This window comes from Helicobacter pylori, assembly GCF_014496965.1.
Lineage (GTDB): Bacteria > Campylobacterota > Campylobacteria > Campylobacterales > Helicobacteraceae > Helicobacter > Helicobacter pylori_CZ.
In genome coordinates this window covers 1-57,671 of record NZ_JACTCR010000008.1, presented here as the reverse complement: position 1 = coordinate 57,671, position 57,671 = coordinate 1, and the positions used below count along the sequence as shown (strand labels likewise).

Annotated in this window: 51 protein-coding genes, 2 tRNA genes and 4 pseudogenes (1 of these 57 running past the window's edge); 34 read left to right on the top strand and 23 right to left on the bottom strand. The window is 40.1% G+C overall.

Features of this window, described 5'->3' with window-relative positions; translation table 11 throughout:
• On the top strand, positions 1-1,554 hold the 3' portion of the coding sequence (locus tag H7O61_RS04425) for a motility associated factor glycosyltransferase family protein (protein WP_187875258.1). Its footprint begins 330 nt before the window's first position; only the last 1,554 of its 1,884 coding nucleotides appear in the window; the start codon falls outside the window, past its left edge; its stop codon occupies positions 1,552-1,554.
• Positions 1,555-1,563: 9 nt separating this feature from the next.
• On the opposite strand, the gene H7O61_RS04420 is transcribed toward H7O61_RS04425, so the two are convergent.
• Both H7O61_RS04420 and H7O61_RS04415 read right to left on the bottom strand, forming a co-directional pair.
• Positions 1,564-1,857: a hypothetical protein gene (locus H7O61_RS04420; RefSeq protein WP_187875257.1), complete on the bottom strand. Its 294-nt coding sequence runs from the start codon at positions 1,855-1,857 to the stop codon at positions 1,564-1,566.
• A gap of 20 nt (positions 1,858-1,877) precedes the next feature.
• On the bottom strand, positions 1,878-2,507 hold the full coding sequence (locus H7O61_RS04415; protein WP_181346627.1) for a class II aldolase and adducin N-terminal domain-containing protein: 630 nt from the start codon (positions 2,505-2,507) through the stop codon (positions 1,878-1,880).
• 228 nt (positions 2,508-2,735) lie between these two features.
• On the opposite strand from H7O61_RS04415, the gene H7O61_RS04410 reads away from it, so the two are divergent.
• From H7O61_RS04410 to dnaK, 3 genes are read left to right on the top strand one after another with little or no spacing between them, the layout of a single operon-like run.
• A complete protein-coding gene (locus H7O61_RS04410; RefSeq protein ID WP_187875256.1) occupies positions 2,736-3,566 on the top strand; it encodes an HrcA family transcriptional regulator in 831 nt (276 codons plus the stop codon).
• Entirely contained in the window at positions 3,566-4,141 is a 576-nt protein-coding gene (gene grpE, locus H7O61_RS04405; protein WP_001926895.1) for a nucleotide exchange factor GrpE, read from the top strand. Before H7O61_RS04410 ends, grpE begins: the two co-directional genes overlap by 1 nt.
• 30 nt (positions 4,142-4,171) lie before the next feature.
• Positions 4,172-6,034 (top strand): molecular chaperone DnaK, encoded by a 1,863-nt coding sequence (dnaK, locus tag H7O61_RS04400; RefSeq protein WP_015086783.1) that lies wholly within the window; start codon positions 4,172-4,174, stop codon positions 6,032-6,034.
• A 245-nt stretch (positions 6,035-6,279) separates the two neighbouring features.
• Here the strand turns inward: dnaK and H7O61_RS04395 are convergent, their stop codons facing one another.
• On the bottom strand, positions 6,280-6,855 hold the full coding sequence (locus H7O61_RS04395) for a hypothetical protein (protein WP_187875255.1): 576 nt from the start codon (positions 6,853-6,855) through the stop codon (positions 6,280-6,282).
• 115 nt (positions 6,856-6,970) lie between these two features.
• Between H7O61_RS04395 and H7O61_RS04390 the strand changes: the two genes are divergently transcribed.
• From H7O61_RS04390 to H7O61_RS04365, 6 genes are all read left to right on the top strand, one after another.
• Positions 6,971-7,888, top strand: a complete 918-nt coding sequence (locus H7O61_RS04390) for a PLP-dependent cysteine synthase family protein (RefSeq protein ID WP_187875254.1) — start codon at positions 6,971-6,973, stop codon at positions 7,886-7,888.
• 20 nt (positions 7,889-7,908) lie between these two features.
• Positions 7,909-9,051, top strand: a complete 1,143-nt coding sequence (locus tag H7O61_RS04385; RefSeq protein WP_187875263.1) for a cystathionine gamma-synthase — start codon at positions 7,909-7,911, stop codon at positions 9,049-9,051.
• Between the two features lie 37 nt (positions 9,052-9,088).
• Complete coding sequence (locus H7O61_RS04380) at positions 9,089-9,547, top strand: S-ribosylhomocysteine lyase (RefSeq protein WP_000783587.1); 459 nt, start codon at positions 9,089-9,091, stop codon at positions 9,545-9,547.
• A gap of 191 nt (positions 9,548-9,738) precedes the next feature.
• Positions 9,739-11,451 (top strand): bifunctional metallophosphatase/5'-nucleotidase, encoded by a 1,713-nt coding sequence (locus H7O61_RS04375; RefSeq protein ID WP_331459585.1) that lies wholly within the window; start codon positions 9,739-9,741, stop codon positions 11,449-11,451.
• 212 nt (positions 11,452-11,663) lie between these two features.
• Positions 11,664-13,361: a methyl-accepting chemotaxis protein TlpB gene (gene tlpB / locus H7O61_RS04370; RefSeq protein ID WP_187875252.1), complete on the top strand. Its 1,698-nt coding sequence runs from the start codon at positions 11,664-11,666 to the stop codon at positions 13,359-13,361.
• A gap of 32 nt (positions 13,362-13,393) precedes the next feature.
• Positions 13,394-14,176, top strand: a complete 783-nt coding sequence (locus H7O61_RS04365) for a glycosyltransferase family 2 protein (RefSeq protein ID WP_187875251.1) — start codon at positions 13,394-13,396, stop codon at positions 14,174-14,176.
• Here H7O61_RS04365 and H7O61_RS04360 read toward each other — a convergent pair.
• From H7O61_RS04360 to tlpA, 3 genes are all read right to left on the bottom strand, one after another.
• On the bottom strand, positions 14,159-14,920 hold the full coding sequence (locus H7O61_RS04360; RefSeq protein ID WP_187875250.1) for an outer membrane beta-barrel protein: 762 nt from the start codon (positions 14,918-14,920) through the stop codon (positions 14,159-14,161). The two genes, H7O61_RS04365 and H7O61_RS04360, sit on opposite strands and share 18 nt — an antisense overlap.
• Before the next feature lie 216 nt (positions 14,921-15,136).
• On the bottom strand, positions 15,137-16,243 hold the full coding sequence (locus H7O61_RS04355) for an epoxyqueuosine reductase QueH (protein WP_187875249.1): 1,107 nt from the start codon (positions 16,241-16,243) through the stop codon (positions 15,137-15,139).
• Positions 16,243-18,270, bottom strand: a complete 2,028-nt coding sequence (gene tlpA, locus H7O61_RS04350) for a methyl-accepting chemotaxis protein TlpA (protein ID WP_187875248.1) — start codon at positions 18,268-18,270, stop codon at positions 16,243-16,245. The genes H7O61_RS04355 and tlpA overlap by 1 nt, the downstream gene beginning before the upstream one ends.
• 200 nt (positions 18,271-18,470) lie before the next feature.
• On the opposite strand from tlpA, the gene thrC reads away from it, so the two are divergent.
• A complete protein-coding gene (thrC, locus tag H7O61_RS04345; protein WP_187875247.1) occupies positions 18,471-19,931 on the top strand; it encodes a threonine synthase in 1,461 nt (486 codons plus the stop codon).
• Between the two features lie 105 nt (positions 19,932-20,036).
• A complete protein-coding gene (locus H7O61_RS04340) occupies positions 20,037-20,750 on the top strand; it encodes a hypothetical protein (protein ID WP_187875246.1) in 714 nt (237 codons plus the stop codon).
• 347 nt (positions 20,751-21,097) lie between these two features.
• On the opposite strand, the gene H7O61_RS04335 is transcribed toward H7O61_RS04340, so the two are convergent.
• Positions 21,098-22,042 (bottom strand): D-2-hydroxyacid dehydrogenase, encoded by a 945-nt coding sequence (locus H7O61_RS04335; protein ID WP_187875245.1) that lies wholly within the window; start codon positions 22,040-22,042, stop codon positions 21,098-21,100.
• Between the two features lie 72 nt (positions 22,043-22,114).
• Here H7O61_RS04335 and H7O61_RS04330 point away from each other — a divergent pair, with 72 nt between their 5' ends.
• The 3 genes from H7O61_RS04330 to futC1 all read left to right on the top strand — a co-directional run bounded on the left by H7O61_RS04330 (position 22,115) and on the right by futC1 (position 23,639).
• On the top strand, positions 22,115-22,645 hold the full coding sequence (locus H7O61_RS04330; protein WP_001125838.1) for a hypothetical protein: 531 nt from the start codon (positions 22,115-22,117) through the stop codon (positions 22,643-22,645).
• A 95-nt stretch (positions 22,646-22,740) separates the two neighbouring features.
• The gene (locus H7O61_RS04325) at positions 22,741-23,202 is read left to right on the top strand and encodes an O-fucosyltransferase family protein (RefSeq protein WP_187875244.1); all 462 of its coding nucleotides are present in this window, start codon (positions 22,741-22,743) and stop codon (positions 23,200-23,202) included.
• Positions 23,199-23,639, top strand: a complete 441-nt coding sequence (gene futC1, locus H7O61_RS04320; protein ID WP_187875243.1) for an alpha-(1,2)-fucosyltransferase FutC1 — start codon at positions 23,199-23,201, stop codon at positions 23,637-23,639. The genes H7O61_RS04325 and futC1 overlap by 4 nt, the downstream gene beginning before the upstream one ends.
• Positions 23,640-23,658: 19 nt before the next feature.
• On the opposite strand, the gene H7O61_RS04315 is transcribed toward futC1, so the two are convergent.
• From H7O61_RS04315 to H7O61_RS04305, 3 genes are all read right to left on the bottom strand, one after another.
• A complete protein-coding gene (locus H7O61_RS04315; RefSeq protein ID WP_187875242.1) occupies positions 23,659-24,483 on the bottom strand; it encodes a DNA-methyltransferase in 825 nt (274 codons plus the stop codon).
• 3 nt (positions 24,484-24,486) lie between these two features.
• Positions 24,487-25,485, bottom strand: coding sequence for a hypothetical protein (locus tag H7O61_RS04310; RefSeq protein ID WP_187875241.1), 999 nt, complete (start codon positions 25,483-25,485; stop codon positions 24,487-24,489).
• 216 nt (positions 25,486-25,701) lie between these two features.
• A tRNA-Ser gene (locus H7O61_RS04305) sits at positions 25,702-25,793 on the bottom strand.
• A 129-nt stretch (positions 25,794-25,922) separates the two neighbouring features.
• Between H7O61_RS04305 and fabD the strand changes: the two genes are divergently transcribed.
• From fabD to H7O61_RS04260, 9 genes are all read left to right on the top strand, one after another.
• Positions 25,923-26,852, top strand: coding sequence for an ACP S-malonyltransferase (gene fabD / locus H7O61_RS04300; RefSeq protein ID WP_140528135.1), 930 nt, complete (start codon positions 25,923-25,925; stop codon positions 26,850-26,852).
• A gap of 10 nt (positions 26,853-26,862) precedes the next feature.
• Positions 26,863-27,558, top strand: a complete 696-nt coding sequence (locus tag H7O61_RS04295) for a 5'-methylthioadenosine/adenosylhomocysteine nucleosidase (protein ID WP_187875240.1) — start codon at positions 26,863-26,865, stop codon at positions 27,556-27,558.
• A 249-nt stretch (positions 27,559-27,807) separates the two neighbouring features.
• Positions 27,808-29,853, top strand: a complete 2,046-nt coding sequence (gene rpoD, locus H7O61_RS04290; protein ID WP_187875262.1) for an RNA polymerase sigma factor RpoD — start codon at positions 27,808-27,810, stop codon at positions 29,851-29,853.
• A 20-nt stretch (positions 29,854-29,873) separates the two neighbouring features.
• Positions 29,874-31,247: an SH3 domain-containing C40 family peptidase gene (locus tag H7O61_RS04285; protein WP_187875239.1), complete on the top strand. Its 1,374-nt coding sequence runs from the start codon at positions 29,874-29,876 to the stop codon at positions 31,245-31,247.
• A gap of 53 nt (positions 31,248-31,300) precedes the next feature.
• Positions 31,301-32,653, top strand: a complete 1,353-nt coding sequence (locus tag H7O61_RS04280) for an FAD-dependent oxidoreductase (RefSeq protein ID WP_000061430.1) — start codon at positions 31,301-31,303, stop codon at positions 32,651-32,653.
• Between the two features lie 6 nt (positions 32,654-32,659).
• Complete coding sequence (locus H7O61_RS04275; RefSeq protein WP_001123737.1) at positions 32,660-32,848, top strand: DUF5408 family protein; 189 nt, start codon at positions 32,660-32,662, stop codon at positions 32,846-32,848.
• 355 nt (positions 32,849-33,203) lie between these two features.
• Positions 33,204-33,629: a 50S ribosomal protein L13 gene (gene rplM, locus H7O61_RS04270; protein ID WP_000167675.1), complete on the top strand. Its 426-nt coding sequence runs from the start codon at positions 33,204-33,206 to the stop codon at positions 33,627-33,629.
• The gene (rpsI, locus tag H7O61_RS04265) at positions 33,626-34,015 is read left to right on the top strand and encodes a 30S ribosomal protein S9 (RefSeq protein ID WP_001227269.1); all 390 of its coding nucleotides are present in this window, start codon (positions 33,626-33,628) and stop codon (positions 34,013-34,015) included. Before rplM ends, rpsI begins: the two co-directional genes overlap by 4 nt.
• Before the next feature lie 160 nt (positions 34,016-34,175).
• Positions 34,176-36,197 (top strand): methyl-accepting chemotaxis protein, encoded by a 2,022-nt coding sequence (locus tag H7O61_RS04260; RefSeq protein ID WP_187875238.1) that lies wholly within the window; start codon positions 34,176-34,178, stop codon positions 36,195-36,197.
• Positions 36,198-36,574: 377 nt separating this feature from the next.
• Here H7O61_RS04260 and H7O61_RS04255 read toward each other — a convergent pair whose 3' ends face one another.
• From H7O61_RS04255 to rpsT, 5 genes and pseudogenes are all read right to left on the bottom strand, one after another.
• Entirely contained in the window at positions 36,575-38,344 is a 1,770-nt protein-coding gene (locus H7O61_RS04255; protein ID WP_187875237.1) for a dentin sialophosphopreproprotein, read from the bottom strand.
• Between the two features lie 250 nt (positions 38,345-38,594).
• Positions 38,595-40,250: pseudogene (locus H7O61_RS04250) on the bottom strand (outer membrane beta-barrel protein).
• An 11-nt stretch (positions 40,251-40,261) separates the two neighbouring features.
• Positions 40,262-40,519: a hypothetical protein gene (locus H7O61_RS04245; protein WP_000755207.1), complete on the bottom strand. Its 258-nt coding sequence runs from the start codon at positions 40,517-40,519 to the stop codon at positions 40,262-40,264.
• Between the two features lie 388 nt (positions 40,520-40,907).
• Entirely contained in the window at positions 40,908-41,966 is a 1,059-nt protein-coding gene (gene prfA / locus H7O61_RS04240) for a peptide chain release factor 1 (RefSeq protein WP_075657680.1), read from the bottom strand.
• A gap of 116 nt (positions 41,967-42,082) precedes the next feature.
• Positions 42,083-42,352: a 30S ribosomal protein S20 gene (gene rpsT / locus H7O61_RS04235; RefSeq protein WP_187875236.1), complete on the bottom strand. Its 270-nt coding sequence runs from the start codon at positions 42,350-42,352 to the stop codon at positions 42,083-42,085.
• An 89-nt stretch (positions 42,353-42,441) separates the two neighbouring features.
• On the opposite strand from rpsT, the gene glmM reads away from it, so the two are divergent.
• The 10 genes from glmM to H7O61_RS04185 all read left to right on the top strand — a co-directional run bounded on the left by glmM (position 42,442) and on the right by H7O61_RS04185 (position 50,539).
• Positions 42,442-43,779, top strand: a complete 1,338-nt coding sequence (glmM, locus tag H7O61_RS04230; RefSeq protein WP_000688401.1) for a phosphoglucosamine mutase — start codon at positions 42,442-42,444, stop codon at positions 43,777-43,779.
• Complete coding sequence (gene lspA / locus H7O61_RS04225; RefSeq protein WP_187875235.1) at positions 43,773-44,246, top strand: signal peptidase II; 474 nt, start codon at positions 43,773-43,775, stop codon at positions 44,244-44,246. The genes glmM and lspA overlap by 7 nt, the downstream gene beginning before the upstream one ends.
• An 18-nt stretch (positions 44,247-44,264) precedes the next feature.
• A tRNA-Val gene (locus H7O61_RS04220) sits at positions 44,265-44,340 on the top strand.
• A 268-nt stretch (positions 44,341-44,608) separates the two neighbouring features.
• Positions 44,609-45,325 carry an urease subunit alpha gene (gene ureA / locus H7O61_RS04215; RefSeq protein WP_000779223.1) on the top strand — a complete coding sequence of 239 codons (717 nt, stop codon included), beginning with the start codon at positions 44,609-44,611 and terminating at the stop codon, positions 45,323-45,325.
• A 3-nt stretch (positions 45,326-45,328) separates the two neighbouring features.
• Positions 45,329-47,038 carry an urease subunit beta gene (ureB, locus tag H7O61_RS04210; protein WP_000724295.1) on the top strand — a complete coding sequence of 570 codons (1,710 nt, stop codon included), beginning with the start codon at positions 45,329-45,331 and terminating at the stop codon, positions 47,036-47,038.
• Between the two features lie 191 nt (positions 47,039-47,229).
• Positions 47,230-47,817 carry an acid-activated urea channel protein UreI gene (gene ureI / locus H7O61_RS04205; protein ID WP_000901267.1) on the top strand — a complete coding sequence of 196 codons (588 nt, stop codon included), beginning with the start codon at positions 47,230-47,232 and terminating at the stop codon, positions 47,815-47,817.
• Between the two features lies 1 nt (position 47,818).
• A complete protein-coding gene (gene ureE, locus H7O61_RS04200) occupies positions 47,819-48,331 on the top strand; it encodes an urease accessory protein UreE (protein WP_000583042.1) in 513 nt (170 codons plus the stop codon).
• A gap of 12 nt (positions 48,332-48,343) precedes the next feature.
• Positions 48,344-49,114 (top strand): urease accessory protein UreF, encoded by a 771-nt coding sequence (locus H7O61_RS04195; protein WP_187875234.1) that lies wholly within the window; start codon positions 48,344-48,346, stop codon positions 49,112-49,114.
• A 28-nt stretch (positions 49,115-49,142) separates the two neighbouring features.
• A complete protein-coding gene (ureG, locus tag H7O61_RS04190) occupies positions 49,143-49,742 on the top strand; it encodes an urease accessory protein UreG (RefSeq protein WP_000238762.1) in 600 nt (199 codons plus the stop codon).
• On the top strand, positions 49,742-50,539 hold the full coding sequence (locus H7O61_RS04185) for an urease accessory protein UreD (RefSeq protein WP_187875233.1): 798 nt from the start codon (positions 49,742-49,744) through the stop codon (positions 50,537-50,539). The genes ureG and H7O61_RS04185 overlap by 1 nt, the downstream gene beginning before the upstream one ends.
• 135 nt (positions 50,540-50,674) lie before the next feature.
• Here the strand turns inward: H7O61_RS04185 and H7O61_RS04180 are convergent.
• From H7O61_RS04180 to H7O61_RS04145, 8 genes and pseudogenes are all read right to left on the bottom strand, one after another.
• Positions 50,675-53,108, bottom strand: a pseudogene (locus tag H7O61_RS04180) (FtsK/SpoIIIE domain-containing protein).
• Positions 53,101-53,448: a hypothetical protein gene (locus H7O61_RS04175; protein WP_187875261.1), complete on the bottom strand. Its 348-nt coding sequence runs from the start codon at positions 53,446-53,448 to the stop codon at positions 53,101-53,103. Before H7O61_RS04175 ends, H7O61_RS04180 begins: the two are co-directional and overlap by 8 nt.
• 4 nt (positions 53,449-53,452) lie before the next feature.
• Positions 53,453-53,879: pseudogene (locus H7O61_RS04170) on the bottom strand (SMI1/KNR4 family protein).
• The gene (locus H7O61_RS08135) at positions 53,849-54,010 is read right to left on the bottom strand and encodes an HNH endonuclease (RefSeq protein ID WP_414736109.1); all 162 of its coding nucleotides are present in this window, start codon (positions 54,008-54,010) and stop codon (positions 53,849-53,851) included. The pseudogene H7O61_RS04170 and the gene H7O61_RS08135 overlap by 31 nt, the downstream one beginning before the upstream one ends.
• On the bottom strand, positions 53,944-55,647 hold the full coding sequence (locus H7O61_RS04165) for a 5-methyltetrahydrofolate--homocysteine methyltransferase (RefSeq protein WP_414736110.1): 1,704 nt from the start codon (positions 55,645-55,647) through the stop codon (positions 53,944-53,946). The genes H7O61_RS08135 and H7O61_RS04165 overlap by 67 nt, the downstream gene beginning before the upstream one ends.
• Positions 55,648-55,657: 10 nt before the next feature.
• Complete coding sequence (locus H7O61_RS04160; protein ID WP_079340677.1) at positions 55,658-55,918, bottom strand: WXG100 family type VII secretion target; 261 nt, start codon at positions 55,916-55,918, stop codon at positions 55,658-55,660.
• A gap of 15 nt (positions 55,919-55,933) precedes the next feature.
• Entirely contained in the window at positions 55,934-56,503 is a 570-nt protein-coding gene (locus H7O61_RS04155; RefSeq protein ID WP_187875232.1) for a hypothetical protein, read from the bottom strand.
• Positions 56,504-56,631: 128 nt separating this feature from the next.
• Positions 56,632-57,404: pseudogene (locus tag H7O61_RS04145) on the bottom strand (hypothetical protein); the annotation flags it as partial.
• Between the last annotated feature and the right edge of the window lie 267 nt (positions 57,405-57,671).

Sequence of the window (57,671 nt, the reverse complement as noted above, 5' to 3'; positions counted from 1 at the left end):
ATTTTCATCGTGCTGAATCTCTTGGATTTTTCCACTGAGATTTTAGAAAATCGTTTGATTTTGTTGCATGCGGGTTTTTGCAATTACAACATGATCGCTTCATTGTTTGATATGGATAAAAAATCTCGTTTATACGCAAGAATGTATGATTTAAAACTTTTTAACGCTTATTATGAACGATACTCTAGTCAAATGATAGAAATCAACCAGCATTTCACGCGCGCTTTAGAGCATGGTGCTATTAGCGTAGGCAATGACGCTAAAGACGCGCTTATAGGCATCAAACAGCATGCCGCTAATCTGCCTGAAGTCATCAAAAGCCCTAGTTTAGTGGATTTTGTGAATGCTTTGAAAAACAGAGACACCGCGATTATTGTCTCAACCGGGCCCAGTTTGAACAAGCAACTCCCCCTTTTAAAAGAAATCGCCCCTTATGCGACGCTTTTTTGCATAGACGCTTCTTTCCCTATTTTAGCCAGAGCCGGTATCAAGCCTGATATTGTGCTGTCTTTAGAAAGGGTGGATTTAACGGCGAAATTCTATGAAGAAACCCCCTTAGATTTTCAAGAAGGCGTTATCTTTGCTTTGACTTCCATTGTGCATAAACGATTGATTAAAGCGATTCAAAAAGGGGTTAAGCAATTCAGTTTCCGCCCCTTTGGCTATACCAACCTTTTTGATTTGCACCAATATGGTTATGTGGGCATAGGCATGAGCGCAGCGAACATGGCGTATGAATTAGTGGTGCATTCTCGTTTCAAAAGGTGCGTGTTTATCGGGCAAGATTTGAGCTTTTCACAAAGCGGTAGCAGCCATGCCAGTGGGGCAATTTATGGCGATAGAGAGATTAAGCCTAAAAAAGATAAGGATAAGATTTTTATAGAAAAATACGGGGGTAATGGGGAAGTAGAAACCACTTTAGTGTGGAAACTTTTCTTAGAATTTTTTGAAAAAGATATTTTCAACACGCCCTATAAATTAGAAGTCATTAACGCTACTGAAGGGGGGGCTAGGATTAAAGGGACTAAAGAAATGCCTTTTAAAGAAGTGTGTGAAAAAATAGACAAATCCAAGCCAAAGCCCCCTATCAATCTGATCTATCCCACTAAATCAGAACAGGCTAAAAATTTAAGGATCGCTAAACAAAAATGCGAAGAAATCATCAAATACGCCAATGAGAAAAAAACTCAAGTTGAAGAAGTGTTTTTGAAAGTGGCGCCATTTTTAGAAGAAGTGGAAAAGCTTCATGAAGAAAAAAAATTAGAAGAGCTGGATTTTAAAGCATTAGAAAATTTGAGCGCTGAAATTGATAACATTAAAGAGCTTTTTGATGACAAGCAATTCAATTCGTATTTTATGGATGCGATACAATCTTACATCTTCCACCAGGAATTGCATATCGCTGAAATCGTGTGTAAAAAAACGAATAATGAAGACGAATTAAGGGCTAAGCAATTGGAATACATTTACGCGCACAAATACTGGCTTTTTAGTTTAGCGGGCGGGATTGATTGCGTGATAGAAGCGATCAAAATGGCTTTAAAAGAATGGTAAAACCCCTTTTTAAGCGTATGTGTCTAGGCTGGAATAAATTTCAGGGACATTTCCGCCATCAACAAGGTTTTTTTCAACTTGGGATTTATCTTTAATCTCGCCGTCATTATTGATAGTATTTAAAGCTTGTAACCTGTCAAAATCAGGGGCGTTTTGCGTATTATCTTGGCTGAAACCATCTTGAATACTGCTTTGTTGTAAATCTTGCTCTACTTGATTCCTATCCTTTATGGTTGCGTCATTATTGATATTGTTCAGGGTTTGGAGCTGTGTGAAATTAGGGGTGTAGGTGTTGATGGTCATGTTTTATCCTTTTTAGTTTTTTACACGCTCAATCGTGGATCATCATTATAGCAATAATCCATTAAATCGCCCAGTCGTAAAACCTTGCATGAGTTTTCAATCAAATCAAAAACTTCCATGAGTTTAGAAAGCTCCCTGTGGTAGGCAAAAATCCCACACCCCTTAATGAAGACAAAATATTTTTTGCTCTCTTGCAGTTGGCGTAAAATTTCTGTATCCGCTCTTTCTTGCCAGCTGTCATAGTCTTTGGGGTTAAAAATGGAAATTTCTTCGCCCAAAGAACGATACCCTAAATAATCTCTAGGGAGCAATCGGTTGTGGCGCAAGGAATACGCCAAACTATAAGGAGGGCGCGCATAAGCGATGAATTTAGCGTCCAAGAACTCCCTATACACGCTCGCATGAATGGGCGAATCCAGGCTCGCTTCTTTCCAGCGATAATCAATTTTGTCATGCAAAACCAACAAGGTGTTTTCATTCAATTGATCAAAAACAGCGTTCCTTTTATTGATCACAAATTGATTCGTGCCAATGCGCGCTGAAATAGAGCCTTGATAAAGCCCAAAAAAACCCTTTCTAAACATGGATAATGAAATGCTTTTGAGCGAATGAATCAGATTGCTGTCAATGCCTCTTGTGTGTGTGTTCATGTTTAGCATGATAACAAGTTTTGTTCGTTTTGTCTAATAGAGGGCATAAGTTAGGGGATCGCTAAAATTAAATTAACTCTATAAAAAATCCTAATTTAATACTAGTAAATAAATTTAGTGATATAGACTAAACTTTAAAGAAAAATCGGGTAATTTTTATCACTTTTTTAAAACAAGTGATAGATTATTAACTTTTTATGCTATAATGCGAGGGTTCTTTCATCAAGAATGGTGATTGACGAGATTTTTCAAATAATGATGTTAAGAAGAATTAAAGTAGGTTCTGATTTGAATAAAAAAGAAAGTTTGTTAGATGCGTTTGTTAAAACCTATCTGCAGACTTTAGAACCCATTAGTTCTAAACGCTTAAAAGAGTTGGCAAACTTGAAAATATCTTGCGCGACGATCAGGAACTATTTTCAAACCCTTTCTAAAGAGGGCATGCTCTATCAAGCCCATTCTAGTGGCGCTAGATTGCCCACTTTTAAGGCGTTTGAAAACTATTGGCAAAAGTCGTTGCGCTTTGAAGTTTTAAGGGTAAATGAAAAACGCTTAAAAAGCGCGAGTGAAAATTTTAGGCTTTTTACGCTGTTAAAAAAACCGAGTTTGGAGCGTTTAGAAAGAGTCATTGAGTGCGAAAAACGCTTTTTGATTTTGGACTTTTTGGCGTTTTCTTGCACGATGAGTTACAGCGTTAAAATGGAAAAGTTTTTATTAGAGCTTGTGGGTAGAAGCGTTAAAGAAGTGCGCTCAATCGCTGCTTCTGTCAATGCGTTGAGTTTGGCTAGGCAATTAGAGCGCTTGGAGTATTCCAACACGCAAATCACACGCTTTAATCTAATGGGGTTAAAAACGCTTTTAAACAGCCCTTTATTTTTTGACATTTTAGAGGGTAAGGTTTTGGAGCGTTTCAAAAAAGGGTTGCATTTTATAGAGCCTGATTGCATGCTAGTAACGCGCCCTATAGAATTTCAAAACGAGCGAGCGCAACTGCTTTGCGTGGGGAAATTGGAATGCGACTATGAAGGGTTTTTTCAAACGATTTCTAAGGAGGAATAATGAAAGATGAACACAACCAAGAACACGATCATTTAAGCCCAAAAGAGCCGGAGTCTTATCAAAAGGCTTGCGCTTGCAAAGAACAACAAGGTGAAGAAAAGCAAGAAGCGAGCGAAAAAGAAGGCGAGATCAAGGAAGATTTTGAGCTTAAATACAAGGAAATGCATGAACAATATTTAAGAGTACATGCGGATTTTGAAAACGTGAAAAAGCGCTTAGAAAGAGACAAGAGCATGGCGTTAGAGTATGCGTATGAAAAAATCGCATTGGATCTATTGCCGGTGATTGATGCACTTCTTGGGGCTCATAAGAGCGCTGTAGAAGTGGATAAAGAGAGCGCTTTAACCAAAGGCTTGGAGCTTACGATGGAAAAGTTGCATGAAGTTTTAGCAAGGCATGGCATTGAGGGGATTGAATGCTTAGAAGAATTTGATCCTAATTTCCACAATGCGATCATGCAAGTCAAAAGCGAAGAAAAAGAAAACGGGAAAATCGTGCAGGTTTTGCAACAGGGTTACAAGTATAAGGGTAGGGTTTTGAGGCCGGCAATGGTGAGCATTGCTAAAAACGATTAAAACATTTATTTTAATAAGAAAGGATAACGCATGGGAAAAGTTATTGGAATTGATTTAGGGACAACCAACTCCGCAATGGCGGTTTATGAAGGCAATGAAGCAAAGATTATTGCTAATAAAGAGGGTAAAAACACCACTCCTTCTATTGTGGCTTTTACGGATAAGGGCGAGATTTTAGTGGGCGAGAGCGCCAAAAGACAAGCGGTAACCAATCCAGAAAAAACCATTTATTCTATTAAAAGAATCATGGGCTTGATGTTTAATGAAGATAAGGCTAAAGAAGCCGAAAAACGCTTGCCTTATAAGATTGTGGATAGGAATGGGGCTTGCGCGATTGAGATTTCGGGTAAAGTTTATACCCCTCAAGAGATTTCAGCCAAAATTTTAATGAAGCTCAAAGAAGACGCTGAAAGTTATTTGGGCGAGAGCGTTACTGAAGCGGTTATCACCGTTCCTGCTTATTTTAACGACAGCCAAAGGAAAGCGACTAAAGAAGCCGGCACGATTGCAGGGCTTAATGTTTTAAGGATCATCAATGAACCTACAAGCGCGGCGTTAGCTTATGGCTTGGATAAAAAAGAGAGCGAAAAAATCATGGTTTATGATTTGGGTGGGGGGACTTTTGATGTTACCGTTTTAGAAACAGGCGATAATGTCGTAGAAGTTTTAGCCACAGGGGGCGATGCGTTTTTAGGGGGCGATGATTTTGACAATCGTGTGATTGATTTCTTGGCGAGTGAGTTTAAAAGCGAAACGGGGATTGAAATTAAAAACGATGTGATGGCGTTGCAACGCTTGAAAGAAGCGGCTGAAAACGCTAAAAAAGAATTGAGCTCTGCGATGGAGACTGAAATCAATTTGCCCTTTATCACCGCAGACGCTACCGGGCCTAAACACTTGGTGAAAAAACTCACTAGGGCTAAATTTGAAAGCTTGACAGAAGATCTAGTGGAAGAAACGATTTCTAAAATTGAAAGCGTGATCAAAGACGCAGGGCTAACCAAAAATGAGATTTCAGAAGTGGTGATGGTGGGCGGCTCCACTCGTATCCCTAAAGTCCAAGAAAGGGTGAAAGCCTTTATCAACAAAGATTTGAATAAAAGCGTCAATCCTGATGAAGTCGTGGCGGTGGGCGCGAGCATTCAAGGGGGCGTGTTAAAAGGCGATGTGAAAGATGTGCTTTTATTAGATGTTACGCCTTTAAGCCTTGGGATTGAAACTTTAGGGGGCGTGATGACTAAAGTGATTGATAGGGGCACGACTATCCCGGCGAAAAAATCTCAAGTGTTCTCAACCGCTGAAGACAACCAGCCCGCTGTGTCTATTATGGTTTTACAAGGCGAAAGGGATTTGGCAAGGGATAATAAATCGTTGGGTAAATTTGATTTGCAAGGCATCGCACCCGCTCCAAGAGGCGTGCCGCAAATTGAAGTAACCTTTGATATTGACGCTAACGGGATTTTAACCGTGTCAGCGCAAGATAAAAATACCGGTAAAAGCCAAGAGATTAAAATTTCTGGCTCTAGCGGGTTGTCTGATAGCGAGATTGAAAAAATGGTTAAAGACGCTGAATTGCACAAAGAAGAAGACGCTAGGAAAAAAGAAGTGATTGAAGCGAGAAACCATGCCGATAGTTTGGCACACCAAACCCAAAAGAGCCTTGATGAGCATAAAACGAATTTGAATGAAAACGACGCTAACGAGATCCAAAACGCCATTAACGCCCTTAAAGAGTGCGTCAAAAACGATAATGCTACTAAAGCGGAGCTTGAAGACAAGACAAAAGCGTTAGCGCAAGCGGCTCAAAAATTAGGCGAAGCTATGGCGAATAAAAACAACGCCGAGCAGCCCAAGAAAAAAGACGATGATGTGATTGATGCGGAAGTGGAATAAAATTTAAACGCGCTTAAAAACTTCTTTCAAGCGAGCGGTTTTAATCAAAACCTGCTTGCTTTTCTCATTTTCATCAATGGGATACCGATTGCAAAATCTAACAAACACTCAAAGCGTTTTTTAATCCAAATATCAAAACTTGATTGTAACCAAACGATAGCTTTTTTAAGGTTTAGCTTAAAAGCGTTGGTGGGATTTTAGGAAAATCCCTTATGAGAGAGTTCTTTTTGGTATGGGGGGGTGTTTTAATGGCTTGCACTAGATGGCTCTAACTCAAAATGTGCAGTGGGGATTTGATTAAATTCGTTAGCAAAGCGTAAAAAATCGTTGGTAATGTTTTCAAGATGGGATTCTAAATCGTCATAGCTCTCTTGGTAGTATGCATCTCCATTAGGATCAATGATTTTGTCATACACCAAGCATTTTTGACACTCTTTTTCCCCATTCTCCTCTATGGATCGACCTATGCAAAGAGAAATCTTTTTCAAATCTTTCCAACAGTAAGCAAGCCAAAGGTAAAAACCTTTTTTTGGGGTTGGTTTTTCACCATTGACAAACCCTTCCCCTAAAATATCCTGACGGCAAAAGGCGATGGATGGCTCATAGGATAAGTCCCAAGAGCCAAGACTGATTTTACACGCATAACCCCATGGCGCTAAAAACTTGTTCAGCCCGTTTTGGCATGAAGCATACTTTGGTATCTTTGGTTTTTTACCCGTTTGTTTTTTCTCTTGCACTTTAGCGTCTATTAGCGCTACAAACTCTCTCAACAAGTCTTGAAACGCTTTTCTTTGCTTCTCATTCCATTCTATCGTTTCCATGAAAGCTCCTTATCGATCTTAATAAGCCAACATTTTACCCTAAATCTTACTCCATTTAACGAGTTTAGGCATAATCGCTAAAATTGAGTTTTATTGTTTATTATTAGGAGGAATAATGATCCTTACCGCAATGCAAGACGCCATAGGCCGCACCCCCATTTTTAAATTCACCAGAAAGGATTACCCCATTCCATTAAAGTCCGCCATTTACGCTAAATTAGAGCATCTAAACCCAGGAGGGAGCGTTAAAGATCGCTTAGGCCAATATCTCATAAAAGAAGCGTTTAGAACGCACAAAATCACTTCCACAACGACCATCATTGAGCCTACCGCAGGCAATACCGGCATCGCTCTAGCTTTAGTGGCAATCAAGCACCATCTCAAAACCATCTTTGTTGTCCCGGAAAAATTCAGCGTAGAAAAACAGCAAATCATGAGAGCTTTGGGGGCTTTAGTGATCAATACGCCTACTAGCGAGGGGATTTCTGGCGCCATTAAAAAAAGTAAAGAGTTAGCCGAAAGTATCCCTGATAGCTATTTGCCCTTGCAATTTGAAAACCCTGATAATCCCGCAGCCTACTACCACACCCTAGCCCCTGAAATTGTCCAAGAATTAGGCACAAATTTTACGAGCTTTGTAGCCGGGATAGGGAGTGGTGGCACTTTTGCAGGCACAGCTAAGTATTTGAAAGAACACATCCCTAACATTCGCTTGATTGGGGTGGAGCCGGAGGGTTCTATTTTGAATGGGGGAGAGCCTGGACCCCATGAGATTGAGGGCATTGGCGTGGAGTTCATCCCTCCTTTTTTCGCAAACTTGGATATTGATCGTTTTGAAACAATCTCAGATGAAGAGGGTTTTAGCTATACTAGGAAGTTAGCTAAGAAAAACGGCTTATTAGTGGGGAGCTCTAGTGGGGCAGCTTTTGCAGCAGCTTTAAAAGAGGTGCAACGCCTCCCCGAAGGCAGCCAGGTTTTAACCATTTTCCCGGACATGGCCGATCGTTATCTTTCTAAAGGTATTTATTCATGAATTCATCAAAAGGAAAAACCATGCGCATGCAAACCAAATTAATCCATGGGGGCATTAGTGAGGACGCGACAACGGGGGCGGTGAGCGTGCCTATTTATCAAACTTCCACCTACCGCCAAGACGCCATAGGCCGCCACAAGGGCTATGAATACTCTCGCTCAGGCAACCCCACGCGCTTTGCTTTAGAAGAGCTCATCGCTGATTTAGAAGGGGGGGTTAAGGGGTTTGCTTTTGCCTCTGGACTAGCTGGGATCCACGCCGTTTTTTCCCTCTTGCAATCAGGCGATCATGTGTTATTGGGCGATGATGTTTATGGGGGGACTTTCCGCTTGTTTAATAAGGTGCTTTCTAAAAACGGGCTTTCTTGCACCATTATAGACACTAGCGACATATCCCAAATTAAAAAGGCTATCAAGCCCAACACCAAAGCCCTTTATTTAGAGACCCCTAGTAACCCCTTGCTTAAAATCACGGATTTAGCGCAATGCGCTAGTGTCGCTAAAGATCATGGTTTGCTCACTATCGTGGATAACACCTTTGCCACCCCCTATTGCCAAAACCCGCTTCTTTTAGGGGCGGACGTTGTGGTGCATAGCGGCACAAAATATTTAGGCGGGCATAGCGATGTGGTCGCTGGGCTTGTAACCACCAATAATGAAGCGCTAGCCCAAGAGATCGCCTTTTTCCAAAACGCTATCGGTGGGGTTTTAGGCCCTCAAGACAGCTGGCTGTTGCAAAGAGGGATTAAAACGCTGGGATTGCGCATGGAGGCCCATCAAAAAAACGCCCTTTGCGTGGCTGAATTTTTAGAAAAACACCCTAAAGTGGAAAGGGTTTATTACCCAGGCCTTCCCACCCACCCTAATTACGATCTAGCCAAAGCCCAAATGCGTGGCTTTAGCGGGATGCTCTCTTTCACCCTTAAAAATGACAGCGAGGCGGCTCTTTTTGTAGAAAGCCTTAAATTATTCATTTTAGGCGAGAGTTTGGGCGGGGTGGAAAGCTTGGTGGGGATTCCAGCGTTAATGACCCATGCGTGTATCCCTAAAGAGCAACGAGAAGCCGCCGGAATCAGAGATGGTTTGGTGCGCTTGTCTGTGGGGATTGAGCATGAACAGGATCTGTTAGAAGATTTAGAGCAAGCGTTCGCTAAAATAAGCTAAAGTTTCATTACAATTTATGAATAAAGGAGTTAAAAACATGAAAATGAATGTAGAGAGTTTCAATTTGGATCACACCAAAGTCAAAGCCCCTTATGTGCGTGTCGCTGATCGCAAAAAGGGCGTTAATGGGGATTTGATTGTCAAATACGATGTGCGCTTCAAGCAGCCCAACCAAGATCACATGGACATGCCAAGCCTACACTCTTTAGAGCATTTAGTCGCTGAAATCATCCGCAACCATGCCAATTATGTCGTGGATTGGTCGCCTATGGGTTGCCAAACGGGGTTTTATTTAACGGTGTTAAACCATGACAATTACACAGAGATTTTAGAGGTTTTAGAAAAGACGATGCAAGACGTGTTAAAGGCTAAAGAAGTGCCTGCCAGCAATGAAAAGCAATGCGGTTGGGCGGCTAACCACACTTTAGAGGGCGCACAGGATTTAGCGCGCGCTTTTTTGGACAAACGCGCTGAATGGTCTGAAGTGGGGGTTTGATGAATGGGGGGAATGATTTTACTCCCCTATCCCCTTACCCGTTTTACCCATTTACCCCCTTATCCGTTTTAGGCGTTACATGCCAATCAAAATCATCGCATCAGCGTTAATTTTATGTAAAAATAATGCTACGAATATCTTTCACTAGGAAAATTTCAATGAAAAAATTAATTTTAGCCGTCTTTTTCACGCTGGCGCTTTCAATATCGGCAAAAGAAGTCAAAATCGTGTTTTTGGAAACTTCAGACATTCATGGGCGGCTTTTTTCGTATGATTATGCCGTGGGGGAGCAAAAACCCAATAATGGTTTGACAAGGATTGCGACTTTAATCAAAAAGCAGAGGGCTGAAAATAAAAACGTGATTTTGATTGACAGCGGAGATTTGTTGCAAGGTAATAGCGCGGAGTTGTTTAATAATGAGCCTATCCACCCATTAGTTCGAGCCGAAAACGATTTGAAATTTGATATTCGTGTGCTTGGCAATCACGAGTTCAATTTCAGTAAAGATTTTTTAGAAAAAAATATCAAGGGGTTTAATGGCGATGTCGTGAATGCGAATATCATTAAAACTGCGGACAATAAGCCGTTTGTAAAACCTTATGTGATTAAAAAAATTGATGGCGTGAGGGTGGCGGTTGTGGGGTTTTTGGTGCCGCATGTCCCAACTTGGGAGGCCTCTACGCCTGAACATTTTGCAGGGTTGAAGTTTTTGGACGCTGAAGAAGCGCTAAAAAAGACCTTGAGTGAGTTAAAAGGGAAGTATGATATTTTGATTGGCGCTTTTCATTTGGGGCGAGAAGATGAGAAAGGTGGCGATGGGATACCGGATTTGGCGAAAAAATTCCCGCAATTTGACATCATTTTTGCCGGGCATGAGCATGCGGTTTATAACACCAAAGTAGGGAAAGTGCATACCATTGAGCCTGGAGCGTATGGGGCTTATCTGGCAAAGGGCGTGGTGGTGTTTGACACCCAAACGAAGAAAAAAACCATAACGACTGAAAATTTACCCACTAAAGATATTCCAGAAGATGAAGAATTAGCGAAAAAATACGAATATGTGGATAAAAAATCAAAAGAATACGCTAATGAAGTGGTTGGCGAAGTGACAAAAACCTTTATTGACAGGCCTGATTTTATTACAGGAGAAGAAAAAATCACCACGATGCCAACCGCCGCCTTGCAAGAAACACCGGTAATAGAATTGATCAACAAAGTCCAAAAATATTACGCAAACGCCGATGTTTCAGCGGCAGCCTTGTTCAATTTTGGGGCAAATTTGAAAAAAGGGCCTTTCAAAAGGAAAGATGTTGCCTACATTTATAAGTTCGCTAATACGCTCATTGGGGTGCGTATCACGGGTGAAAACCTGTTGAAATACATGGAATGGTCGTATAAATTTTACAACCAGTTGCAACCGGGCGATTTGACGATCAGTTTTAATGAAAATGTTCGTGGCTATAACTTTGACATGTTTTCTGGCGTGAAATACCAAGTTGACGTTACCAAACCCGCCGGACAAAGAATCATTAATCCGACAATTAACGGAAAACCCATTAACCCTAAAGCAACGTATAAATTAGCGATCAACAATTACCGATTCGGGACGTTATCCACGACTTTAAAGCTGGTTACAGACGCTGATAGGTATTATGATTCTTACGATGCATTGCAAGATAACGGGCAAATACGGGATTTGATTATTAAATACATCACTGAAGAAAAAGGCAAGAAAGTAACGCCTGAACTGGAACATAACTGGGAAATCATCAACTACGATTTCAAAAACCCATTGTTGGAAAGATTGGCAGAAAAATTAAAAGAGGGGAGCATCAAAATCCCCACTTCAAAAGACGGGAGGACTTTGAACGTCAAATCCATTAAGGAAAGTGAAGTTGAATAAGATTTTTTATTTTTATTATTTTATTTTTAAGCCTAACTTAAAAAAGGGTGTTCTATAATTGTAAATTGTTGGTTTTTCACTTTTTCAGCGGTTTTCAAACAACCGGGGTTTAATTTTACTTTGCGTCTCTCATTTTTCGGGGGGGGGGGGGGGCATTTGGAGGCTAAACTCTCAAATTAGGGTTTGACTTAAAAATGATTGATAGGAGATAAATGATGTTTGCTTCAGTATTTGCTTCGCTAGGGACTCGCATTATGTTTGTCGTGCTAGCCGCTCTTTTAGGTTTAGGGGGGCTTTTTATTGGTTTTGTAAAGGTTATGCAAAAAGATGTGTTAGCGCAACTCATGGAGCATTTAGAAACCGGGCAATACAAAAAGCGTGAAAAAACGCTCGCTTACATGACAAAAATTATTGAACAGGGCATTCATGAGTATTACAAAAGTTTTGATAATGCTACTGCAAGAAAAATGGCGTTAGATTATTTCAAACGCATTAACGACGATAAGGGCATGATTTATATGGTGGTGGTGGATAAAAACGGAGTGGTATTGTTTGATCCGGTCAATCCTAAAACCGTAGGTCAATCAGGGCTTGACGCTCAGAGCGTTGATGGGGTGTATTATGTTAGGGGGTATTTGGAAGCGGCTAAAAAAGGGGGAGGCTACACTTATTATAAAATGCCTAAATACGATGGAGGCGTGCCGGAGAAAAAATTCGCCTACTCGCATTATGATGAAGTGTCTCAAATGGTGATCGCAACGACTTCTTATTACACTGACATTAACACAGAAAATAAAGCGATTAAAGAAGGCGTAAATAAGGTTTTTAATGAAAACACCACGAAATTATTCCTTTGGATACTGACAGCGACGATAGCGTTAGTGGTTTTGACGCTCATATACGCTAAATTAAGGATCGTGAAACGCATTGACGAATTGGTCCTTAAAATCAACGCTTTCAGCCATGGGGATAAGGATTTGAGGGCCAAAATTGATGTGGATGATCGCAACGATGAAATCTCGCAAGTGGGCCGTGGGGTCAATTTGTTTGTGGAGAACGCCCGCTTGATTATGGAAGAGATTAAAGGGATTTCCACCCTCAATAAAACTTCAATGGATAAATTAGTCCAAATCACGCAAGAAACCCAAAAGAGCATGGAAAATTCATCAACCACCCTAAATTCCGTAAAAAATAAAGCCACTGATATAGCGAGCATGATGAATGCTTCCATAGAGCAATCTCAAGGGTTAAGGAAGCGTTTGATTGAAACGCAAGCGCTTGTCAAAGAGAGTAAGGATGCGATCGGGGATTTATTTTCTCAAATCATAGAGAGCGCGCACACTGAAGAGGAACTCTCTAGCCAAGTGGAGCAATTAAGCCGTAACGCTGATGATGTCAAATCCATTTTGGATATTATCAATGATATTGCCGATCAAACGAATCTATTAGCCCTAAATGCCGCTATTGAAGCCGCAAGGGCCGGCGAGCATGGCAGAGGCTTTGCGGTGGTGGCTGATGAAGTCAGGAATTTAGCCGGGCGCACTCAAAAGTCTTTAGCCGAAATCAATTCCACTATCATGGTGATTGTCCAAGAAATCAACGCCGTGAGTTCGCAAATGAATCTCAATTCGCAAAAAATGGAACGCTTGAGCGATATGAGTAAAAGCGTGCAAGAAACTTACGAAAAAATGAGTTCTAATCTAAGCTCAGTCGTGCGAGATAGCAATCAAAGCATGGACGATTACGCCAAATCCGGACGCCAAATTGAAGCTATGGTAAGCGATTTTGCAGAAGTGGAAAAAGTGGCTTCTAAAACCTTAGCGGATTCTTCAGATATTTTAAACATCGCCACGCATGTGAGCGGAACGACCATGAATTTAGACAAACAAGTGAATTTGTTTAAAACTTAATCAGGGGGAGTTTATCAAAAAAGAGGGTTGGATTGTTAAAAGTTTCTGTGATCACGGCGTGTTTTAATAGCGAAAAAACCATTGAAGACACCATTCTTTCCGTGCTTAATCAAACTTATCAAAACATTGAATACATCATTATAGATGGGGCTAGTGCGGATGGCACTTTAGAAATCATTCAAAAATATAAAGATAAAATCGCTTGTGCAATAAGTGAAAAAGATGAGGGCATTTATGACGCTATGAATAAAGGCATAAAGCGTTCTAGTGGGGATATTATCGCTTTATTGAATAGCGATGATTTTTACAAAGATGAGTTTGTGGTAGAAAAAGTGGTGCATGAGTTTGAAAACAAAAATTGCGATAGCGTGTATGCGGATCTGGTGTTTGTCAAACCTGATTGTTTAGAAAAAGTGGTCCGTTATTATGAAAGCGGGGAGTTTGACCCTAAAACCTTGCTTTATGGCGTGGTGCCAGCGCACCCCACGCTTTTTGTCAAAAAAGCCATTTATGAACGCTATGGGCTTTACAAAACCGATTATAAAATTTCAGCGGATTTTGAGATGATCATCCGCTTGTTTGTGGTGCAAAAAATAAGCTTTTCTTATTTGAAAGAAGTGTTGGTCATCATGCGCACCGGTGGGGTTAGCGCAAGGGGGTTTAAAAGCCTTTTATTAAGGAATAAAGAAAATTTGAGAGCGTGCCAAGAAAACGGCATTCAAGCGAATGTTTTTTCCATGCTTTTAAAATACCCCAGAAAGATCATGGGCTTATTTAAAAGGGGATCTAAAGGGAGTCTAAAACGAAACGATTAAAGAAAGGTTAGCGTTGAATCGTGGTTTGAATCTTTCTTGATGGTTATTGTAGGTGTAAAAAACATTCCTCACTAAAGGCATTTCAATCCCAAACTGCAAAGACAAATAGCCGATAAAATCCACGATAAAACCGAAGCGAAAGGGGGCTTGGAAAAAGGTTTTCTTGGTTCTTGGGATGATTGTTGTGATAGCGCCGGATTTAATCGTATCCACCAATAACACCCCTTGCTCTAAAGCGATTCCTAAATAACTCCTAAAACGATAGGTTTTTTTATCCACAAAAATCCAAGAAAAATCTAACGCGCCCCCGTAATTTTGCACCATTAGGATTTGAGGTTGGGAGAGCGAAACGGAATGGGAATAGTTATAGACGCTAAAGATTCTAAAACCGACTTTAGGGTGGTTTCTTAAAAAATGCTCTAAGCCCGTAGCGGTATTAAACCCTATGCTATTGGCTACAAGAGTTAAGGTTTGGTTAGAAGTTGAAAAAGTGGCTTGCGAATAGTTGTATCCAAAAATAAAGAAAAATTTAAGGCTTTTTTCCAAAGCCCTTTTTAAGATTTGCTGGTTTTTGTCTAAGATTTGCTGTTTTTCATTGTTTTTTTCAACAATTAGGGGCTTAGGTTTGTCGTATTCATTCTTGTTTTTAAAATTTTCCAAGAATTGAGACCAAGTGATCTCTTTAGCTTCTAAAAAGAGTGGGTTCAACGATAAAAAGAGATAAATACTAAATAGAGTTTTCAAATACAGCCTTAAACTTTTTACGGCTATTGTGCCTAATTATCTTAAATTGACTTTAAATTACTTGCATGTTTTGACTGAGTATGACCCCCACTTACACGCAACGCTATATTTTAAACGATATATTGTTTTAGGTTTTGTTCCCATCAAGCATGGATAACTAAAACCAACTTTAATGATTTTTCATTACGAGAATTTATCGCTCCATTAAAGTTTAGCTTAGAGCAAATAAAACACCTTTTCTTCTTGAAAAACGCTTTTAATTTCTACAAAAAGGGTTTTTTCTATGCGTTCTTCTAGCACGATAATAGGGTTAATACTCTCGCTTCCGCTCACTAACGCCCTTAAAGACAACTCTTCTTCATAATTTAAGGGGTTAAGGTTTAACTCTTTTAAATTTTCGTAGTTTTTTGCCATAAGAGCATTAAGGCCTTCTAAAGTTAAAAACAAGGTTTCATCTCTTTGGCTATAACCTACTAGCGCGTTTAAACGCTGGGAAAAAACCCACCTTAAATCGTTGATCCTTACTTTAGCCTTACTTTTAGAGCGCGCCAGAATATAGCAATTCAAGGGGTTTGAATTTTTAGAAAGCCACACGCCCCCACTTAATAAGCGGTAAGTTGCGATCGTTTTTTGGGCTAAAGAAGGCTTGTTAGCACCCTTTTTAGCTGCATCTAGCGCTCTAAAAACTTGCGTCCTTTCTTCAATACTTGCGGGTAAAATCTGGCGTTTTAAGGGCGAGTAAAGCTCAAAGGGGCTTCTGTTTTGGGATTCTTTTTGGATTTTTAAAGCGAATTGGCAACCGCAATAATTTTGCCGATAAAGCTCGTTTTCTCTCGCCAAAGCTTGCAAGTTTAAATCCAACTCGCTTTTAAAATGTTCAAAATTATCGTTTCTAAACACAACAAATTCCAAATTGTGCCTTTGCGCGATGTGTTGCCCCTTAGCGATGAGCTGGTTAGGGTCTTTTTTAGGGCTTGTGAGTAAGGTGGTGGTGAATTTTTCTTCCCCTAATTCAAAGGCTTTCAACGCGCTCGCTTCTAATCGTAAATCAAAGCACTCAAAACAGCGCTCGCTTTTTTCCCCTAACAATTCCTTACCCTTAGCTTTGTCTAAAAATTTTTCTAATTCATAATCGCCCTCAAGCAATTCAATTTCTAGCATCTCGCAAGTGCGTTTCACATCCTCTAAACGCAACAAGTATTCGCTATAAGGGTGGATATTGGGGTTATAAAAAAACCCTACAATTTTTTCACCCGCAAAAGCCTCTTTAGCCTTTTTTAAAAAATAGAGGTTATCCACCGAACAGCAAATATGAATGAGCATTAAAACTGCTTTTTATTCACATCTTCTAAAATATCGTTAGAGACCTTGTCAATTTCTTGACTGATTTCTAAAGAATCGCTAGCGATTTTTAGATTGCCCTCAGTAATTGATCTTAAGGCTTCAATAGAAGCGTTGATTTCTTCTACTTCTTTAACCTGGTTTTTAATGCTCTCGCTCGTGTCTGAAATGCTTTGAACTAAAATATTGATATTGGCTTCAATCTCGCTGAGCGATTTTTGCGTCCTTTCAGCGAGCTTTCTCACTTCATCAGCCACCACCGCAAAGCCTCTGCCATGCTCGCCGGCCCTTGCGGCTTCAATAGCGGCGTTTAGGGCTAAAAGATTGGTTTGATCGGCAATATCTCTAATGATTTCTACAATGCTTTTAATGTCTTGGCCTTGTTCAATCATGGCTTCACTTTGAGAGCTCACGCCTTGAATGGAAGTGGTGATATTTTCTATCGTTTTAGAAGTTTCCATCAAGCTTTTGTGTTGGGAGTTTGAAGCCTTTTCTAAATTTTGCACGCATTCTTTTAAATTCGCGCTATCGTTCGCTAAATCTTTGGCAAAATTAGACGAAGTTTCTAGCATTTTTTGGATTTCTTGCCCTAAAGCGTTAGTAACCAGTTCCACCCTACCCGAAGCGTTTTGGATCCGGCCTCTAAAATCCAAACCAGAATAGCTTTCAAAGATTTTGAAAATGCTTGGCATGTGAGTCCCTACGCTTTCTTGCAAATAATCCATGATCCCATTTAGCGCATCTCTCAATTCTTTCAGATCAGGGCTTGCGGGCTCAGCCGTGATGCGCACCGCAAAATTCCCTGCTTTCACATCTGAAACCACTTTAATGGTGTCTTGGACGGCTTGCCTGTCTTCTTGCATGATTTTTTGGGTTTGCAAGATATTTTTATTGATCGCTGTTTGCATGCGTCCTAATTCATCATTAGATTTCGCTTCAATCAATTTAATACCGCTGGAATTGGCTTGATTGTTCAATAATTTGAAGAAATGAGATAAGGTGCTAGAAACGACTTCCAAACGATTGCTCACAATCGCTCGCATTAAGAGAGTGATCGCTATAATCAAGGCTAACACCATGATAGCGCTCGCTACGATCACCACAAAACGCACCGAGCCTACTTGCTCATAGACCTTGTCTTTTTCAATGATTAAAGCGATCATCCAATTAAGATTGTCTTTACTTTCTGTTTTGCCTAGCATTTTAAAGGTTTCAACGGCTAAAAAATTTTCCTTATGGCTAAAGGGATCTAGGTATTCTAAAGTCGCTTTAGAGCCGTTTTCTAAAATAGCCATCACTTCATTAGTGGCTTTAGGCACGCTCTTATAAATTTCTGCGATGGATTTGTCTTGCAAACTCTTATTCGCGCTCAAAAGCACTTTACCTTTAGTGCCAATTAAAAACAAATCGCTCCTGTTTTTAGTGATTTCATTACTGAAGCTATCAATGGAAAAGAAAATCATCAAAGCCCCTACAACCTCTTGAGTGTTTTCATTCAATAAAGGTAAAAGAACATCAACCCCATAAACTTCCGCCCCATTAGGCATTTTCCTATAATAAGGCAAGCTTTTAGAAATTTCTTTATTTTTCATCGTTTTTTGCACTAAAGGGTTATTCCCCAATGACGGATTTTCCACCAACTTAATCGTATCGTTATCCCTTAAAAGCGTTAATCTTAAATCTTCTCTGTCTTTAAAAAACATGTTCACCCCAGCGACATGCGAATTGGCTAAAATGAAGTTTTTTAACAAGTGGATTTTGATTTCTCTTTTGGTGTCTTTAGGGAGCATTTCTTTGACAATGCCCATGCTCGTATAAGTGTTTTCCAAAACCCCTTGCACTTCCTTAACCTTGAAATGCAAACTATCTTGCATAGAATGCAGAGCGCTTTCTTTTAAAATCTCTTTCACCCTGCTGTTTAAGGACACCCCTAAAATGCTCACGCACACGATCACAATCAACGCCACGCACAATATGATTTTATTACCGATACTCAAACCTTTAGACAAAACACAACCTTACTATGATGAAATTTTTTGCCCATTTGCGGCAAAATTTTAAACCGCATTATAGTATTATAAGCATAAATCAAAAATTAAATTGGATTTAAAAGACGATCAATCACTCTCATCAAAAAACCATTTTAAGGTTGCATTCGCTCTTTTAGGGTATGCTACGACTTGAAATTAAAATATAAAAAGGAATCACCATGCCTTTTGTCCCCACGCGTTCTTTGAAAGAAAAAAAGATTGATTTTATTGAAGCAATATTAAACCCCAACGCCCCAAAAGGCGGGCTTTACACTCTAGAGCGTTTTGAAACATTAGAATGGCAGGATTGTTTGAATCTGAGCTATAACGAGCTGGTAGAATGCGTGTTTGAGCGGTTAGGATTAGAGATTCCTAAGGGTTTATTAACAAGCGCTTTAAAACGCTATGAAAATTTTGATAACCCTAAAAATCCAGCCCCTATTTTTGCGCTCAATGAAAGGCTTTTTGTCCAAGAGCTCTACCATGGGCCTAGTTTGGCGTTTAAAGACATGGCGTTACAGCCTTTAGCGAGCTTGTTTTCTAATCTAGCGGTGGGGAAAAACGAAAAGTATTTGGTGTTAGTATCCACGAGCGGGGATACCGGCCCTGCGACTTTAGAAGGTTTAGCGGGCATGCCTAATGTTTTTGTGGTGTGTTTATACCCCAAAGACGGCACAAGCTTAGTCCAAAAGCTCCAAATGGTAACCCAAAGCGCTAGCAATTTAAAGGTGTTTGGGGTGAGTGGGGATTTTGATGATGCGCAAAACGCGCTCAAAAACCTTTTAAAAGACGACGATTTTAACGAAGTGCTAAAAACGCGCCAATTAAAATTAAGCGTGGCTAATTCCGTGAATTTTGGGCGCATCGCTTTTCAAATCGTCTATCATATTTGGGGCTTTTTAGAATTGTATAAAAAAGGGGCGATCAATTCTAAAGAAAAAATCACCCTAGCCATACCTAGCGGTAATTTTGGGAACGCTTTAGGGGCGTTTTACGCTCAAAAAATGGGCTTGAATATCGCTAAAATCAAGGTCGTAACCAACAGCAACGATGTTTTAAGGGAGTTTATAGAGACAGGCCGTTACGATTTGACTAAGCGCTCTTTAAAGCAAACCTACTCGCCGGCTATGGATATTTTAAAAAGCTCCAATGTGGAAAGAGCGCTTTTTAGCCTTTTTGGGTTTGAACGAACGCTAGAATTGATGCAAGCTTTAGAAGAAGAGAAATTTTATGCCTTAAAGCCTAAAGAATTAGCCCTTTTACAGGAGCATTTTTCTTGTGCGAGCTGCTCAGATGAAGATTGTTTGAAAACGATCCAAGAAGTTTATGCAGAGCACCAATACCTGATTGACCCCCACACCGCCACCGCTTTAAACGCCAGCTTGAAAACCAACGAAAAAACCCTTGTTTCTGCCACCGCTTCTTATGAAAAATTCCCTAGAACCACCCTTTTAGCCCTGAATGAGCAAAAGAAAAACGATAACGATAAAGCCGCCCTAGAAACGCTTAAAAACAGCTACAATACCCCGGATAGCCAACGCCTTGATGATTTGTTTGAAAGAGGGATCAAGCATCAAGAAGTTTTAAAACTCAATGAGATCAAATCTTCTATCCTTTTGTGGCTAGAAAACACGCATTAGAGCTTTTTTTACGCTTTTAACCTTGATAAAAGTTACATTTTAAGTTAAAACACACTATAATAAATAAACTCTAAACGAAAGTTAAACTGAATGAAAGGAGTTTGGATGAGAAAAATCGTTTTAGTAGCGATAGCCTTACTGATAAGTGGTTGCGCGAGCTATAAGATCACGCCTGAACATGTTACTTCCTATAACAATGGGATTCAAGTGATGACTTCCACGCAAGCCAAGTCTAAAGTCCAGTTAGAAATCGCTCAAAGCAAATTAAAAGGCTTGAATGAATCCCCATTAGTGCTGTATGTGGCGGCGCAAGTTTTAGAGGGAAAACCTGTAGTGTTTAGCCGTAAAGCCATTTCGGTGTCTATCAATCAAACGAGTTTACCGGTCTTAAGCCTAAGACAGGTGATGAAGTCTAGTTTTGATTTTGAAGGCATTTTACAAAGCTTTAATATCAGCGTGCCAACCGCCCCTATTGATAATATCAATATGATCACCCCGCCCATGTTTTATTACGGGCAAGGGAGTTTTTTAGCTTATAACGGCATGATGTATGGGGGAATGGGCATGTATGGGCCAGGCTTTGGCATGATGATGATGGATGATGTAGAAGAGCAAGAAGTCATGCAAGAAAGCCGCCAAGCTTTAAAAATCCTAGCGATCAATTATCTTAAAAACAACACCCTTAACGTTGAAGGTAAGGCTAGGGGAGGGTTTGTGGTAGTGGATACCAAAAACCTTAAAACCCCGGGTGTGGTGGTGGTTAAAGTCTTTTTAGAAGATGAAATCCACACCTTTAAAATTGATATTTCTAAGATGTGATTATCCCCTTTAAAACCTTTAGGTCAATCCACCTAAAGGTTTTTTCTTAATTTGGTTAAAAACCATTAAACCTTACTCCGTTGTTTAGATTTTATCCCACTAGTGCAAAAAACTCTGTCCTTTAGGGTGCAAGAGTGCATAGCCGTTAGGCTATATTCAAAGCTAAAAGAGGTTAAAATCCTCTTTTATAGGGCAGAAAATACCCATGCAGACTTTAAAGAGCCTTTCGTGTTAGCATTCAATGGAATGCTTTAGTTAGGAACCCTTGCTTTAGAAAGGGGCGCTTTCACGGCAAAAGAGGAGAAAAGCGGGGAGAAAAACCCAACAAAAAACCCCTTTTTTTGCGTTTATTTTTGAGAAGCTAAAAAATCCTGGATATTTTCTTTGGTTTTTTCTACTAAGGTTTTCAAGCTGTCGCTATACGCCCATGCGATATGGGGGGTTAAAAGCAATTTATTTTGGATCTTTGGGTTCAAAAACGCATGATCTTTTTCAAAAGGCTCTTTCACAAACACATCGCTCCCGTAATACAAATCTTTGGTTTCTAAAATTCCAGCCAGATCCTTTTCATTCACAATGCCCCCACGCCCCACATTGATTAAAATCGCCCCGTCTTTTAGGCTTTGCAATTCCTTTAGAGCGATTAAATCGCGTGTGCTTTCATTTAAGGGGGCATGAATGCTAATAATATCGCTTGTTGTGAGCAGATCTTTTAAACTCAAGCGCTCATACTCTTCTTTTTTGTCTTTAGGGGAATAATACACCACCCTTGCCCCGAAAGCTTGAGCGAGCTTGGCGACTCTTTTACCGATTGTGCCTAAACCAATAACCCCCCATTGACTCCCTTTAATAAGCCCCATTTTAATATCGCTAATGTGCGTAAAAATATCGCTTTGACTATATTCCCCGCTTTTGCAATAATGATCGTAATCGTTGATTCTCCCTAGCAAAGACAACGCGCACGCTAAAGTGTGCTGGGCTACGGATTCTGTAGAATAAGCGCTCACGTTTTTGACTTCTATGCCTAAAGTTTTCGCGCTTTTTATATCCACATTATCCGTGCCTGTAGCGGTGATGCAAATGAGTTTGAGTTTAGGCAATTGGCTTAAAACCTCTTGGGTGATAACGACTTTATTCAATACCATGATTTCAGATTCAATAGAGCGTTCAACGATTTGACTAGGCAGAGTAACCTCATAAAAATCAAAATCCGCCACTTCTTTTAAAACTTCTAGCGCTTTTAACCCCACGCTTTTAGCGTCTAATACCACGCCTTTTTTGAATGTTTTCATCTCTATACTCCTAGATTTAATTTTAAAGTTATATAATTAAACCACAAAATCCTTTTTTAAAAGAAACTAAACATGCCAAAACCCAAGAAAAACACCCTCCCCTGTAGCCTTTCTGTCAAAATGTCTTATTTCATGCGTCTTCTCATTAAATGGCGCACCCGCTCTTTAAGCCATAAAATGATGACTCTAGTTCAAATTTTAAGCATTCTGGCTTTAGCGAGCAAGGCCAGTGAAGATTTAGAAGAGCAGCTCAAAAAAATCAAAGATTACATTTATAGAACCCTAAACGCTAAAATCGCATCTGATGTGTATGACCGGGTGCTTATTTTAGTGAATGAATATTGCACTAATGAAGAATTGTTTGATAAAGAGAGCGTTAAAATTTCAGATCTACTCATTCAAGACATTCAGCTTTACGCTTTAGTGGATGAAATGCTTAAAGAAGACAAATACCAGGTCCAGCACACCATTTTAAAGGGTATCATCAAGCGCAAATACGACGAAGCCTACTCGCTCAATAGCGAAGACAGGATTCTTTTAGAATACCAAGAACGCTTGCTAGAACCCTCATACGCGTCTTTTTCAAATAAAAAATTCAAATGATTTGAAAGCGTTATTCCGCTTTTTAGGTTTTTATTGAAAAAGGGCTTTAAAATGAGCTAAAATGAGCGTTTTATTTGACAATATAAAGGGATTGAATGGCTTTTAAGGTGGTACAAATTTGTGGGGGGCTTGGGAATCAAATGTTCCAATACGCTTTCGCTAAAAGTTTGCAAAAACACCTTAATACGCCCGTGCTGTTAGATATTACTTCTTTTGATTGGAGTAATAGGAAAATGCAATTAGAGCTTTTCCCTATTGATTTGCCCTATGCGAGTGAAAAAGAAATCGCTATAGCTAAAATGCAACACCTCCCCAAGCTAGTAAGAGAGACGCTCAAACGCATAGGGTTTGACAGGGTGAGTCAAGAAATCGTTTTTGAATACGAGCCTAAATTATTAAAGCCAAGCCGCTTGACTTATTTTTTTGGCTATTTCCAAGATCCACGATATTTTGATGCTATATCCCCTTTAATCAAGCAAACCTTCACCCTACCCCCCCCCCCGAAAATGGAAATAATAAAAAAAAAGAGGAAGAATACCACCGCAAGCTTGCTTTGATTTTAGCCACTAAAAACAGCGTGTTTGTGCATATAAGAAGAGGGGATTATGTGGGGATTGGCTGTCAGCTTGGTATTGATTATCAAAAAAAGGCGCTTGAGTATATGGCCAAGCGCGTGCCAAACATGGAGCTTTTTGTGTTCTGCGAAGACTTAACATTCACGCAAAATCTTGATCTTGGCTACCCTTTTATGGACATGACCACTAGGGATAAAGACGAAGAGGCGTATTGGGATATGCTGCTCATGCAATCTTGCAAGCATGGCATTATCGCTAATAGCACTTATAGCTGGTGGGCGGCTTATTTGATAAACAATCCAGAAAAAATCATTATTGGCCCCAAACACTGGCTTTTTGGGCATGAAAATATCCTTTGTAAGGAATGGGTGAAAATAGAATCCCATTTTGAGGTAAAATCCGAAAAATATAATGCTTAAATCGGCTTAAAAAAGGGGCTTATTGGAAATTCAAATCTTTGATTTTAGATCGGATCTCTTTATAGCGAGCGTCTAATTCTGTTTTTCTGTTCATGGATATTTTGATAAATTCGCTTTCTTTTTCTATGCCGATAAATTCTCTCTTCAAAAGATTAGCCGCAATGCCTGTGGTGGAGCTCCCGCTAAAAGGATCGCCAATGAGAGAATTTTCATCGCTCGCCATTAAAAGCAAGCGCACTAATAAAGCGAGGGGTTTTTGAGTGGGGTGCTTGCCATTTGTTTTTTCCCAAGGAGCGATCGCTGGGAAGCTCCACACATCACGCATTTGTTTATCATTATTGATCTTTTTTAAAATCTCATAGTTAAAAACATGCTTGTGCTTGCGGCTTTTTCTCGCCCAAATGATTTGCTCAGCGGAATGCGTCAAATAACGGCAGCTGAAATTGGGAGGAGGGTTGGTTTTTTGCCAGGTGATGAGGTTTAAAATCTTAAAATCCAATTTTTGTAAAAGGCGCCCCAAAGAAAAAAGATTGTGGTAAGTCCCGCTGATTAAAAGACTTCCTGTGTTTTTTAAAGCCTTTTTGGCGTTGTTGATCCACTGGTAATTGAACGCATCAATATCATTGACGCTCTCTTCTTTATCCCAATCGCCTTTATTGACGCTCACGATTTTACCGCTCTGTATGCTTAAGCCGTCATTAGAAAGGAAATAAGGCGGATCAGCAAAAATCAAATCAAAAGCATTTTCAAATTGGGGCAAAACCTCATTACAATCCCCTTGATAAAGAGTAAAAAGCTTGTCTGCGCTTTTAAAAATGGGGCGAGAAAGATAAGGCGCTCCCATTTTTTATTCTGCTTTAATGCCTTTATCTTTAATGTGTTTTTGCATTGCTTCATCATCAAGTGCTGGATCTAAACCGGCGACTTTGACATGTGTATCAAATCCTGCTTTAATTTGTTTATTAATGTCCTTGATGAAAGGCTTAAAATCCTCCGGACTATCATCTATAAGCATATTAAGCGTTTGCATATCAATCTCCCTTTCTTTAGCTGGCAACAAGATTTTGGAGTTTGAAATCTCAGATTCTAGCTTGATGACCCCTATACCAAAGCTTTGGTTGAGCCGCCTTAATTCATTTAAAACCTCATCATCAATATTAAAAACCACCAAATACCCCTCATTAGCCCAACTAGAATTGCTCACCGCTTGAAAATAGCTTTCTTTCAGATTGGAAAAATTAATCCTAACTTTAAGCTCAAAGGAAAAAAGCTTGTAGCTATTTTGACCGGTATGGTGTAAAAACTCCAAAGTTTCTATCTTGTAATTCTTATGGCGATCATTTTGAGGAAAATACACGCCCACGATGTCAGGATAATTCCACTCACCCTTGCCTTTTTTGTCTTTTTTGCATTTTTCATGGTAGATGGTTTTGCATTGGAGATTGAAATTTGGATCTTCATTAAGGAATTTCACAAGCAGTTCGTGCAAATTCTTTTCTTTCTCTTCATAAGAAGAGATTTTTTGTTTTTCGGCTGTGCCTGAACACTCGCTCTGTTCATCATCTTCTTCTTTAGCATCTGGGTTTTTTTGTGGAGGAAATTCTCTTTCACGAGATTTGAGCCAATAGAAAAAGGTTTTTCCTTTTTTGTTTGCAACATAAAATTGCTTCTTGTCGTTAGAAATGTCGCGTTCACCAAGCCCACTTCCAAGACTATGAAGAAGTATTTTTCCGTCGTTGCATTCTTTATCCAATCCCATTTCACAAGCTTTCTCAAAAATTTCTTCCTTGCTCAAAGGCTTCTCTGCTTGTTCTAAAACTTTTTTACCTAATTCTCTGTAAGTCATGTTCTTTCTTTTTTGTGATTGTAGTGGAAACGATTATACTCAAAATGTTTGAAAATACCGCAGTGGATTGATAGGGTTTAGGCTGGGTGTCTCTCTTCACCCAACCTAATATTGTATTTGTAAAATCTGTAAAAGGAGTGTCGTAAAAGGAATGCTTAGAAACTATGGTGTCTCGTTAATACATTCTAAACAAAAAGTTTTTAAAGGCAAAAAGGCTGGCGGACAGGGAGGGATTCGAACCCTCGGTAACCTTGACGGCTACGCATCCTTAGCAGGGATGTGGTTTCAGCCAACTCACCCACCTGTCCTTCAAAAAGTAGAATTATAGTAAAAATAAGTTAAAATAAACCTTAAACTTTAATGGTTTCTAAACAAAACTAATGGCTTTTATATTACAATTTTAAATTATGGATTAATAAAACTTAAAGGATAACACCATGCAATACGCGCTATTATTTCCAGGGCAAGGCTCGCAATGTATAGGAATGGGGAAATCGTTCTATGAGAGCCACACCCTAGCTAAAGAATTGTTTGAAAGGGCTTCTAACGCGCTTAAAGTGGATATGAAAAAAACGCTTTTTGAAGAAAACGAGCTTTTAAAAGAGAGCACTTACACCCAGCCTGCCATTTATTTAGTGAGCTATATCGCTTATCAGTTACTCAACAAGCAAGCAAATGGAGGGTTAAAACCCGTTTTCGCTTTAGGGCATTCGCTCGGCGAAGTGAGTGCAGTGTCTTTGAGCGGGGCGTTAGATTTTGAAAAAGCCCTTAAACTCACGCACCAAAGAGGCAAAATGATGCAAGAAGCGTGCGCGAATAAAGACGCTTCCATGATGGTCGTTTTGGGCGTTTCTGAAGAAAGCCTTTTGAGTTTGTGTCAAAGAACTAAAAATGTGTGGTGCGCGAATTTCAATGGCGGCATGCAAGTGGTTTTAGCCGGGATTAAAGACGATCTGAAAGCCCTAGAGCCGACATTAAAGGAAATGGGGGCTAAAAGAGTGGTTTTTTTAGAAATGAGCGTGGCGAGCCATTGCCCTTTTTTAGAGCCTATGATTTTTAAATTCCAGGAATTGCTAGAAAAAAGCCTGAAAGATAAATTCCATTTTGAAATCATCTCCAATGCGACTAACGAAGCGTATCATAACAAAGCAAAAGCCGTTGAATTATTGAGCTTGCAACTCACTCAACCGGTGCGTTATCAAGACTGCGTGAAATCCAATAATGACCGAGTGGATGTCTTTTTTGAATTAGGCTGTGGGAGTGTGTTAAAGGGGCTTAACAAGCGATTGAGCAATAAGCCTACCATAAGCGTGGGGGATAATAAAGGACTTGATGAAGCCATTGAATTTTTAGAAGAATACGTGTGATTGGGAGAAAATGGTGCAAAGAATTGGCATTTTAGGGGCGATGAGAGAAGAAATAACCCCTATACTAGAATTGTTTGGCGTGGGTTTTGAAGAGATCCCTTTAGGGGGGAATGTTTTCCACAAAGGCGTTTATCATAATAAGGAAATCATTGTCGCTTATAGCAAGATTGGCAAGGTGCATTCCACTTTAACCACAACGAGCATGATTTTAGTGTTTGGCGTTCAAAAAGTGCTTTTTAGCGGTGTGGCTGGAAGCTTAGTTAAAGATTTAAAAATCAATGATTTGTTAGTGGCTCAAAAATTAGTCCAGCATGATGTGGATTTGAGCGCGTTTGATCACCCTTTAGGGTTCATCCCCGAAAGCGCGATTTTTATTGAAACGAGCGAAAGTTTGAACGCTTTGGCTAAAAAAGTCGCTAATGAGCAACATATCGCGCTCAAAGAAGGCGTCATCGCATCAGGCGATCAGTTTGTCCATAGCAAAGAAAGGAAAGAATTTTTAGTTAGCGAGTTTAAGGCGAGCGCGGTGGAAATGGAGGGGGCGAGCGTGGCGTTTGTGTGCCAAAAATTTGGCGTGCCATGCTGTGTGTTAAGGAGCATTAGCGATAACGCTGATGAGGAAGCTAACATGAGCTTTGATGCGTTTTTAGAAAAAAGCGCTCAAACTTCAGCGAAATTTCTAAAAAGCATGGTGGATGAGCTTTAGGGCTTGTTTTTATTAAACGCAGACAATTAAAACCCTTTTTTAAAAATAGGGGGGTTTAAATTTTAATTTAAACTCATTTTTTAAAGGCTATCGCTTAATTAGCGTTACGCTTTTTGATGGTTTTGCGATCAATATTCGGTGAAATAAAACCAAATTCCAATAATATAATTAGAATTTAAGCTATCTTTTAGTAAAATAACAAAGGAATAGGTGTATCTTATCTTATGAACCTAGCTTTTGATTGAAAGCATGGGTTCTTATTTTATGGAGTGTCCAATGAAAAAGAAAGCTAACGAAGAAAAAGCCCCCAAAAGAGCCAAACAGGAAGCCAAAACAGAAGCCACACAGGAAAATAAAGCTAAAGAAAATAATAAGGAAAACAAAAACAATAAAGCCAAAGAAAGCAAAATTAAAGAAGCTAAAGCGAAAGAACCTATCCCTATTAAAAAGCTCAGTTTCAATGAAGAATTAGAAGAATTATTCGCTAATTCCTTAGGCAATTGCGTTTCTTATGAGTCCATCATTCAAATCAGCACGAAAGTCCCCACTCTAACCCAAATCAAAAAAATTAAAGAATTGTGCCAAAAATACCAAAAGAAATTAGTCAGCTCTTCAGAATACGCTAAAAAACTCAATGCGATTGACAAGATTAAAAACACCGAAGAAAAGCAAAAAGTTTTAGATGAAGAATTAGAAGATGGCTATGACTTTTTGAAAGAAAAGGATTTTTTAGAGTGGAGCAGAAGCGATAGCCCGGTGCGCATGTATTTGCGTGAAATGGGGGATATAAAACTTTTAAGTAAAGATGAAGAGATCGAATTGAGCAAGCAAATCCGCTTGGGTGAAGACATTATTTTAGACGCGATTTGCTCGGTGCCGTATTTGATTGATTTTATCTATGCGTATAAAGACGCTTTAATCAATCGTGAAAGAAGGGTTAAAGAGCTTTTTAGGAGCTTTGATGATGACGATGAAAATAGCGTGAGCGATCCTAAAAAAGATGATGACGGCGAAGAAGACGAAGAAAACGAAGAAAAGAAAAAGGTCGTTTCCGAAAAAGACAAGAAGCGCGTTGAAAAAGTCCAAGAGAGTTTTAAAGCCCTAGACAAGGCTAAAAAAGAATGGCTTAAAGCCCTTGAAGCCCCCATAGATGAAAAAGAAGACGAGTTAGTGCGTTCATTGACCCTAGCTTACAAACGCCAAACGCTTAAAGACAGACTCTATGATTTAGAGCCTACCAGCAAACTGATTAATGAATTAGTCAAAACGATGGAGACCACTTTAAAGAGCGGTGATGGGTTTGAAAAAGAGTTGAAACGCTTGGAATACAAACTGCCCTTATTCAATGACACTCTGATCGCTAACCATAAAAAAATCCTTGCTAATATCACTAACATGACTAAAGAAGACATTATCGCTCAAGTGCCAGAAGCGACTATGGTGAGCGTGTATATGGATCTCAAAAAACTCTTTTTGACTAAAGAGGCGAGCGAAGAAGGCTTTGATTTAGACCCTAACAAACTAAAAGAGATTTTAGAGCAAATCAAAAGAGGGAAATTGATTTCCGATCGCGCTAAAAACAAAATGGCTAAATCCAATTTAAGGTTGGTAGTGAGCATCGCTAAACGATTCACGAGTAGAGGCTTACCCTTCTTGGATTTGATTCAAGAGGGCAATATCGGCTTGATGAAAGCGGTGGATAAGTTTGAGCATGAAAAGGGCTTCAAGTTTTCTACCTATGCGACCTGGTGGATCAAACAAGCTATCAGCAGAGCCATAGCTGATCAAGCCCGCACTATCCGCATCCCCATTCACATGATTGACACCATTAATCGCATCAATAAAGTCATGCGCAAACACATTCAAGAAACCGGCAAAGAGCCTGATTTGGAAGTGGTGGCTGAAGAAGTGGGGCTTTCGTTAGATAAAGTGAAGAATGTGATTAAGGTTACTAAAGAGCCTATCAGTTTAGAAACCCCAGTCGGCAATGATGATGACGGCAAATTTGGGGATTTCGTGGAAGACAAAAATATCGTTAGCTCCATTGATCACATCATGCGCGAAGATTTAAAAGCCCAGATTGAAAGCGTTTTGGATCAGTTGAATGAGCGAGAAAAAGCGGTGATCCGCATGCGTTTTGGGCTTTTGGACGATGAAAGCGATCGAACTTTAGAAGAAATCGGCAAGGAATTGAATGTTACTAGAGAAAGAGTGCGCCAGATTGAAAGCTCTGCGATTAAAAAATTGAGAAGCCCGCAATACGGGCGCATTTTAAGAAACTATTTGCGCATTTGATGTTGAGGTTTCTCTAAAACATGCGTTATTTTCTTGTAGTTTTCTTGTTTTTGTTTGTGGGTTGCATGAAAAAGGATTTCACGCTCAAAGATTTATCCTTACCCCAAGAGGCTTCAAGCTATCTTGCAAGCTCTCAAAATGGCAGTAACAATAACCAAAGCATTGACCCCCAAGCGTTAAAAGAAATATTAAAAGAGAGCTACCTCAAAGCGTGGTATTCCCCATGGCTAGATGCGAAAGTCAAAAGCAATAAAAAAGAAGTGTTTTGGATCCTTAAGGAAATGAATAAATCCACCGGTTATGGCGAAGATCTAAAGCCCAACGCAAAAGCTTTCAATGATGGACTGATTAAGAGCATGGATATTGAGCATTACCCAAGCACTAAGATTAAGGCTGTTGTGGTGCGAGATAGCGATGTAAGGGCTGTGCCTACTAACAAGCCTTATTACCTTTCTCAAAAAGGCTATCCCTTTGACAGGTATCAAAATTCGCTGATTTTTCAAGGCACGCCGGTTTTAGTCACGCATTTCAACACGGATAAAACTTACGCCCACATTCAGAGCAGTTTTGTTTATGGTTGGATCAAAGTTAGCGATTTAGCTTACATGCATGATAAAGACATAGAGCTTTTAACCAAGCTTAAAAATTATGTCATGCCTATAAAAGATAAAATCCCCCTTTATACAGACTATGGGGGTTTTTACACCAACGCCAGAGTGGGCGAATTGTTCGCTCTCATCCCCCAAAGTCAAAACGCATCTCAAAACCCCCAAAAAAAGGAATTGAAAGCCTATGGTTTTTTGAGAGACGCTAAGGGTTATGCAGCTTTACAAAGCGTGATCTTAGATGAAAAGGATTTTTTTGTTTTCCCTAAGGCTTTTACTAGCGAGAACATGGCGTATTTTATAGACACCATGCTAGGGCAAAAATACGGCTGGGGTGGGCTATTGGGCAATAGGGATTGCTCGGCTTTCACTAGGGATAGTTTCGCTAATTTTGGTATTTTGCTCCCCAGAAATTCCTACGCGCAAAGCCGTTATGCGAACAATTATGTGGATTTAAGCTCCATGAAAGCCAAAGAAAAAGAAGACTATATCCTTAAAAACGCCACGCCTTTTGGCACGCTCATCTATTTAAAAGGGCATATCATGCTCTATTTAGGCGCATACAACCATCAAGCGATAGTCGCTCACAGCATTTGGTCGGTGCAAACCCAAAAGCATTTTAAAACCTTGAGCCATAAAATAGGAGGCGTGGTGATCACTTCATTATGGTTAGCTGAGGAGCATAATGGGGCGTTTTCTAAAAAGAAATTATTGATTGATAGGGTGCTTGGAATGAGCGATTTGAAAGATTTTGTCCATAAAACTTCAAGACCTTTGAATGCGAATTGATTTTCTTATACTATGATTACGATTTATCAATTTAAAACATTTGGAGAAAGACAATGAGTATGGAATTTGATGCTGTTATTATTGGAGGTGGGGTTTCAGGGTGCGCGACCTTTTATACTTTGAGCGAATACAGCTCTTTAAAGCGCGTGGCTATCGTGGAAAAATGCTCTAAATTGGCTCAAATCAGCTCCAGCGCTAAAGCTAATTCACAAACCATTCATGATGGCTCTATTGAAACGAATTACACTCCTGAAAAAGCTAAAAAAGTGCGTTTGAGCGCTTATAAAACCAGGCAATACGCGCTCAATAAAGGCTTGCAAAATGAAGTGATTTTTGAAACCCAGAAAATGGCTATAGGCGTGGGCGATGAAGAATGCGAGTTCATGAAAAAACGCTACGAATCCTTTAAAGAAATCTTTGTGGGGCTAGAAGAATTTGACAAGCAAAAGATTAAAGAATTAGAGCCTAATGTGATTTTAGGGGCTAATGGCATAGACAGGCATGAAAACATTATCGGTCATGGCTATCAAAAAGACTGGAGCACCATGAATTTTGCGAAGTTGAGCGAAAACTTTGTAAAAGAAGCTTTAAAATTAAAGCCCAACAACCAGGTGTTTTTGAATTTTAAAGTGAAAAAGATTGAAAAACGAGACGACACTTACGCCTTAACTTCTGAAGACGCTGAAGAAGTGTATGCTAAATTCGTGCTAGTCAATGCCGGCTCTTACGCTTTGCCTTTGGCTCAGAGCATGGGTTATGGCTTGGATTTAGGGTGCTTGCCTGTGGCGGGTAGCTTTTATTTTGTGCCTAATTTATTAAGGGGCAAGGTTTATACCGTTCAAAACCCCAAACTCCCTTTTGCAGCCGTGCATGGCGACCCTGATGCCGTCATTAAGGGTAAAACGCGCATCGGGCCTACCGCTTTAACGATGCCTAAATTAGAGCGCAACAAATGCTGGCTTAAGGGTATTAGCTTGGAATTACTAAAAATGGATTTGAATAAAGATGTGTTCAAAATCGCTTTTGATTTGATGAGCGATAAAGAAATCCGTAATTATGTGTTTAAAAACATGGTTTTTGAATTGCCCGTTATTGGTAAAAGGAAATTTTTAAAAGACGCTCAAAAAATCATCCCCTCTCTTAGCCTAGAAGATTTAGAATACGCTCATGGTTTTGGCGAAGTGCGCCCGCAAGTTTTAGACAGAACCAAACGAAAGCTGGAATTAGGCGAAAAAAAGATTTGCACCCATAAAGGCATCACTTTCAACATGACCCCCTCTCCAGGCGCGACGAGTTGCTTGCAAAACGCCCTTGTGGATTCCCAAGAAATCGCTGCGTATTTGGGTGAGAGCTTTGAATTAGAACGCTTTTATAAAGATTTATCCCCAGAAGAATTGGAAAATTAAAAACGCATGCCAAAAGAACAAGAAGCCCGAGAAATCGCTAAAAAGGCCGTTCAAATCGTGTTTTTTTTAGGGATTGTGGTGGTGCTTTTGATGATGATAAACCTTTACATGCTCATCAATCAAATCAACGCGAGCGCTAAAATGAGCCAACAAATCAAAAAGATAGAAGAAAGGCTCAATCAAGGGCAAAAATAAAGGCTTTGGCTTATTAAGCATGAGTAACAAAATTAAAAAAATGCTCAAAGGCATTTTTTAAAATAAATACAATAAAATAGCTTGCGTAAGCAAGTGATAGCCTCTTTAAAAAGCGGTCTTTTGGGGTTAGGGGGTTTTTAGTTGAGGGTTGTAGGGGAGGGCTATTGTAAAATACCCCCCTATTCTTTTAAAAAAATGCGTTTTACTTAAGAAATGAGTTTGACCATAAAATCAAAAGCAATCAAACAAATTTTTTTAAAAAACCCTATTTTTAAACTTTAAACTTTCCTTAAATTCAGCAATATTTAAGTTTATTTCCTTATAATGAGTGCTTTAATTTTATCAAAGGATTCTTATGACAAAGACCGCTAAAGTCAATGACATCGTTCGTGATTGGGTCGTTTTAGACGCTAAAGACAAAGTTTTTGGCCGTTTGATCACTGAAATCGCTGTGCTTTTAAGAGGGAAACACCGCCCTTTTTACACCCCTAATGTGGATTGTGGGGATTTTGTGGTGGTTATCAACGCCAATAAGGTTAAATTTTCAGGCATGAAATTAGAAGACAAAGAGTATTTTACCCATTCAGGCTATTTTGGCAGCACCAAGAGCAAGACTCTCCAAGAAATGCTAGAAAAAACCCCTGAAAAGCTCTACCACTTAGCCGTTAGGGGCATGCTCCCTAAAACGAAATTAGGGAAAGCGATGATTAAAAAACTCAAAGTTTATCGTGATGATAAGCACCCTCACACCGCACAAACTAGCAAAAAGGACGCTAAATGAGAAAAATCTATGCTACCGGTAAAAGAAAAACCGCTATCGCTAAAGTGTGGCTCACTCCGGGTAAAGGCGAATTGAGTATCAATGAGCAGAGCCTAAATCAATGGTTAGGTGGGCATGAAGCCATTAAAATGAAAGTCATGCAACCCTTACTTTTAACCAAACAAGAGCAATCTGTGGATATTAAAGCGGTGGTTTTTGGTGGGGGCTACTCAGCGCAAGCGGAAGCCTTAAGGCATGGCATTTCTAAAGCTTTGAACGCTTATGATATTGCTTTTAGAGCCATTTTAAAACCTAAAGGCTTGCTCACCAGAGATTCAAGGGTGGTTGAACGCAAAAAATATGGTAAAAGAAAGGCCAGAAGAAGCCCGCAATTCTCTAAAAGGTAATTTTTATTTCTTTTTATCTTCTTTGGGGGAGTTTTGGGGGCTTTGGAGGGCTTTGGCTCTCCTTTATTTTCTGCTTTTTTGTCCTCTCTCGTTTTATTAAAATTTCAAAATAATGTATAATAATCATTCTCTATCAATTCGTTTTAAAAGGGCAAAGGGAATGAAATCTACAAAAATTGGTTTTAAGATTGTGGTGATGGTGTGCGCGGTCGTTATAGCGATTAGCGCTATTATGGGCTTTATTATCAATCACAAGGTTGAAAGCGTGTTGCAAAGCCAAGCCACAGAATTGTTGCAAAAAAAGGCTCAGTTAGTCAGTTTTAAGATTCAAGGCATTATGAAGCGTATTTTTATGGGTGCTAACACCCTTGAAAGGTTTTTAAGCGATGAAAATAACGCTATCAACGACACTCTAAAAAAACGCATGCTCTCTGAGTTTTTGTTAGCAAACCCTCATGTGTTATTGATTAGCACTCTTTATGCTAACGATGACAAACGAGCGATCAGCGCTATTAAAATCCATTCAAAAATCGCTTACCCCAACATCGTGCTCAATGAAAACATGATCAATCAAATCCATTCGCTCAAAAGTATAACCCGTTCAGATCCCTATTATAAAGAGGTTGATGGCGATAAAATCTATGGCATGGATATTACCCTCCCCCTAACGGGTAAAAATCAAAATGTTATAGGCGCTTTAAACCTCTTTTTAAACATTGACGCTTTTTATACCGATGTGGTAGGCAAGAAAAAGAGCAACACCTTTTTAATGGGGAAAGACGGCAGGCTTTTAATCAACCCTAATCGTGGGATTCAAGATAAAATCTTAAGCGCTATCAATCCGGACAAGCGAGTCGCTAAAGCTGTGGAATATTATAACAACAACGAAGCCGGAACTTTGAGCTATCATTCATTGAGCGGGGATACAGAAACCTTTTTAGCCATACAACCCTTTGATTTTTTTGAAGAAAAAGAAAATAACGGCAACCATTGGCGTTGGGCGATTGGGAAATATGTCAATAAATCTTTGGTCTTTCAAGAGGCGACAAACACCAGATACATTATCATCACCACTTTGATTTTAGGCGTGCTGGTGTTAGCCCTTTTAGTCTTTATCATCATTTCTAATCTCATAACCAAACGCATCAGTAGGGTCAATAACACCTTAAATGGTTTTTTCAACTTGCTTAATAACCCCAAAAATAACCATGCCATAAGCCTAACGCCCCCAAGCGCTTATGATGAAATCGGGCAAATGCAAGCTTCCATTAATGAAAACATCCTTAAAACCCAAGAAAGCATTCAAGCCGATAACAAAGCCATTCAAAACAGCATTGAAGTGGCTAATTTTGTGGAAAGTGGGGATTTCACCCAAGAAATCGCATGCGTGCCTAAAAATAAAGATTTGCAAGCTTTAAGAAACACGATTAATAGCATTATCCAGTATTTTCGTAACCAAATTGGCGCCAATATTGAAGCCCTAAATAACGCCCTAGAGCATTATAAAAATTTGGATTTTACCCACCATATCCAAGATCCTAAAGCCAACATGGAAAAAGCGCTCAACACTTTAGGGCAAGAAATTTCTAGCATGCTTAAGGCTTCTTTAGGGTTTGCGAACGCGCTCAATCATGAATCCAAAGATTTAAAAACTTGCGTGGATAACTTGACTAAAACCGCCCACAAGCAAGAAAGAAGCCTGAAAAACACCACCCAATCCTTAGAAGAAATCACTAATATTATTACAACAATTGATTCTAAAAGCCAAGAGATGATCTCTCAAGGCGAAGACATTAAAAGCGTGGTGGATATGATTAGAGATATTGCCGATCAAACGAATCTATTAGCCCTAAATGCCGCTATTGAAGCCGCAAGAGCCGGCGAGCATGGCAGAGGCTTTGCGGTGGTGGCTGATGAGGTGAGAAAGCTCGCTGAAAGGACGCAAAAATCGCTCAGCGAGATTGAAGCCAATATCAATATTTTAGTTCAAAGCATTGCCGATAACGCTGAGTCTATCAAAATGCAAAACAAGGGCGTAGAAAATATCCACAGTTCCATTAACGCCTTGCAACAAGATGTGCAGGATAATTTGACTATCGCTAATCATTCTTTACAAGTGAGTGCTAAAATTGATGGGATCTCCCAAGACATTTTAGAAGACGTGAGCAAGAAGAAATTTTAATTTCTGCCTTTAATTTTGAGCGTCTGAAAGGTGGAACCGCCCTTTTTCTAAAGCAAGGGGCTTTCTAGCTGTAAAGTGTTCTAACGGACGCTAACATGAAAGGCTCTTTAAAGTCTGCATGGGCATTCCCTAACCTAAAAAGATTAGAGGTATTTTGTTAGCTTGAATATAGCCTAAGCGCTACATCTTGCACCCTAAAGGACGGAGTTTTTTGCGCTAGTTTGATGATAAAAAGCTTTGGTTGGATTTTTAAAAGCGTTCTTAAAGGGAGTTAGTTGGGGTTAAAGGGGTATTCATCGCCAAAGTATCCCCCTTAAAAGAATTATAAATAAAAATATTAAGTTTCGGCTATCACTCTTTGATGTTGGGGTTTAATCTCAATTCCCCATATCGCCACCCATGTCGTCGTTCATGTCTCCCATGTCGCCACCCATATCGTCGTTCATATCCCCCATATCCCCCATATCGCCCATGTCATCGTTGCCATTACCCATGTCATCGTTCATATCGTTGGCGTTGTTCATGTCATCGCCCATGTCGTTGCCGTTGCTCATGTCGTCATTAGCGTTACCCGCATCATCGTTGCCGTTGTTCATGTTGCTCATATCATCAGTGTTGCCGGTATCCGTATTGCCGGTATCCGTGTTGTTCATATCGCCGGTATTGTTGCCGCTAGCATCTTTATCATCAGTGGGGGTGTCGTTTGCGTTGCCGGTGTCAGTGGTGTTAGTGTCCATGTGATCATCGTTGTGATCATCGTTGGTGGCGTTGTTAGGGTTTATGAGCGCGTTACCCCCTTGATCTTTGCTGTCATTTGCATGGGTGTTGTCCATGTTGTTAATAGGCGTTTGTTGTGCAGATTGTTGCATAGGGTTATTCATCGCATCATTCAAATCGTCTCTGTCATCGCCATCAATTTTCAAACTCCCGTCTAAATAATTCCCCACCACATCGCTGCTATGGCTTAATTGTTGCACGCTGTCTAGGGCTTTATCCACTTGAGCTTGTTGCTCGCTTGAAAGCCCTTTTTGATCTTTTAAGTCATTGTCTAGTTGGTTTAGGTTGTTGTCTAATTTGTCCCTAACCTCCATAGCTTTATTGACCACTGAATCAATCTTACTAGGACTCGCCCCGTCTTGCTTCATCTCTTTGATTTGCCCCACTAAATGGTTAAGCTCTTTGGCTTGAGAAGTGATCGCATCCACGCTTTTAGTGGGCATGGCTTTGGTGTGGAAAAGCGAATTGTCTTTGAGCATATGGCTGTTGTCTAAATTGACTAAAGCGCTATTCAAGCGGTTGGTTTGAATGCCTTTACTGAATTTGGGATCACGATAAAAGCTCATGAGATTTGCTGGTTGCGAAGATTTATCGTCTTTATCGTCTTTGTCATCATCAGTAGGCGTATCAAGTTGGTCAGTAGAAGCGTCATGGTCTAAAATCTCTTCTTGATCGAGTGCATACATGTAATTTTCTAACATCAAGTAATCTTGAACTTGCATCATGAAAAACATGTTAGGGTAGAAGCCATACATGCCATCATAAAAGTCATAAAAATCATACATGCCCATGCCATACATTCCATACATACCCATGCCATACATACCATACATGCCGTAATAAGGGCTATAGTAAGAGTTGTAATAGTTGTTGTTTCTGTAATAAGGGCTTTGAGCCTTTTCATTCTCTTGTTGCTTTTTAAGATACGCCCCTACCACGCTCAAATCAGCGAGCATTTTTTGGGCCGTTTTTTGATCTTTTAAAGAAATGCCTAAGGGGATATAAATACCGGTGCGGTAACTATAAAAAGAATCCCTAGCGATGATTTTAAGGCAATATTTCAAATTCTTTTGCAATTTTAGGGCTTGCCTCAAACGTGCATGCGCTCTAAAATTCCCCAAGATGCCAGAGTTAAAACGCATTTTTTCCACTAACGCGCTGAATTTTTTCGCATCGCCATTAGCCGCATTGATATAGTTTAAAGCGCTAGCCCCCCACTCTCTGGTGCTGCTTTTATAACCCCCAAAATCCACTATTTTTGGCGTTAGCTCCCCTTTTAATTGCGAATCTTTTAAGTCAAACAACGCCCTATTCACGCTGATAGCGTTTAAACTGAGTGTCATTATAAAAAGTATTTTTATAGCTTTCATTGATAACCTTAAAAAATATCTCTTGCGAGCATTATAGACTATTTTTAGAAATCAAAATGATTTTTGAAAACAAGCCCAAGTAAAAAATCAAATCTCAAAACAAAAGGTTCTGTTTTAAACGCTTCTTTAGTTTTTAAAAAACTTTCTTAAACAAAAACCTAACCCCCCAACACAACAAAACAAACATCGCAAAAAAAAGAAAAAAGAAACCAACAGAGAGAAAACCCTCTATTGGAAAGAAGAAAAAGGATTAGAAGTTGATCATGTAGTTAAAATAGATAGAGAAGTTCCTTTTATAGAACACATCTACTGATTCATCTACGCTCCTTTCTTTATAGAATTGGTTGGTAAATAAAGGCAATTTAAGACCCACTTCAATCCCACTGTGTTTAGAGAAATTGCTCCTGAAACCAAATTCAACAGGCATTTGGAAATAGCTCGTGTTCATGCTCGCTGAACAGCCTGCGGTGTTGTTGCAAATTTGCATTTGAGATTTTAAGTAGCTCTCTCCTTGAACGATAAACGAATCCCCTCCTAACCCAAAGCCTAAGAACAACCCTGCTGTGTTATAGCCCTCTTTACTTTCATAGAAGTTATAGAGCACATCAAAGCCCACGCCATAAGTGAAGTTATTCACTTGAGACGCGCCCTCCATGATTCCAAGCTGGCTCCCCACAAAGCTTAAATTCGCATGGTTATAGCTGTAATATCCATAAGACCTAAAGCCAAAGCGTTTGGTTTTACCAAAGAACCACTTATACCCTGCCATCGCATCCACACCATACATTTGCCCGTAATTATTGGTGTTGATCACGCTTGGCGTGTAGGTTGCTTGGGCTTGAGCGACAGCGGTTTGAATGTTTTTATGCACGCTCATGAAAGCGTCTTTTTGAGCCGTTAGATTGGTTTTTAGCGCGTTTAAGAAATTGATGGCATCTGTCGTTGTCGTTGCGCTATCACTAGCAGCCACAAGCGCAACGGCTTGCGTTTTTTGCGTATCAGCTGTAGCGAGATCGGCTAGAGCCATATCCACTTGATTGATAGCCTTATCTAACGCGCCCACAACCGCATTAGAGCCGTTTGTCAATTGCCCAATCGTCGTGCTAGAAGAATCTAAATAACCCTTTAAAGTGTTTTGAGCGCTTTCTAATGCGCTAAACGTGCTGCTTAGCCCTTGAGCGTTGGTAATCACGCTGCCTAAATTAGGACTACCGCTCAAAAGATTACTGATCGTTGCGGTTTACTGAGAGAGTTGCGTTACCCCACTTAAAGTGGTGTTCATCGCGCTCACGCTCACACTCTTAAGATTATTAACCATAGTGGTATCTTTGGTTAGCTGGCTTGTTATAGTGTTCCCACCACTAGTTGATGGCGTTGGGGTTGGTGGGGTTTCTGGAGCTGGTGCGCCACTTGAAGCGGTGTGGTGTTCGCCACCAGTGCCACCACTTGAACTTGGTGTGCCACCAGTTCCACTAGCGGTGTGTTGATCCTTATCGCCACTGCCACTTGTTTCATCTTTTTTAGCTGGTGGGGTTGATGAAGCTGGTGGTGTGCCGCTTGAAGCGGTGTGTTTATCGCTACTAGTGCCACCACTTGTTGCTGGTGGGGTTTCTTTAGTTGGTAGGGTTGATGAGTCTGGTGTGTCGCTTGTAGCGGTGTTCTCAAGTGTTGTCGCTTCTTTGCTGTCGCTTGAAGCGGTGTTTTGGGCTTGAGTTTGGGCTTGTTGTTGCGTTGGCGAATCGCTTGTTAATTTACTATCCTTATCCTTTTCAGCATAATTACCAAAAACATGCGATGATTTTTGCAATGCCGCGTAGGTTTCTAAATCGGTAGCGTTCATGCTCCCTAAAAGCACGCTACTCGTTGCTAAAGAGAAAAAGCCTAATTTTTTGAATGACTTTTTCATAACTTCCTCCCTTATTTTTTCATCCAGCTTGCGCTTGGATTGACTTTAGTGTCCGGTTTGGAAGCACTTTGCGTTTCTTGGGCTGGAGCTGTTTGATTGCTGCCAAACATTGAAGTGTCTATCGGGGTGTTATTGTTAGCACCTGGGGTGCGGGTGGTGTTTTGGTTTTCTAAATTAGAATATTGAAACCCCCCTCCTAAAAACGCACCGCTTTTTTCTGCCATAGACACACTAAAGGCTAATGCCATACCTAAAAAAACTTTTTTCATTTAAAACTCCTTAATGTGAGAAATCCTAAGGATTTCTTTTTTTATTGCATTCATGCTATGGTGCAAAAATATAGGGAGCTATCAAAATTTGAGAGTTGTCCTTGAATACATTCGCTTCCACAGAATACAATCCGCTCTTATAGTAAGCTTTGGAGTTATATCACAAAAAAGTGAATTTTTCGTTAAGAATAGGTTAAATAAATCGTTTTATTTTTTAAAAGTGCATTTATTATATAAATAATTTAAAATTATATTTATAACTAGATTTTATGGAAGCTCTTGCGCTGTTTTTGTGGGGCGAAAATTTAGAGCTTTTAGGGTTTTTGGTCTAATGGGTGGCTATCTTAAAAAAGCTGTTTTATCGCTTTTATCGTATCATGTAAAAATCTCATTCAAACTGGCTTTGGGCGTGGGCGATTAAAGGGTTAATCACTTCATCTAAATTCCCTGAAAGCATGATTTCTTCTAAACTATACAGAGTTAAATTGATTCTATGCTCGCTCAAGCGGTTTTGCGGGTAATTATAAGTGCGGATCCTTTCACTCCTGTCCCCACTACCCACTTGCTCCTTTCGGTCTTTAGCGTTAGCGAGTTGCTGCTCTTCAATTTGTTTTTCATAAAGGCGCGCTTTTAAGATTTTTAGGGCTTTATCCTTGTTTTTATGCTGGGATTTTTCATCTTGCATGCTCACGCTGATATTGGTGGGAAGGTGCGTGATGCGCACCGCAGAGTCTGTGGTGTTGACGCATTGCCCCCCATGCCCGCCAGCGCGAAACACTTCAATCTTTAAATCGCTAGGGTTGATAGAAACTTCCACATCATCCACTTCAGGCATGATCGCTACTGTGATAGCGGAAGTGTGGATTCGCCCTTGAGATTCTGTCTCGGGGACTCTTTGGACTCGATGCGTGCCTGCTTCAAATTTGAGCCTTGAATACACGCCCTTGCCCTTAATCAAAGCGATGATTTCTTTATAACCCCCTACGCTGTTTTCGCTAGAGCTCACTATCTCTACTTTCCATTTTTTCAAATCCGCATAACGGCAATACGCCTTAAACAAATCCCCTACAAAAATGCCCGCCTCATCGCCCCCCGTGCCGGCCCTTAACTCTAAATAAATGTTTTTATCGTCGTTAGGATCTTTGGGGATAAGGAGTTGCTTAATGGCGGTTTCTAGATCGCTTTTTTTGGTTTCTAAAATTTTTAACTCTTCTTTAGCCAGTTCGCTCAATTCCTTGTCTTCTAAAAGCTCTTTATTTTCTTTGATATTCTCTAAAACGCTCAAATACTCTTTACTCGCTACAGAGATTTCTTCAATAGAGCTTTGCTCTTTGCTCAATTCGGTGAGTTTTTTAATATCGCTAACCACTTCAGCGCTAGAAAGCAACGCTGTGAGTTCGTCGTATCGTTTGAGAATGGAAGAAAGCTTTTCAGCTAGAATAGACATGCAAGACTACCTATAAAAAGATGTGGATAAAAGATGCAACAATCTAAAAAACGCAAAAAGAAGCCCAATAATAAAAATCCATTATTGAGCTTAAAGAAGTTAAAAACGCCCCAAAACTAAGCGAGAGCGATTTTTTTCACTGAAGCGTTAAGCCTTGAAACTTTTCTAGAAGCGGTGTTTTTCTTTAAAATCCCTTTGCTGACAAATTTATGCAACTCTTTATTAGCGATCTTCAAACGCTCTTGAGCTTTTGCTACATCATTGACAGCGACCGCTTCACGCACGGCCTTAATGATATTTTTAATTTTAGTTTTATAGAACCTGTTGCACTCGGTTCTTTTAATGGTCTGTCTGATTCGCTTTTCTGCGGACTTATGATTTGCCATAGCCTTGTTTTAATCCCTTTGTAATGTAAAATTTGGCATAATTCTATCTAAAAATTGATTAAAAATAGTTTAAAAGGTATTTTATAACGATGAAAATTTTTGGGACTGATGGCGTGAGGGGTAAAGCAGGGGTGAAACTCACCCCCATGTTTGTGATGCGTTTAGGCATTGCTGCCGGGTTGTATTTTAAAAAACATTCTCAAACGAATAAAATTCTAATCGGTAAAGACACCAGAAAAAGCGGCTATATGGTAGAAAACGCTTTAGTGAGCGCTTTAACTTCCATAGGCTATAATGTGATCCAAATAGGGCCTATGCCTACCCCTGCGATCGCGTTTTTAACCGAAGACATGCGCTGCGATGCGGGCATTATGATAAGCGCGAGCCACAACCCTTTTGAAGACAATGGCATTAAGTTTTTCAATTCTTATGGCTATAAGCTTAAAGAAGAAGAAGAAAAAGCGATTGAAGAAATCTTTCATGATGAAGAATTACTGCATTCTAGCTATAAAGTGGGCGAAAGCGTCGGTAGCGCTAAAAGGATAGATGATGTCATAGGGCGCTATATCGTGCATTTAAAACACTCTTTCCCCAAACATTTGAATTTGCAAAATTTAAGGATCGTGCTAGATACGGCTAATGGCGCGGCTTATAAGGTGGCTCCGGTCGTTTTTAGCGAGCTTGGGGCTGATGTGTTAGTGATTAATGATGAGCCTAATGGGTGTAACATTAATGAGCAATGCGGGGCTTTACACCCTAACCAATTGAGCCAGGAAGTGAAAAAATACCGCGCGGATTTAGGCTTTGCTTTTGATGGCGATGCCGATAGGCTAGTGGTGGTGGATAATTTAGGGAATATCGTGCATGGGGACAAGCTTTTAGGGGTGTTAGGGGTTTATCAAAAATCTAAAAACGCCCTTTCTTCTCAAGCGATTGTCGCTACAAACATGAGCAATTTAGCCCTTAAAGAATACCTAAAATCCCAAGATTTAGAATTGAAGCATTGTGCGATTGGGGATAAGTTTGTGAGCGAATGCATGCGGTTGAATAAAGCCAATTTTGGAGGCGAGCAAAGCGGGCATATCATTTTTAGCGATTACGCTAAAACCGGCGATGGTTTGGTGTGCGCTTTGCAAGTGAGCGCGTTAGTGTTAGAAAGTAAGCAAGTGAGCTCTGTTGCGTTAAACCCCTTTGAATTATACCCCCAAAACCTAGTGAATTTGAATGTCCAAAAAAAGCCCCCTTTAGAAAGCTTGAAAGGTTATAGCGCTCTTTTAAAAGAATTAGACCAACTAGAGATCCGCCATTTGATCCGTTATAGCGGCACTGAAAACAAATTACGAATCCTTTTAGAAGCTAAAGATGAAAAACTTTTAGAATCCAAAATGCAAGAATTAAAAGAGTTTTTTGAAGGGCATTTGTGCTAAAAACCACCCAAAAAAGCCTGTTGGTTTTTATAGGGGTTTTTTTCCTTATTTTTGGCGTGGATCAAGCGATTAAATACGCTATTTTAGAGGGGTTTCGCTATGAAAGTTTGGTTATAGATATTGTTTTAGTATTCAATAAAGGCGTGGCGTTTTCCTTACTCAGTTTTTTAGAGGGGGGTTTGAAATACTTGCAAATCCTTTTGATTTTAGGGCTTTTTATTTTTTTAATGCGCCAAATTGAGCTTTTTAAAAACCATGCGATAGAGTTTGGCATGGTGTTTGGCGCTGGGGTTTCTAATGTTTTAGACCGGTTTGTGCATGGGGGCGTGGTGGATTATGTGTATTACCATTATGGCTTTGATTTTGCCATTTTTAATTTCGCTGATGTCATGATAGATGTGGGCGTGGGCGTTTTATTGTTAAGACAATTCGTTTTTAAGCAAAAACAAAACAAAATTAAGGCATAATTACCCTTTTTAATAAAAGGTCGCGTAGCTCAGTTGGTAGAGCACTACCTTGACATGGTAGTGGCCGCTGGTTCAAGTCCAGTCGTGGCCACCATTATTACTCAATTACTCATTATGACTCCAATTCTAGTTCTCATTTTTTTGCGAGTTTTTGATTTTTATAAATTCTAAAGGGGTATTAAACGCGCTCCCAATAACGCCTTGATAGCGCTTCAAAACTATAACACTAATTCATTTTAAATAATAATTAGTTAATGAACGCTTCTGTTAATCTTAGTAAATCAAAACATTGCTACAATTACATCCAACCTTGATTGCGTTATGTCTTCAAGGAAAAAACACTTTAAGAATAGGAGAATGAGATGAAACTCACCCCAAAAGAGTTAGATAAGTTGATGCTCCACTACGCTGGAGAATTGGCTAAAAAACGCAAAGAAAAAGGCATTAAGCTTAACTATGTAGAAGCGGTAGCTCTGATTAGTGCCCATATTATGGAAGAAGCGAGAGCTGGTAAAAAGACTGCGGCTGAATTGATGCAAGAAGGGCGCACTCTTTTAAAACCGGATGATGTGATGGATGGCGTGGCAAGCATGATCCATGAAGTGGGTATTGAAGCGATGTTTCCTGATGGGACCAAACTCGTAACCGTGCATACCCCTATTGAGGCCAATGGCAAATTAGTTCCTGGTGAGTTGTTCTTAAAAAATGAAGACATCACTATCAACGAAGGCAAAAAAGCCGTTAGCGTGAAAGTTAAAAATGTTGGCGACAGACCGGTTCAAATCGGCTCACACTTCCATTTCTTTGAAGTGAATAGATGCTTAGACTTTGACAGAGAAAAAACTTTCGGTAAACGCTTAGACATTGCGAGCGGGACAGCGGTAAGGTTTGAGCCTGGCGAAGAAAAATCCGTAGAGTTGATTGACATTGGCGGTAACAGAAGAATCTTTGGATTTAACGCGTTGGTTGATAGGCAAGCCGATAACGAAAGCAAAAAAATTGCTTTACACAGAGCTAAAGAGCGTGGTTTTCATGGCGCTAAAAGCGATGACAACTATGTAAAAACAATTAAGGAGTAAGAAATGAAAAAGATTAGCAGAAAAGAATATGTTTCTATGTATGGCCCTACCACAGGCGATAAAGTGAGATTGGGCGATACAGATTTGATCGCTGAAGTAGAACATGACTACACCATTTATGGCGAAGAGCTTAAATTCGGTGGCGGTAAAACCCTAAGAGAAGGCATGAGCCAATCCAACAACCCTAGCAAAGAAGAACTGGATTTGATCATCACTAACGCTTTAATCGTGGATTACACCGGTATTTATAAAGCGGATATTGGTATTAAAGATGGCAAAATCGCTGGTATTGGCAAAGGCGGTAACAAAGACATGCAAGATGGCGTTAAAAACAATCTTAGCGTGGGTCCTGCTACTGAAGCCTTAGCCGGTGAAGGTTTGATCGTAACTGCTGGTGGTATTGACACACACATCCACTTCATTTCACCCCAACAAATCCCTACAGCTTTTGCAAGCGGTGTAACAACCATGATTGGTGGCGGAACTGGTCCTGCTGATGGCACTAATGCGACTACTATCACTCCAGGTAGAAGAAATTTAAAATGGATGCTCAGAGCGGCTGAGGAATATTCTATGAACTTAGGTTTCTTAGCTAAAGGTAACGCTTCTAACGATGCAAGCTTAGCCGATCAAATTGAAGCTGGTGCGATTGGCTTTAAAATCCACGAAGACTGGGGCACCACTCCTTCTGCAATCAATCATGCACTAGATGTTGCAGACAAATACGATGTGCAAGTCGCTATCCACACAGACACTTTGAATGAAGCTGGTTGTGTAGAAGACACTATGGCAGCTATTGCTGGGCGCACTATGCACACTTTCCACACTGAAGGTGCTGGCGGCGGACACGCTCCTGATATTATTAAAGTGGCCGGTGAACACAACATTTTACCCGCTTCCACTAACCCCACTATCCCTTTCACTGTGAATACAGAAGCCGAACACATGGACATGCTCATGGTGTGCCACCACTTGGATAAAAGCATTAAAGAAGATGTTCAGTTCGCTGATTCAAGGATCCGCCCCCAAACCATTGCGGCTGAAGACACTTTGCATGACATGGGGATTTTCTCAATCACTAGTTCTGACTCTCAAGCTATGGGTCGTGTGGGTGAAGTTATCACTAGAACTTGGCAAACAGCTGACAAAAACAAAAAAGAATTTGGCCGCTTGAAAGAAGAAAAAGGCGATAACGATAACTTCAGAATCAAACGCTACTTGTCTAAATACACCATTAACCCAGCGATCGCTCATGGGATTAGCGAGTATGTAGGCTCTGTAGAAGTGGGTAAAGTGGCTGACTTGGTATTGTGGAGTCCCGCATTCTTTGGCGTGAAACCCAACATGATCATCAAAGGCGGGTTCATTGCGTTAAGTCAAATGGGCGATGCGAACGCTTCTATCCCTACTCCGCAACCGGTTTATTACAGAGAAATGTTCGCTCATCATGGTAAAGCCAAATACGATGCAAACATCACTTTTGTATCCCAAGCGGCTTATGACAAAGGCATTAAAGAAGAATTAGGGCTTGAAAGACAAGTGTTGCCGGTAAAAAATTGCAGAAACATCACTAAAAAAGACATGCAATTCAACGACACTACCGCTCACATTGAAGTCAATCCTGAAACTTACCATGTGTTCGTGGATGGCAAAGAAGTAACTTCTAAACCAGCCAATAAAGTGAGCTTGGCGCAACTCTTTAGCATTTTCTAGGATCTTTAGGAGCGACGCTCCTTAAATCCTTATTTTTTAGCTCTCTGATTTTTTGTTTATCAAGAAATTGGGGGCTTTTTTTGTTTTTATTTTTTGTCAATTTACTATTTTTCTTTATGATTAGCTCAAGCAACAAAAGTTATTCGTAAGGTGCGTTTGTTGTAAAAATTTTTGTTTGGAAGGAAAAGGCAATGCTAGGACTTGTATTGTTATATGTTGGGATTGTTTTAATCAGCAATGGGATTTGCGGGTTAACCAAAGTCGATCCTAAAAGCACTGCGGTGATGAACTTTTTTGTGGGCGGACTTTCCATTGTTTGTAATGTGGTGGTCATCACTTATTCCGCGCTCCACCCTACAGCCCCTGTAGAAGGTGCCGAAGATATTGCTCAAGTATCGCACCATTTGACTAGTTTCTATGGGCCAGCGACTGGGTTATTGTTTGGTTTTACCTACTTGTATGCGGCCATCAACCACACTTTTGGTTTGGATTGGAGGCCGTATTCTTGGTATAGCTTATTCGTAGCGATCAACACTGTTCCTGCTGCGATTTTATCCCACTATAGCGATATGCTTGATGACCACAAAGTGTTAGGCATCACTGAGGGCGATTGGTGGGCAATCATTTGGTTGGCTTGGGGTGTTTTGTGGCTTACCGCTTTCATTGAAAACATCTTGAAAATCCCTTTAGGGAAATTCACTCCATGGCTTGCTATCATTGAGGGTATTTTAACCGCTTGGATCCCTGCTTGGTTGCTCTTTATCCAACATTGGGTGTGAGATGATCATAGAGCGTTTAATAGGCAATCTAAGGGATTTAAACCCCTTGGATTTCAGCGTGGATTATGTGGATTTGGAATGGTTTGAAACGAGGAAAAAAATCGCTCGCTTTAAAACCAGGCAAGGCAAAGACATAGCCATACGCCTTAAAGACGCTCCCAAGTTGGGTCTCTCTCAAGGGGATATTTTATTTAAAGAAGAGAAGGAAATTATCGCCGTTAATATCTTGGATTCTGAAGTCATTCACATCCAAGCCAAGAGCGTGGCAGAAGTAGCGAAAATATGCTACGAAATAGGGAACCGCCATGCGGCTCTATACTATGGCGAGTCTCAATTTGAATTTAAAACACCATTTGAAAAGCCCACGCTAGCGTTATTAGAAAAGCTAGGGGTTCAAAATCGTGTTTTAAGTTCAAAACTGGATTCCAAAGAACGCTTAACCGTGAGCATGCCCCATAGTGAGCCTAATTTTAAGGTCTCACTAGCGAGCGATTTTAAAGTGGTCGTAAAATAGAAAAATAACAGAATGGATAAAGGAAAGAGCGTGAAAAGCACTAAAAAAAGCGTGGGTATGCCCCCAAAAACCCCAAAGACAGACGACAATGCCAATAATCATGTAGATAATGAATTTCTGATCTTGCAAGTCAATGATGCGGTGTTCCCTATTGGCTCTTACACGCATTCTTTTGGGCTAGAAACTTACATCCAGCAAAAAAAGGTTACCAACAAAGAAAGCGCTTTAGAGTATTTAAAGGCTAATCTTTCTAGCCAGTTCCTTTACACGGAAATGCTGAGTTTGAAATTAACCTATGAAAGCGCTCTCCAACAAGATTTAAAAAAAATTTTAGGGGTTGAAGAAATGATTAGACTATCCACAAGCCCCATGGAATTACGATTAGCCAATCAAAAGCTAGGCAATCGTTTCATTAAAACCTTACAAGCCATGAACGAATTAGACATGGGTGCATTTTTTAACGCTTACGCTCAACAAACCAAAGATCCCACCCATGCCACTAGCTATGGCGTTTTTGCGGCGAGTTTGAATATTGAATTGAAAAAGGCTTTAAGGCATTATCTTTATGCGCAAACTTCTAACATGGTGATCAACTGCGTTAAAAGCGTCCCACTATCTCAAAACGACGGGCAAAAAATCTTATTGAGCTTGCAAAGCCCTTTTAACCAGCTCATAGAAAAAACCCTAGAACTAGACGAAAGCCACCTGTGCGCGGCAAGCGTTCAAAACGACATTAAGGCGATGCAGCATGAGAGTTTATACTCGCGTCTTTATATGTCTTGAATTTTAATCTCAAATTGAAAGGAATTTTATGGTAAAAATTGGAGTTTGTGGTCCTGTAGGAAGCGGTAAAACCGCCTTGATTGAAGCTTTAACGCGCCACATGTCAAAGGATTACGACATGGCGGTTATCACTAATGATATTTACACTAAAGAAGACGCAGAGTTTATGTGTAAAAATTCGGTGATGCCACGAGAGAGGATCATTGGCGTAGAAACAGGAGGTTGTCCGCACACAGCTATTAGAGAAGATGCCTCTATGAATTTAGAAGCGGTAGAAGAAATGCATGGCCGTTTCCCTAATTTGGAACTGCTTTTGATTGAAAGCGGAGGCGACAACCTTTCAGCGACTTTCAACCCAGAGCTAGCGGACTTTACGATTTTTGTGATTGATGTGGCTGAGGGCGATAAAATCCCCCGAAAAGGCGGCCCAGGAATCACGCGCTCAGACTTGCTTGTCATCAATAAAATTGACTTAGCCCCCTATGTGGGAGCGGACCTGAAAGTCATGGAAAGGGATTCTAAAAAAATGCGCGGCGAAAAGCCCTTTATTTTTACGAATATCCGCGCCAAAGAAGGCCTAGATGATGTGATCGCTTGGATTAAGCGCAACGCTTTATTGGAAGATTGATGAACACTTACGCTCAAGAATCCAAGCTCAGGTTAAAAACCAAAATAGGGGCTGACGGGCGGTGCGTGATTGAAGATAATTTCTTCACGCCCCCCTTTAAGCTCATGGCGCCCTTTTACCCTAAAGACGATTTAGCTGAAATCATGCTTTTAGCGGTAAGCCCTGGCATGATGAGGGGCGATGCGCAAGACATGCAATTAAGCATCGGTCAAAATTGCAAGCTAAGGATCACTTCGCAATCCTTTGAAAAAATCCATAACACTGAAGATGGGTTTGCCAGCAGAGACATGTGCATTGTTGTGGGGGAAAACGCTTTTTTAGACTTCGCGCCTTTCCCGTTAATCCCCTTTGAAAACGCGCATTTTAAGGGCAATACCACGATTTCTTTACGCTCTAGCTCTCAATTGCTCTATAGTGAAATCATTGTCGCCGGGCGAGTGGCACGCAATGAGTTGTTCCAATTCAACCGCTTGCACACCAAAATCGCTATTTTACAAGATGAGAAACCCATCTATTATGATAACACGATTTTAGATCCCAAAACCACCGACATGAATAATATGTGCATGTTTGATGGCTACACGCATTATTTGAATCTGGTGCTTGTCAATTGCCCCATAGAGCTGTCTGGCACGCGAGAATTGATTGAAGAAAGCGAAGGAGTGGATGGGGCCGTGAGCGAGATTGCTAGTTCTCATTTATGCCTGAAAGCTTTAGCGAAAGGCTCAGAACCCTTGTTGCATTTAAGAGAAAAAATCGCTCGCCTGGTTACGCAAACCACCACGCAAAAGGTTTGAAAGCGCTTTAAAAAGATTAAATCCCTTTAGTCTTTTTAACCCCCCCTTTTTTTAACTCTCTTTTTTTAACTCTCTTTTTTTAACTCTCTTTTTTTAACTCTCTTTTTTTAACTCTCTTTTTTTAACTCTCTTTTTTTAATCTTGTAAGCTGAAAGGCCTGAATTCAGTGTGGCTGTCTTTGGAAAGCTCTATCAATAGCGCGTTGAGTCTGCTTGGTGGAGGCAGATCGCTTTTGATAGCGTTCAAGTTGTCCCCATTGCACCTAAAGGCTAGGCATTGCTTGAAGTGGTTGCTCAACAAATCTTTTAATAACTTGTCAAAATGGTAATTAGCTTTAATTTGCCTAAAGTCATGCGCAAAAATGACGCAATACTGCTCGTTGTCTATGGCTTTTTCTAAAAACGATTTTAATTTTTCCGCCCCTACTTTGTCGTGCAATTCTTTCGCTTCGTTGAGATTGTCTATCACAAGCGCGCTGTTAGGATTCATAGCGGTGTCTAAAACGCTTAAGATATTTTCTACAGGCGTGATGCCGTATTCTTTTTGCGCATCAAAAGACCTTATCAAGCGTTTTTCTTTATTGCAAAAAACCAATTCTTTGTTCGCGCTCTTAACGTTTTGGAATAAAAGCTTCATTAAAGCGATACGATCCTGTAAATTTTGACTCACCACCAACAAATGCGATTCGTTACTTTCAAACTCCACTATCAAGTCCTTTTGCTCATAATCCACTTTTTTGCCCAGATGCAAACGCATTTCATTAGCCTTAAGGATATTGGGCATTTTTAAAGGTGTCTCGCCATTATAGATTTTACGATCTATGGGGGTGAGATTTCTTTGGTTAAATTCTTCATGGATTTTTTTGATAAACGCTGTGAAGTCATCAGGGGCTTTAGGGATACTCATCTTGGTGTGGTATTTTTTATGCCCTCCGTTGTTGTTGAAAATGCCTTCTAGTTTTTGAATCTCACAAGCTACATCATCGTCCAAAATTTTAGCGCTGTCGTCTGCATCCATAGGCAAAGCGATGCGGTTAGCGATTTGAGCCTTAATGCTTGAATCAATTTCACCGCCGCGCATGGTCTGAGTGGCTAAAACTAAATGCACCCCATAGCTACGACCCTTTTTAAGCAGAGTGTTTAAAGATCGTTCCACGCTCCCTTTCACTTGAGTGGAGTTATCGCTAAAAAGCACCTGAAATTCATCAATCACTACAACCAGTCTGGGCATTTTTTCATGTTTTCGGTAATCGCTTAAATCTTTCACCTTAAATTGCTTGAACAGCTCGGCTCTTTTTTTTATTTCATCGCAAAGCCAGCTTAAAAAACTCATGCCAAAACCCACCGAACTCGCCACGCTCACCAACCTCGCATGCTCTAAAATCGGATCTGTGTATGCGTTAAATTCCACCCCCTCTTTATAGTCTAACAAAAAGAGTTGGACTTCATTGGGCGCGTAGTAGAAGGCCAGATTTTGGATCAACACATGCAAGAAATTGGATTTCCCGCTCCCGCTGTGGTCGCAAATGAGCGTGTGGTTTTGTTCGTTACCGATTTCAAAACACACTTCCTTATGGTTAATATCCCACCCCACCGGCACAGACACTTTAGACTGAGAACTTTTAGTCCAAAATTCTTCGTCTTTTTGTAAGGCTTTCAACTCGCTTTTGACTACTTTCTTTTTCTCGTAATACGCTTTAATTTTATCAGCGAAGTCTTTCATGTGTTGGGATTGGATACCATGATCATTGATGACTTCCACGTTAAGATATTTAAAGCGTTCAAAACTTGTCCTATCTTTAAAAAACTCCGCATGTTTTTTCAAGTCTTCTGCGGATTTATTGTTTTTTTCGCTCTCCAAATTGACAAAGCTCAAAACCCCATTTTTAGAGCCAAAACGCATGATCTTTTCCAAATAATAAAGCGCGTCTTTACTCAAAGCATCCACCCCGCTTAAAAAAAGCGCCTTTAAAGGCAAGGGGTCTGTGGCGTTTTCATTATAATGCGCAAAATCTCTAAAACCGGCCAATTTTTCTTGCAAATTAACCTTTAAGTATTCATACAAATGTTTTAAGGCTTCTTCTATTTCCTTGCTTTCGGTCAAAATCCTTCGCTGGTAAATAAAGTCATTGTCTTTATGTAAAAGCCTTCTGGCCAGATTGAAAATGCCCCCCCAAACTCAACGCATCAACCAAGACGACCTCTAATTGCACTAAAGGCACGCTAGAGAGTAAGCGCATGAGCATTTCTCTCAAAAACTGCCCGTCTTTTTCATGCTCTATATACAAGCTTTTAGAGGGGAAAGGATAGACTTTAGGCAATAAAAATTCCATATTAGCGCCATTCTTGCCCTTAACATGCAACAAACCACAGCTCAAAAATTTAGGGTAAGTGGTCGTTTCATTGAATTGCGGTGCGTCTGTGAATTGCGCTTGAACTTGCCTGATACTCTTTTGATAGTCCTCTATTCGTGAGACGAACGGCTTGAGAAAACTCTCTGGCTCTTTTTTAGCGACAACTTTATCTAAGGCGTCGTCTAGTTCTTTTAATAAACCATTCACATCAATCATTTTTATCCTTAAGATATTCATCATAGCGCCTCTTGGCTTCTCTTTCATGCTCTTTGGCTTCACGCATAAGCCTATCGATCTCGCTTGGTGAATGGAAATTCATATCAATTTGCTTCTCCAAATACTTGGCTTCTTCAAGTTGCTCGTTGATTTTTCTCATTTCGTATTGAGTTTCCTGCTCTAAATTTTCTAAATCATGCGCGATTTTTAGCATGCCCTCTAGCGCCTCATTTTTGAGTTTCTGCCCCAAATCATCTTGCATGGCCTCTTCTACGAAATAGTCGCAAATCCTTCTTAACTCATTGGTGCAACCCTCCAAAAAAACTTTATGAGAAAACAACATTTTAACCCCTTGATTCCAGTTTTTTTAAAAACATATTAAGATTTAATAGCGCTTTTTTTGAGCCATTATCGGTGTCTAAAAACAGCACCACGTCAGTGGTGGTATTCCAAAGATAATACCCCCCCATACCCGTCATTAGCGAATACGATTTCTTCAGGCTCTAACAATTCTTTTAAGCTCTGCATGAAATCAATCAATAAGCCCTTTCCCTCTAAATTGAAATTCAAAACATGTTTGAACATGTAGGATTCATTGCCCACCATGAAATAACGCAATTGGCTAAAACCATAGTTTGATCGTTTGATAAAGTCCTTAAACGCATCGCTAAAGCCTATTTTCAACCGCTCTTCTAGATCGCTCAACGCATTTTCATTGAGCGGCTCTACAAATTCCCAATTCAATTCTGTTTCTGTAGAAATTCTGTCCATAGTGAATATCCTTTCGTGTGTTTCACGCCTAATAATAACTCTTCTCTCACCAACGCCACATTCCCTAAAACATTCGCGTCAAAATGCCATAAATAGCCCCTAGGGATGAATCCTTTTGCGATCTGTTCCAACTCTGTTGCATCAAAACCAAATCGTTGTCTTTAAGCGCGACTTGTAAAGCCTTTAGGGCATGATGAGCGCATGCGGTTTTATTTAAATCTTCTAAAGGCACAATGGCTCTAAAAACGCTATCAAATTCCGCTAAACGCCACTCATTAAAGCTGACTTCTTCCGGATAGCGGTTTTGCTCATCTACAATAAAGCCCTCTTTACGGCTTTCTAAAAACTCCCTATACTCCAACGCTTTTTGTGTATAATCTTCATTGCGTTCTAAAACGGGATCGATTTTTTGACTCAAATTTTCCGTAGCTATTTCTAACTCTCTTTCTAAGTTATCAAAAGCTTCATTGATAGCGTTTGAATCGTTGGGAGCTTCTTTGATTTTTTCTGTAAAACCTTCTAAAGCTTTCTTACAATTTTTAACGCAACGATTTTTAGCTAGAGTCAAGCTTTCGTTATAAGAAGGCACGCTTAAAACGCTTGGCATCAAATCCTCTAAACTCTTTTCAAATTCTCGCTCTTTAGAGATTGCCATGCGATCCAGTTCATCGTTAGGGTTTTCATCATAAGAAGATGCGCCCACCAAATCCTCTAAACTCTTTTCAAATTCTCGCTCTTTAGAGATTGCCATGCGTTCTAAATCATCGTTAGACAAGGCGTTATGATGGATTTTATCTTCCAAATCAGTGTATAGATCAGTGTATAAAGAAGCGAAATTTTCCCTTAAACCCTTCAAGCGCTCATCATCTATAGCCCTCTCTAACTCTGTTTTTAAATCATTAAAGGCTTCATTGATAGCGTTTGAATCGTTGGGGGATTCTTTGATCTTTTTTGTAAAACCTTCTAAAGCTTCCTTAAAGTTTTTAACGCAACGATTTTTGGCTAGAATCAAGCTTTCCTTATCAGCGTCCGCCAAATCCCCTTCTCGCTCTTTAGAGGCTTTAGTGCGATCCTCCTTAGAAAAAGCGTTGATCTTGTCTTTCCAATCAGCGTATAAAGAAGCGCTAAAATTTTCCCTCAAATCCTTCAATCGCTCATTAAAAACGCTTTTTTTAGGGGTATAAGAGATAGCAGGCCGTTCAAAATCGTATTCCAATAAAACGCCTGGGGTTGGAAAGTTGTATTCGTTATCTATCGCATCGCTCGCTTGTTTCAAACGCCTGATAAATTCCTGGTGCTTATCGGTATAAAAATGCAACCTCTTTTTAATGCCCTCCCAAGTTCTATCCAAAAGATCCACGCTCGCTTTGGCTTGAGTGGAGTAGATTTCAAGCATTCGTTCTAATAACCTTACATTGTGTTCCCATTTTTCTATATTGTCTTCCATAAGGTTTAAGCCCTTTTCACAAGCTTTAGCGCCTAATTTAGCAGGAGGGAAAATAGTCGAGACTGCATCACAAAAACCTCCACAAAAATCTAAAACAGATCCCCAAAAGCCCCTTCGCTCCTTTCTAGCTGCGTTTAATTTTCCTATGGCTTTTTCCAATTGCATTTCAATTTTTCTGCACTCTACTATGATTTTTAGCGCGTAACTATCAAGGTTTTTGATAAATGGACTGCATTTTTCTTCTTGCAAGGATCTTTTAAATTCCCTGCATCTTCCAACAACCTTTTTGACTTCTTCTGTGTCCGTTTTCCATTCAGCCATAAACCACCCCTTAATAATCTTCCTCTAAAACCCTAATCCTCTCTTTAAGCCATGCGATTTGCTCTTGCGCGGCTTCATCAAATTCATTGAAAGTGCTTTTCAAATTATCCAGCACCTCGCTAAATTTATCTCTCCTAGAGTCTTGCCATGATTCTAAATTATGGAAATGGCCATTCAAGCTATTCACCTCATCATTCAGTAACTCTTTAAAGCGTTCTAAATGCCCTACAAATTCCCTGACCTCTTCGGTATCCATTTGCACTTTGCTCATCGGTTGTCCTTTCTTTTAAAAATTTTCTTCATTGGAATCAGGCTTTTTATCGCCGCTGATTCTAATGCTCCCACCCCCATAGCTAGGGGGTGTTGTGGGGCGAACCTCTAGCGTTTCGCCTCTTTCTCTTTTGTATTTTTCTTGCTGGCTTTGGTGGTATGTTTTCATGCTGTCTATCACGATTGCTTTGTGGGTGCTCCCCAAATCGGCGTTGGTGAGCAATTTTTGAGCGCCATTGCCCAAGCTGTTAGAATGCCTGTCTTCTATTTTAATAGACAGATTCAAGCCCTTAAAACCCTCCAAAGCCTCCACCAGTTCCACCACAAGCTTTCTGTCCCAAATGGAATTTTTCAAATCTTTACACAAGGAAAAAACCTCGCTTGGAAACTGGTAATCATACAAAAACAAAAGGTCTAAATTTTCTAAAAATTCCAGATTGCAACGCTCTTTAAAACTTCTCAAAAAGCCCTCTTTTAACGGCACAAAGCCTTCAGTGATAGGGATTAGCCCCTTGTCTTTGGCGCATTTAAACACCATAATACTTTTTTCAATCACGACAAACGCGTAAGCGTTCTTAGTCATCATAGTTTTTCTACCTCGCTTTCATAGATCAATTGGTCGTCTTTAAACAGCCCCACTTTAATGCTTTGGGAATCCACGCAACACACCTTCACATCCACTTCTTCAACCTCTTCTAGCGCTATGGAAATCATTTTGCCAAAGTCAAAATCCGTCGTCCCGCCCCCAAAATCAAACACCCCGTAATAAACCGGCTTGTCTAACTTCTCTGATTTAAAAAACCCGTAGCTTTTTAAAGCGCTAATGGCATACGCGCAAGGCTCGCTCTCAGTTCCACTTTGAAAGTTTTAGCCGTTTTTTCATCGTCAAAAACATGCCGGGGTAAGGATTTTTTCAAGCCTCTTTCAAAACTCTCTCTGATTTTTTCAGCCTGATGCTTTTCATACTTGATGGGGTAGGATAAAAAGTATTTCAAAAACACACCATTATGCATGTTGTTGATGCAGCGGCCGATGTAGTAAGCGTAGATTTCTATGGGGTTAAAACCCGTGCAATTAGTAAAGCTCTCTAAAGAAAAATCCTCTTCTAAATCCCTAAAATTCTGCTTTTCATCCGCTCCAGCCCATTGCTTCAATTTAGAAAAAAACCGATACAAATCATTCCCCTTAACGCCTGAAGCATTCTTTTGGGCTTCATGCGCCACTTCTATATCGTTCTTTTCTGTGAAAGGGCGGTGGTTTAAAGCGTTGTAATCTTTAAGAAACTTTTCTTTGTGTCTGAACTCCACGATCGTGGGGTTTTCAAACTTTGTAGGGCTTGCGTCATCTACTAGCCCGCCAATAGAGAGCAAGCGGTATTCTGTGCTCTCATCCATATAGGCTGCGGTCGTGCTTTTAGTCCCAAAGTCAATAGCGACGACAACGCCCTTGTTTAAATCCTTCAAACTTGAGCACGCATAAAAATCCATTTCTTTGCCGCTAGAGTCTAAATTATCAAACCTAAAGGTTACCCTTTCTTTAGGCGTGCTAGGTACCTTTAAATCCCAATGCCCTCCGTCCAAATCAAGCAATTGGCTTTGGTTATAGCTCTTAAGGCCTACCGCTATATTATTATTAAACTTTCAATTTAATTTTGTTTAAAATATATTATATGTATAATCATAAGAAATTCACTCAAAGGTAGTGCCATGCTTATAAACGCTGTCATAGAAAAAGATGAGAATGGGTATTTTGCT

Excerpts from the sequence above, each read along its gene's own strand:
- H7O61_RS04420 (WP_187875257.1), bottom strand. The coding sequence starts at position 1,857 with ATGACCATCAACACCTACACCCCTAATTTCACACAGCTCCAAACCCTG.
- H7O61_RS04415 (WP_181346627.1), bottom strand. The coding sequence starts at position 2,507 with ATGAACACACACACAAGAGGCATTGACAGCAATCTGATTCATTCGCTC.
- H7O61_RS04410 (WP_187875256.1), top strand. The coding sequence starts at position 2,736 with ATGGTGATTGACGAGATTTTTCAAATAATGATGTTAAGAAGAATTAAA.
- grpE (WP_001926895.1), top strand. The coding sequence starts at position 3,566 with ATGAAAGATGAACACAACCAAGAACACGATCATTTAAGCCCAAAAGAG.
- dnaK (WP_015086783.1), top strand. The coding sequence starts at position 4,172 with ATGGGAAAAGTTATTGGAATTGATTTAGGGACAACCAACTCCGCAATG.
- H7O61_RS04395 (WP_187875255.1), bottom strand. The coding sequence starts at position 6,855 with ATGGAAACGATAGAATGGAATGAGAAGCAAAGAAAAGCGTTTCAAGAC.
- H7O61_RS04390 (WP_187875254.1), top strand. The coding sequence starts at position 6,971 with ATGATCCTTACCGCAATGCAAGACGCCATAGGCCGCACCCCCATTTTT.
- H7O61_RS04385 (WP_187875263.1), top strand. The coding sequence starts at position 7,909 with ATGCGCATGCAAACCAAATTAATCCATGGGGGCATTAGTGAGGACGCG.
- H7O61_RS04380 (WP_000783587.1), top strand. The coding sequence starts at position 9,089 with ATGAAAATGAATGTAGAGAGTTTCAATTTGGATCACACCAAAGTCAAA.
- tlpB (WP_187875252.1), top strand. The coding sequence starts at position 11,664 with ATGATGTTTGCTTCAGTATTTGCTTCGCTAGGGACTCGCATTATGTTT.
- H7O61_RS04355 (WP_187875249.1), bottom strand. The coding sequence starts at position 16,243 with ATGCTCATTCATATTTGCTGTTCGGTGGATAACCTCTATTTTTTAAAA.
- thrC (WP_187875247.1), top strand. The coding sequence starts at position 18,471 with ATGCCTTTTGTCCCCACGCGTTCTTTGAAAGAAAAAAAGATTGATTTT.
- H7O61_RS04340 (WP_187875246.1), top strand. The coding sequence starts at position 20,037 with ATGAGAAAAATCGTTTTAGTAGCGATAGCCTTACTGATAAGTGGTTGC.
- H7O61_RS04335 (WP_187875245.1), bottom strand. The coding sequence starts at position 22,042 with ATGAAAACATTCAAAAAAGGCGTGGTATTAGACGCTAAAAGCGTGGGG.
- H7O61_RS04330 (WP_001125838.1), top strand. The coding sequence starts at position 22,115 with ATGCCAAAACCCAAGAAAAACACCCTCCCCTGTAGCCTTTCTGTCAAA.
- H7O61_RS04325 (WP_187875244.1), top strand. The coding sequence starts at position 22,741 with ATGGCTTTTAAGGTGGTACAAATTTGTGGGGGGCTTGGGAATCAAATG.
- H7O61_RS04315 (WP_187875242.1), bottom strand. The coding sequence starts at position 24,483 with ATGGGAGCGCCTTATCTTTCTCGCCCCATTTTTAAAAGCGCAGACAAG.
- H7O61_RS04310 (WP_187875241.1), bottom strand. The coding sequence starts at position 25,485 with ATGACTTACAGAGAATTAGGTAAAAAAGTTTTAGAACAAGCAGAGAAG.
- fabD (WP_140528135.1), top strand. The coding sequence starts at position 25,923 with ATGCAATACGCGCTATTATTTCCAGGGCAAGGCTCGCAATGTATAGGA.
- H7O61_RS04295 (WP_187875240.1), top strand. The coding sequence starts at position 26,863 with ATGGTGCAAAGAATTGGCATTTTAGGGGCGATGAGAGAAGAAATAACC.
- rpoD (WP_187875262.1), top strand. The coding sequence starts at position 27,808 with ATGGGTTCTTATTTTATGGAGTGTCCAATGAAAAAGAAAGCTAACGAA.
- H7O61_RS04285 (WP_187875239.1), top strand. The coding sequence starts at position 29,874 with ATGCGTTATTTTCTTGTAGTTTTCTTGTTTTTGTTTGTGGGTTGCATG.
- H7O61_RS04280 (WP_000061430.1), top strand. The coding sequence starts at position 31,301 with ATGAGTATGGAATTTGATGCTGTTATTATTGGAGGTGGGGTTTCAGGG.
- H7O61_RS04275 (WP_001123737.1), top strand. The coding sequence starts at position 32,660 with ATGCCAAAAGAACAAGAAGCCCGAGAAATCGCTAAAAAGGCCGTTCAA.
- rplM (WP_000167675.1), top strand. The coding sequence starts at position 33,204 with ATGACAAAGACCGCTAAAGTCAATGACATCGTTCGTGATTGGGTCGTT.
- rpsI (WP_001227269.1), top strand. The coding sequence starts at position 33,626 with ATGAGAAAAATCTATGCTACCGGTAAAAGAAAAACCGCTATCGCTAAA.
- H7O61_RS04260 (WP_187875238.1), top strand. The coding sequence starts at position 34,176 with ATGAAATCTACAAAAATTGGTTTTAAGATTGTGGTGATGGTGTGCGCG.
- H7O61_RS04255 (WP_187875237.1), bottom strand. The coding sequence starts at position 38,344 with ATGAAAGCTATAAAAATACTTTTTATAATGACACTCAGTTTAAACGCT.
- H7O61_RS04245 (WP_000755207.1), bottom strand. The coding sequence starts at position 40,519 with ATGAAAAAAGTTTTTTTAGGTATGGCATTAGCCTTTAGTGTGTCTATG.
- prfA (WP_075657680.1), bottom strand. The coding sequence starts at position 41,966 with ATGTCTATTCTAGCTGAAAAGCTTTCTTCCATTCTCAAACGATACGAC.
- rpsT (WP_187875236.1), bottom strand. The coding sequence starts at position 42,352 with ATGGCAAATCATAAGTCCGCAGAAAAGCGAATCAGACAGACCATTAAA.
- glmM (WP_000688401.1), top strand. The coding sequence starts at position 42,442 with ATGAAAATTTTTGGGACTGATGGCGTGAGGGGTAAAGCAGGGGTGAAA.
- ureA (WP_000779223.1), top strand. The coding sequence starts at position 44,609 with ATGAAACTCACCCCAAAAGAGTTAGATAAGTTGATGCTCCACTACGCT.
- ureB (WP_000724295.1), top strand. The coding sequence starts at position 45,329 with ATGAAAAAGATTAGCAGAAAAGAATATGTTTCTATGTATGGCCCTACC.
- ureI (WP_000901267.1), top strand. The coding sequence starts at position 47,230 with ATGCTAGGACTTGTATTGTTATATGTTGGGATTGTTTTAATCAGCAAT.
- ureE (WP_000583042.1), top strand. The coding sequence starts at position 47,819 with ATGATCATAGAGCGTTTAATAGGCAATCTAAGGGATTTAAACCCCTTG.
- H7O61_RS04195 (WP_187875234.1), top strand. The coding sequence starts at position 48,344 with ATGGATAAAGGAAAGAGCGTGAAAAGCACTAAAAAAAGCGTGGGTATG.
- ureG (WP_000238762.1), top strand. The coding sequence starts at position 49,143 with ATGGTAAAAATTGGAGTTTGTGGTCCTGTAGGAAGCGGTAAAACCGCC.
- H7O61_RS04185 (WP_187875233.1), top strand. The coding sequence starts at position 49,742 with ATGAACACTTACGCTCAAGAATCCAAGCTCAGGTTAAAAACCAAAATA.
- H7O61_RS04165 (WP_414736110.1), bottom strand. The coding sequence starts at position 55,647 with ATGGCTGAATGGAAAACGGACACAGAAGAAGTCAAAAAGGTTGTTGGA.
- H7O61_RS04160 (WP_079340677.1), bottom strand. The coding sequence starts at position 55,918 with ATGAGCAAAGTGCAAATGGATACCGAAGAGGTCAGGGAATTTGTAGGG.
- H7O61_RS04155 (WP_187875232.1), bottom strand. The coding sequence starts at position 56,503 with ATGATGACTAAGAACGCTTACGCGTTTGTCGTGATTGAAAAAAGTATT.